Annotated in this window: 50 protein-coding genes and 1 tRNA gene (1 of these 51 running past the window's edge); 32 read left to right on the top strand and 19 right to left on the bottom strand. The window is 39.9% G+C overall.

What is annotated here, in order from left to right:
- The 3 genes in view from glmM to recJ are tightly spaced (at most 10 nt apart) and all read left to right on the top strand, a layout consistent with a single transcriptional unit that may run on beyond the window.
- Positions 1 to 308, top strand: partial view of a phosphoglucosamine mutase gene (glmM, locus tag J536_RS07440; RefSeq protein ID WP_002121981.1) — the end only. It extends 1030 nt beyond the left edge of the window; the window shows 308 of its 1338 coding nt (coding positions 1031-1338); its start codon lies beyond the left edge, outside the window; it ends in the stop codon at positions 306 to 308.
- 10 nt (positions 309 to 318) lie between these two features.
- A complete protein-coding gene (gene pdxH / locus J536_RS07435) occupies positions 319 to 975 on the top strand; it encodes a pyridoxamine 5'-phosphate oxidase (protein WP_002121930.1) in 657 nt (218 codons plus the stop codon).
- Complete coding sequence (gene recJ, locus J536_RS07430; protein WP_032062517.1) at positions 976 to 2676, top strand: single-stranded-DNA-specific exonuclease RecJ; 1701 nt, start codon at positions 976 to 978, stop codon at positions 2674 to 2676.
- Positions 2677 to 2722: 46 nt separating this feature from the next.
- Here recJ and J536_RS07425 read toward each other — a convergent pair whose 3' ends face one another.
- Positions 2723 to 3490 (bottom strand): putative porin, encoded by a 768-nt coding sequence (locus J536_RS07425; RefSeq protein ID WP_002121889.1) that lies wholly within the window; start codon positions 3488 to 3490, stop codon positions 2723 to 2725.
- A gap of 392 nt (positions 3491 to 3882) precedes the next feature.
- Between J536_RS07425 and prfB the strand changes: the two genes are divergently transcribed.
- The 5 genes from prfB to J536_RS07400 all read left to right on the top strand — a co-directional run bounded on the left by prfB (position 3883) and on the right by J536_RS07400 (position 8744).
- Positions 3883 to 4978, top strand: a protein-coding gene (gene prfB, locus J536_RS07420) for a peptide chain release factor 2 (protein WP_099475557.1) whose coding sequence is annotated in 2 segments (ribosomal slippage) — positions 3883 to 3954 and positions 3956 to 4978 — 1095 coding nt in all. Because the reading frame shifts where the segments join, the coding sequence is not laid out codon by codon here.
- A 221-nt stretch (positions 4979 to 5199) separates the two neighbouring features.
- Positions 5200 to 5502, top strand: coding sequence for an ArsR/SmtB family transcription factor (locus J536_RS07415; RefSeq protein WP_017399836.1), 303 nt, complete (start codon positions 5200 to 5202; stop codon positions 5500 to 5502).
- Positions 5503 to 5530: 28 nt separating this feature from the next.
- The gene (locus tag J536_RS07410) at positions 5531 to 6589 is read left to right on the top strand and encodes an alkene reductase (RefSeq protein ID WP_032057086.1); all 1059 of its coding nucleotides are present in this window, start codon (positions 5531 to 5533) and stop codon (positions 6587 to 6589) included.
- Between the two features lie 158 nt (positions 6590 to 6747).
- Entirely contained in the window at positions 6748 to 8040 is a 1293-nt protein-coding gene (locus J536_RS07405) for a 3-deoxy-D-manno-octulosonic acid transferase (protein ID WP_032062515.1), read from the top strand.
- A complete protein-coding gene (locus tag J536_RS07400; protein ID WP_014207920.1) occupies positions 8037 to 8744 on the top strand; it encodes a 16S rRNA (uracil(1498)-N(3))-methyltransferase in 708 nt (235 codons plus the stop codon). Before J536_RS07405 ends, J536_RS07400 begins: the two co-directional genes overlap by 4 nt.
- Here J536_RS07400 and J536_RS07395 read toward each other — a convergent pair.
- Complete coding sequence (locus tag J536_RS07395; protein WP_005078641.1) at positions 8724 to 9704, bottom strand: mechanosensitive ion channel family protein; 981 nt, start codon at positions 9702 to 9704, stop codon at positions 8724 to 8726. The two genes, J536_RS07400 and J536_RS07395, sit on opposite strands and share 21 nt — an antisense overlap.
- A 113-nt stretch (positions 9705 to 9817) precedes the next feature.
- The gene (locus J536_RS07390) at positions 9818 to 10393 is read right to left on the bottom strand and encodes a DUF805 domain-containing protein (RefSeq protein ID WP_032057084.1); all 576 of its coding nucleotides are present in this window, start codon (positions 10391 to 10393) and stop codon (positions 9818 to 9820) included.
- A gap of 294 nt (positions 10394 to 10687) precedes the next feature.
- Here J536_RS07390 and acs point away from each other — a divergent pair, with 294 nt between their 5' ends.
- Entirely contained in the window at positions 10688 to 12637 is a 1950-nt protein-coding gene (gene acs / locus J536_RS07385; protein WP_025464164.1) for an acetate--CoA ligase, read from the top strand.
- A 41-nt stretch (positions 12638 to 12678) separates the two neighbouring features.
- On the opposite strand, the gene J536_RS07380 is transcribed toward acs, so the two are convergent.
- On the bottom strand, positions 12679 to 13221 hold the full coding sequence (locus J536_RS07380) for a cysteine hydrolase family protein (RefSeq protein WP_032057082.1): 543 nt from the start codon (positions 13219 to 13221) through the stop codon (positions 12679 to 12681).
- 105 nt (positions 13222 to 13326) lie between these two features.
- On the opposite strand from J536_RS07380, the gene J536_RS07375 reads away from it, so the two are divergent.
- On the top strand, positions 13327 to 13740 hold the full coding sequence (locus J536_RS07375) for an Lrp/AsnC family transcriptional regulator (protein WP_014207916.1): 414 nt from the start codon (positions 13327 to 13329) through the stop codon (positions 13738 to 13740).
- 94 nt (positions 13741 to 13834) lie between these two features.
- Here the strand turns inward: J536_RS07375 and sfnG are convergent, their stop codons facing one another.
- Both sfnG and msuE read right to left on the bottom strand, forming a co-directional pair.
- Entirely contained in the window at positions 13835 to 14947 is a 1113-nt protein-coding gene (sfnG, locus tag J536_RS07370; RefSeq protein WP_032062513.1) for a dimethylsulfone monooxygenase SfnG, read from the bottom strand.
- A gap of 44 nt (positions 14948 to 14991) precedes the next feature.
- Positions 14992 to 15729, bottom strand: a complete 738-nt coding sequence (gene msuE / locus J536_RS07365; protein WP_032062512.1) for an FMN reductase — start codon at positions 15727 to 15729, stop codon at positions 14992 to 14994.
- Between the two features lie 376 nt (positions 15730 to 16105).
- Here msuE and J536_RS07360 point away from each other — a divergent pair, with 376 nt between their 5' ends.
- Positions 16106 to 16756 carry a response regulator gene (locus tag J536_RS07360; protein WP_002122041.1) on the top strand — a complete coding sequence of 217 codons (651 nt, stop codon included), beginning with the start codon at positions 16106 to 16108 and terminating at the stop codon, positions 16754 to 16756.
- Positions 16757 to 16799: 43 nt separating this feature from the next.
- Here the strand turns inward: J536_RS07360 and J536_RS07355 are convergent, their stop codons facing one another.
- On the bottom strand, positions 16800 to 17567 hold the full coding sequence (locus tag J536_RS07355) for a hypothetical protein (protein ID WP_032006609.1): 768 nt from the start codon (positions 17565 to 17567) through the stop codon (positions 16800 to 16802).
- 389 nt (positions 17568 to 17956) lie between these two features.
- On the bottom strand, positions 17957 to 21454 hold the full coding sequence (locus J536_RS07350; protein WP_032057079.1) for a PAS domain-containing hybrid sensor histidine kinase/response regulator: 3498 nt from the start codon (positions 21452 to 21454) through the stop codon (positions 17957 to 17959).
- Positions 21455 to 21635: 181 nt separating this feature from the next.
- Here J536_RS07350 and J536_RS07345 point away from each other — a divergent pair, with 181 nt between their 5' ends.
- The 4 genes from J536_RS07345 (at position 21636) to J536_RS07330 (ending at position 26684) form a co-directional block, all read left to right on the top strand.
- Complete coding sequence (locus tag J536_RS07345) at positions 21636 to 21968, top strand: DUF485 domain-containing protein (RefSeq protein WP_000372818.1); 333 nt, start codon at positions 21636 to 21638, stop codon at positions 21966 to 21968.
- A 1-nt stretch (position 21969) separates the two neighbouring features.
- The gene (locus tag J536_RS07340) at positions 21970 to 23685 is read left to right on the top strand and encodes a cation acetate symporter (protein WP_002121878.1); all 1716 of its coding nucleotides are present in this window, start codon (positions 21970 to 21972) and stop codon (positions 23683 to 23685) included.
- A gap of 172 nt (positions 23686 to 23857) precedes the next feature.
- Entirely contained in the window at positions 23858 to 24550 is a 693-nt protein-coding gene (locus tag J536_RS07335; protein WP_002121893.1) for an ion channel, read from the top strand.
- Between the two features lie 166 nt (positions 24551 to 24716).
- Positions 24717 to 26684, top strand: a complete 1968-nt coding sequence (locus tag J536_RS07330) for a BCCT family transporter (protein WP_005078623.1) — start codon at positions 24717 to 24719, stop codon at positions 26682 to 26684.
- Positions 26685 to 26744: 60 nt separating this feature from the next.
- On the opposite strand, the gene omp33-36 is transcribed toward J536_RS07330, so the two are convergent.
- A complete protein-coding gene (omp33-36, locus tag J536_RS07325) occupies positions 26745 to 27647 on the bottom strand; it encodes a porin Omp33-36 (protein WP_002122006.1) in 903 nt (300 codons plus the stop codon).
- A 1010-nt stretch (positions 27648 to 28657) separates the two neighbouring features.
- Between omp33-36 and J536_RS07320 the strand changes: the two genes are divergently transcribed.
- On the top strand, positions 28658 to 30367 hold the full coding sequence (locus J536_RS07320) for a GGDEF domain-containing protein (protein ID WP_032062510.1): 1710 nt from the start codon (positions 28658 to 28660) through the stop codon (positions 30365 to 30367).
- A gap of 253 nt (positions 30368 to 30620) precedes the next feature.
- Positions 30621 to 31577 (top strand): helix-turn-helix domain-containing protein, encoded by a 957-nt coding sequence (locus J536_RS07315; RefSeq protein WP_032062508.1) that lies wholly within the window; start codon positions 30621 to 30623, stop codon positions 31575 to 31577.
- Between the two features lie 48 nt (positions 31578 to 31625).
- Here the strand turns inward: J536_RS07315 and uvrA are convergent, their stop codons facing one another.
- Positions 31626 to 34457 carry an excinuclease ABC subunit UvrA gene (gene uvrA / locus J536_RS07310; protein WP_032004969.1) on the bottom strand — a complete coding sequence of 944 codons (2832 nt, stop codon included), beginning with the start codon at positions 34455 to 34457 and terminating at the stop codon, positions 31626 to 31628.
- Positions 34458 to 34753: 296 nt separating this feature from the next.
- Here uvrA and J536_RS07305 point away from each other — a divergent pair, with 296 nt between their 5' ends.
- The 4 genes from J536_RS07305 to J536_RS07290 all read left to right on the top strand — a co-directional run bounded on the left by J536_RS07305 (position 34754) and on the right by J536_RS07290 (position 37149).
- On the top strand, positions 34754 to 35356 hold the full coding sequence (locus J536_RS07305; RefSeq protein WP_032062506.1) for a TetR/AcrR family transcriptional regulator: 603 nt from the start codon (positions 34754 to 34756) through the stop codon (positions 35354 to 35356).
- Positions 35357 to 35359: 3 nt separating this feature from the next.
- On the top strand, positions 35360 to 36337 hold the full coding sequence (locus J536_RS07300; protein WP_032062504.1) for a zinc-binding dehydrogenase: 978 nt from the start codon (positions 35360 to 35362) through the stop codon (positions 36335 to 36337).
- Between the two features lie 64 nt (positions 36338 to 36401).
- Positions 36402 to 36755 (top strand): DUF1304 domain-containing protein, encoded by a 354-nt coding sequence (locus J536_RS07295; protein WP_032062502.1) that lies wholly within the window; start codon positions 36402 to 36404, stop codon positions 36753 to 36755.
- Positions 36756 to 36807: 52 nt separating this feature from the next.
- Positions 36808 to 37149, top strand: a complete 342-nt coding sequence (locus J536_RS07290) for a GlpM family protein (RefSeq protein ID WP_000263326.1) — start codon at positions 36808 to 36810, stop codon at positions 37147 to 37149.
- Between the two features lie 49 nt (positions 37150 to 37198).
- On the opposite strand, the gene tenA is transcribed toward J536_RS07290, so the two are convergent.
- Complete coding sequence (gene tenA, locus J536_RS07285; protein WP_032057178.1) at positions 37199 to 37873, bottom strand: thiaminase II; 675 nt, start codon at positions 37871 to 37873, stop codon at positions 37199 to 37201.
- A gap of 262 nt (positions 37874 to 38135) precedes the next feature.
- On the opposite strand from tenA, the gene J536_RS07280 reads away from it, so the two are divergent.
- The 3 genes from J536_RS07280 (at position 38136) to ssb (ending at position 41368) form a co-directional block, all read left to right on the top strand.
- Positions 38136 to 39218, top strand: coding sequence for a DUF475 domain-containing protein (locus J536_RS07280; protein ID WP_005066886.1), 1083 nt, complete (start codon positions 38136 to 38138; stop codon positions 39216 to 39218).
- 146 nt (positions 39219 to 39364) lie between these two features.
- A complete protein-coding gene (locus J536_RS07275) occupies positions 39365 to 40729 on the top strand; it encodes an MFS transporter (RefSeq protein WP_005078603.1) in 1365 nt (454 codons plus the stop codon).
- A 51-nt stretch (positions 40730 to 40780) separates the two neighbouring features.
- Positions 40781 to 41368 (top strand): single-stranded DNA-binding protein, encoded by a 588-nt coding sequence (ssb, locus tag J536_RS07270; protein ID WP_005804461.1) that lies wholly within the window; start codon positions 40781 to 40783, stop codon positions 41366 to 41368.
- 41 nt (positions 41369 to 41409) lie between these two features.
- On the opposite strand, the gene J536_RS07265 is transcribed toward ssb, so the two are convergent.
- A complete protein-coding gene (locus J536_RS07265; protein WP_002117414.1) occupies positions 41410 to 41733 on the bottom strand; it encodes an AzlD domain-containing protein in 324 nt (107 codons plus the stop codon).
- On the bottom strand, positions 41730 to 42425 hold the full coding sequence (locus J536_RS07260; RefSeq protein WP_032062501.1) for an AzlC family ABC transporter permease: 696 nt from the start codon (positions 42423 to 42425) through the stop codon (positions 41730 to 41732). The genes J536_RS07265 and J536_RS07260 overlap by 4 nt, the downstream gene beginning before the upstream one ends.
- A 68-nt stretch (positions 42426 to 42493) precedes the next feature.
- Here J536_RS07260 and J536_RS07255 point away from each other — a divergent pair, with 68 nt between their 5' ends.
- Both J536_RS07255 and J536_RS07250 read left to right on the top strand, forming a co-directional pair.
- Positions 42494 to 43042: a helix-turn-helix domain-containing protein gene (locus J536_RS07255; protein WP_002117406.1), complete on the top strand. Its 549-nt coding sequence runs from the start codon at positions 42494 to 42496 to the stop codon at positions 43040 to 43042.
- A 305-nt stretch (positions 43043 to 43347) separates the two neighbouring features.
- Positions 43348 to 44790, top strand: coding sequence for an amino acid permease (locus J536_RS07250; protein ID WP_032062500.1), 1443 nt, complete (start codon positions 43348 to 43350; stop codon positions 44788 to 44790).
- A 64-nt stretch (positions 44791 to 44854) separates the two neighbouring features.
- Here J536_RS07250 and J536_RS07245 read toward each other — a convergent pair whose 3' ends face one another.
- Positions 44855 to 46354, bottom strand: coding sequence for a PLP-dependent aminotransferase family protein (locus J536_RS07245; protein ID WP_032062499.1), 1500 nt, complete (start codon positions 46352 to 46354; stop codon positions 44855 to 44857).
- Positions 46355 to 46510: 156 nt separating this feature from the next.
- Between J536_RS07245 and gabT the strand changes: the two genes are divergently transcribed.
- Both gabT and J536_RS07235 read left to right on the top strand, forming a co-directional pair.
- A complete protein-coding gene (gene gabT, locus J536_RS07240) occupies positions 46511 to 47803 on the top strand; it encodes a 4-aminobutyrate--2-oxoglutarate transaminase (RefSeq protein WP_002117401.1) in 1293 nt (430 codons plus the stop codon).
- Positions 47800 to 49248 carry an NAD-dependent succinate-semialdehyde dehydrogenase gene (locus J536_RS07235; protein WP_000615686.1) on the top strand — a complete coding sequence of 483 codons (1449 nt, stop codon included), beginning with the start codon at positions 47800 to 47802 and terminating at the stop codon, positions 49246 to 49248. Before gabT ends, J536_RS07235 begins: the two co-directional genes overlap by 4 nt.
- 105 nt (positions 49249 to 49353) lie before the next feature.
- Here J536_RS07235 and J536_RS07230 read toward each other — a convergent pair whose 3' ends face one another.
- Both J536_RS07230 and ycaC read right to left on the bottom strand, forming a co-directional pair.
- Positions 49354 to 50328 carry a LysR substrate-binding domain-containing protein gene (locus J536_RS07230; RefSeq protein WP_005066903.1) on the bottom strand — a complete coding sequence of 325 codons (975 nt, stop codon included), beginning with the start codon at positions 50326 to 50328 and terminating at the stop codon, positions 49354 to 49356.
- Between the two features lie 20 nt (positions 50329 to 50348).
- Entirely contained in the window at positions 50349 to 50975 is a 627-nt protein-coding gene (gene ycaC, locus J536_RS07225) for an isochorismate family cysteine hydrolase YcaC (protein ID WP_002052204.1), read from the bottom strand.
- A 277-nt stretch (positions 50976 to 51252) separates the two neighbouring features.
- Between ycaC and J536_RS07220 the strand changes: the two genes are divergently transcribed.
- The 4 genes from J536_RS07220 (at position 51253) to J536_RS07205 (ending at position 55127) form a co-directional block, all read left to right on the top strand.
- Entirely contained in the window at positions 51253 to 52125 is an 873-nt protein-coding gene (locus J536_RS07220) for a pirin family protein (RefSeq protein WP_032062497.1), read from the top strand.
- Between the two features lie 440 nt (positions 52126 to 52565).
- A complete protein-coding gene (locus tag J536_RS07215) occupies positions 52566 to 53864 on the top strand; it encodes an FAD-dependent oxidoreductase (protein ID WP_050501297.1) in 1299 nt (432 codons plus the stop codon).
- A gap of 4 nt (positions 53865 to 53868) precedes the next feature.
- Complete coding sequence (locus J536_RS07210; protein ID WP_032062495.1) at positions 53869 to 54696, top strand: SAM-dependent methyltransferase; 828 nt, start codon at positions 53869 to 53871, stop codon at positions 54694 to 54696.
- 8 nt (positions 54697 to 54704) lie between these two features.
- Positions 54705 to 55127 carry a GFA family protein gene (locus J536_RS07205; protein ID WP_032062493.1) on the top strand — a complete coding sequence of 141 codons (423 nt, stop codon included), beginning with the start codon at positions 54705 to 54707 and terminating at the stop codon, positions 55125 to 55127.
- Positions 55128 to 55768: 641 nt separating this feature from the next.
- On the opposite strand, the gene J536_RS07200 is transcribed toward J536_RS07205, so the two are convergent.
- From J536_RS07200 to J536_RS07190, 3 genes are all read right to left on the bottom strand, one after another.
- Positions 55769 to 55844 (bottom strand) — tRNA-Thr (locus J536_RS07200).
- Between the two features lie 98 nt (positions 55845 to 55942).
- Positions 55943 to 57436, bottom strand: coding sequence for an anthranilate synthase component I (gene trpE / locus J536_RS07195; protein ID WP_005065784.1), 1494 nt, complete (start codon positions 57434 to 57436; stop codon positions 55943 to 55945).
- 108 nt (positions 57437 to 57544) lie between these two features.
- Positions 57545 to 57671 (bottom strand): HAD hydrolase-like protein (locus J536_RS07190; RefSeq protein ID WP_032062491.1); only part of this gene is annotated, 127 nt, incomplete at its 5' end.

Here is a 57671-nt window from a genome sequence, read left to right as displayed (position 1 = left end):
AAGTTTTAACCGTGATGGTCGAGCAAAATAAAGCTCTTCATGAGTTGGTTCAAGACTTTAAATTATTCCCGCAAATTCTTGTGAATGTACGTTTAGAACAAATGCTTGATCCGTATTCTATTCCTACATTGGTTGCCGAGTTTGATAAAGCAGAAGCACAGCTCAAAGGACATGGACGAATCTTAATTCGTAAGTCAGGAACAGAGCCTGTAATTCGTGTTATGGTCGAAGGTGATGATGAGCAAGAAGTGAATGCTTTAGCTCAGCATTTAGCAGATTCAGTTCGTTCACAAGCACAAGTCGCATAAGGTGCATGACATGAGTGATGTCATTAAAGATTTAAGTGAATTACGCTTAAGCTACGAGCAAGGAGAATTGCATGAGGGGCAAGTTGAATCTAATCCTCATCAGCAGTTTCTTGGTTGGTTTAACCATGCTCTAGCAGCCAATTTGCATGAACCCTATGCAATGTCATTAGCGACAGCAAGCGCGAATGGCAGACCTCATGTTCGAACAGTTTTGTTACGTGGGGCTACAGAAGCTGGGTATGATTTTTATACTAATTACGACAGTCAAAAAGGTATCGATTTGGCAGAAAATCCATATGCCGAATTATTATTTTACTGGCCAAGTCTAGAGCGTCAGGTGCGAGTTGGTGGTCGTGTAGTCAAAATTGCTGAGCAAGAGTCTACAGATTACTATCGTAAACGACCACGTGATAGCCAGATTGCAGCGCATATCAGTACTCCGCAAAGTGGTAAGATTGAAAGCCGAGAGCTGTTACAGCAACGTTTTCAAGACTTACAACAGCAAGTTACAAGTCGTGAAGTACTTGATAAGCCAGAGTTCTGGGGAGGCTATCGTCTGCAACCAGATTATTATGAATTCTGGCAGGGAAGACCAAATCGTTTACATGACCGCTTGAGTTATGAAAAAATCGACGGTCAATGGACGCTGCACCGACTGATGCCTTAAATGACAAAAATACAAATCAAACAAAGACCTTTATTAACACGCCCTGAACAGTTTCGGGGCGTGCCTCCGTTTATTGCCGAAATTTTGGCAAGGCGTGGGGTACAATCTGAACAGGAATTAGAGTTAAAGCTTAAGAATTTATTAGCTCCACAGCTCAAGGGATTAGAAACTGCTGTGGCATTAATAGATCAAGCTATTGATGAGCAGAAAAAAATTGTTATTGTCGGTGATTATGATGCCGATGGTGCAACCAGTACAGCTTTAATGGTATTGGTGCTTAGCGATATGGGGGCACAAGTCGACTATTTGGTTCCAGACCGATTTAAATACGGTTATGGGCTTACCCCCGCAATTGCAGAGCTTGCACATCAAACTTATCAACCCGATTTATTAATTACTGTCGATAATGGGATTTCCAGCCATGCTGGTGTTGATGCGGCACATGCACTGGGCATGCAAGTGGTTATTACAGATCACCATTTAACCACTAAAGAAACACCGCTTGCAGAAGCAGTTGTAAATCCAAATCAGTTAGGTTGTGAGTTCCCAAGTAAGGCGCTTGCAGGTGTTGGAGTTGCATTTTATGTACTGGCCAATTTAGCAAGTTTACGTAACAAGCAAAACAAAAGTACAAGTAAAGTCACTCAATATCTAGACTTGGTTGCTTTGGGAACGTATGCGGATGTTGCTGTGTTAGATTATAACAATCGTATTTTGGTCGATGCAGGCGTAAAACGTATTCAACAACATCAATGCCGAGTCGGAATATTGGCGTTGCTAGATATTGCTGGCCGTGAGGCTTCATCTTTGCGTGCACAAGATTTAGGTTTTGTTTTAGGTCCGCGTATTAACGCTGCTGGACGCATGGAGAGCATGCGTATAGGCATTGAATGTTTATTAGCTGACACTATGGAATCTGCCTATCCAATCGCGAGACAGTTAAATCAATTAAATATAGAGCGCCGTCAAATCGAAGGGGAGATGAAGCAACAAGCCTTGTCTGCTTTAGATAGCTTGCAGCTCTCAAAGGAAGACGTTCCTCCAGCTCTTATACTCTTCGAAGAAAACTGGCATCAAGGTGTGATTGGAATTGTAGCGGGGCGTTTAAAAGAGCAGTTTCATCGTCCCACTATTGTATTTGCACCTGATGAAGATGGTATTCATATAAAAGGGTCTGCACGTTCAATTGATGGGGTGCATATTCGAGATACAATTGAACAGGTTGCTGAACAACATCCAGAATTGGTGAGCCATTTTGGTGGGCATGCAGCAGCAGCAGGTTTAACCATACGTAAAGAAAACTTCGAAGCTTTTAAAACAGCGTTTACCAATTGTATTGCAGCAATGGAAGAGTCTTTGTTTCAAGCAACGCTATGGACGGATGGAGAACTCCCTGCTTCGGCTTTGCAACTAAATACATTAGATTGGATAGAACAGTTGGGGCCTTGGGGACAAAAATTCCCTTTTCCTCAGTTTGAGGGGCATTTTAAAGTTGTTGATTATCGCTGGCTTAAAGAAACGCATTTGAAGCTTAAATTAGCACTCGGCCAATATAGTTTTGATGCAATTGCTTTTAATGCAGCAGGCCGTTTTGAATTTGACCCAATGCGGGATTATGTACATTTGGTCTATGAAATAGATCGTAATGCATTTAATGGAAATGTGAATTTACAATTACGCATCGTACATTTAAACCAATAAAAAAATCCGCTCAATTGAGCGGATTTTTTTATGACTTTAGGCTTGATTAGAAGCGGTATGCTGCACGAACACCATAAGTGTTGTCGTTATCACCAAATCCAACACGGCCTTCAACACTTACTTGCTGATTTAAGAATTTTTTAGCATTGATACCAAATTCATCTTTGTCAGTTAAGTCGTTGTTGTAGTAATCAGCACCAACACTTAAAGTTTTGTCGATGTAGTAGTCACCACGAACTTTATATTCGTCTAGGTCACCGAACGCACCGAACGCTTCAAGGTTTACGTCATGTTGACCTACTTGAGTTACGTATTTAGCACGAACTGTTGGATCAGCGCCGTCTTTGCCGTCTTTTTCGTCGTAGCCTTTAACACCTAGAGCAAGTAATAAACCTGGAGCTGGTAAATAACCTACTTCAGCTGCGTAAGTAGTTACTTTTTGGTCGTAATTAGTGTTATCAATTTCACGCTCATTTCGACCTACATCACCGCTAAGGTAGAAATCTGAGTTAGGAACGTAATATTCAACACCTACGCCATATTGAGTATCTTTTGTACCGCTGTTATCGCCATAGTTGATAAGGGCGTTAACGTTACTTGCACGGCTTAAGAAAGCTGCTTCAGCAAGTGGAGCGTTACGAGTTTGAACAGGATTAAAGTAATAAGTCCCGTCAACACCGAATTTACTTACGCTGCTACCGTTGTCTGGATCAAGATAATTGTAAGAACCACCAACTTCAGCTTGGTAAGCGTTTGCTGCGCCACTCACTGCGAGTGCAGATAAAAGAGCTGATGCAATTGCTAGTTTTTTCATGGAATCTCTCCCCTCTAAAAAGCGATTTTATAAATGTTTTGTTACAACTTTTAGTCTAGACGAAAAAGCTTTGTCGTCAATCTTGCGCAAGTAACCGTACTGTAACCGTGTGATATTTATGTAAACTAATTTAATTTAAGATATTGATTTTAAAATATAAAAATATAATGTTTTATTTTATTAAAATTGAGGATATTTTGTGTAGATCATAAAAAATGCTGTAAAAGTACCCAATTTTGTATGAGGATGTTACTAATTAATCTTAAATTGAACTGAAGAAAATTTATAAATCAAATTGATGAAATATGATGAGAAATACAAAGCGGGTTCGTAGATAACCGCAGCTATGCTAAAATAATTGACCGTTTATCTGCTCTTATGGGAACACTCGCGTGGAAATTAATCCTTATCTAAACCAATTGAAAGACTTAACTGATCGTAGCCAAACACTACGGGGGTATCTTTGACTACGATCTGAAAAAAGAACGTTTAGAAGAAGTTTTACGTGAGTTAGAAGACCCTGCAATCTGGAATGATCAAAGCCGTGCTCAGGCGATGGCGAAAGAAAAGGGCGAACTAGAAAACGTTATTAATGTATTGGATGGCTTATCTACACAGCTTGAAGATGCAAAAGCGATGTTAGATTTGGCTGTAGAAGCCGACGATGAAAGCCTGCTTGAAGATGTTCAGTCGGAGCTTGGTGCTGCCGAAGATGAACTGGCTAAACTTGAATTCCGTCGCATGTTTAGTAACCCAATGGACCCGAACCCTTGCTATGTCGAGATTCAATCAGGTTCAGGTGGTACTGAAGCACAAGATTGGGCGTCTATGCTTTTACGCATGTATATGCGCTGGATTGAACGTCATGGTTTTAAAGCAGAACTTATGGAAGTGTCTGACGGTGACGTAGCAGGTATTAAATCAGCAACGATTCGTGTGGAAGGTGAATATGCCTACGGTTGGTTACGCACAGAGTCAGGTGTACACCGTTTAGTTCGTAAATCACCATTTGACAGTGGCAACCGTCGTCACACTTCATTCTCTGCGGTATTTATTTCACCAGAAGTTGATGACAATATTGAAATTGATATTAACCCTTCTGATGTTCGTACCGATACGTACCGTGCATCTGGTGCAGGTGGTCAGCATATTAACAAAACCGACTCGGCTGTGCGTTTGACTCATATCCCAACAGGTATTGTAGTAGCGTGTCAGAACCAGCGTTCGCAACATGCTAACCGTGACCACGCATGGAAACAGTTACGTGCACGTTTATATGAATTGGAAATGCAAAAACGTAATGAAGCAGCTCAAGCTCTAGAAGACTCGAAGTCTGATATTGGTTGGGGAAGCCAAATTCGTTCATATGTATTAGATGATTCTCGTATTAAAGATTTACGTACAGGGGTTGAAAACTCTAATACAGGTGCTGTTCTTGATGGTGACCTTGATCGTTTCATCGAAGCGAGTTTAAAACAAGGTTTATAAGAGTCTGCTGAACTTTTAGTTTAAATACACTTCATCTATGAATATGTAGAACTCTTGGATTTTTAGCGATTAAAACGGCAAAGCAGTTCAGTTTTCGAATGTTAATCGAAAAAATACGATATGAATATCGAAAAAAATAGATATGAATATCGAAAAAATGCGATATTATATTTTCGAAATGCTGAACAAAGCTTTGTTCGTTTAAAAGACGTGTTGAGCCTATGGATATTGATGCAATTAGCAAAGCCCTTTCCAACCCTCTACGTCGGCAAATTTTGCAATGGTTAAAAGAACCTGCACATTATTTACCGATTGAAGAATGTGGTGGTAGTTTTGAGAAGGGTGTTTGTGCAGGTCATATTGAACGTTTGGGTAAAGTAGCTCAGTCTACAATGTCCAATCATTTGTCTGTGTTACAACAGGCGGGGCTTATTCAGGTCCAAAAATATGGTCAATGGTCTTATTTTTCACGTAACGAAGCTTTGATTCAGCAATATATCGAACATTTAAAACAAACACTTTAAATTATTAAAAGTGTAAGTCGAGGCGATTATGGCTGAACTCAATACTCCTTTAACGGTTGGTGATTTTGAAATCAAAAATCGATTGGTAATGGCTCCATTAACGCGTGCGCGTAGTGGTGTAAGCCGAGTGCCTAATGATTTAATGGTTGAATACTATCAACAACGTGCAAATGCTGGTCTAATTTTGACCGAAGCAACAGTAATTGGTTCAAAAACTGTGGGTTACGCAGACACCCCAGGATTATGGTCACAAGAGCAGGCACAAGCTTGGAATAAAATTATTGAGGCAGTTCATGCTCAAGGTTCAAAAATTGTAGCTCAACTTTGGCATGTAGGCCGTATTTCGCATCCTGAACTTTTAGATGGTGATATTCCTGTTGCACCAAGTGCAATTCAACCTGCGGGTGAAGTGAGTTTATTACGTCCTAAACGTCCCTATGTAACACCGCGTGCACTTTCAATTGAAGAGATTCAAGAAGTTATTGCTCAATACAAACATTCAGCAGAACTGGCTAAAGCAGCAGGTTTTGATGGTGTTGAATTACACGCAGCGAACGGTTACTTAATTGACCAGTTCCTTCAAAGTAATACCAACCAACGTGATGATGAATACGGTGGTCCTGTTGAAAATCGCGCACGTTTATTATTAGAAGTCGTTGATGCATTTATTGAAGTGTGGGGCGCAGGCCGAGTAGGTGTTCATATTGCACCGCGTGGTGATTCACACGATATGGGAGATGAAAACCCATTAGCAACTTTTGGTTATGTAGTTGAACAACTTAACCAACGTAATGTTGCTTTCATTTTCTCTCGTGAATATGAAGCTGCTGATAGTATTAGTCCTAAACTTCGCGAAAAATTTAATGGTGTATGGATTGCCAATGAGAACCTAACACCAGAATCAGCAAAACGTATCTTGCGTGAAGGTCAGGCAGATGCTGTATCTTTTGGTAAGGCATATATTGCTAACCCAGATCTTTTACAGCGTTTAGAGCAAGATTTGCCACTAAACGAACTTCAAGCAACGACTTTATATGCGAAAGGTGCTGAAGGTTATACAGACTATCCAACACTAGAAGCTTCATAAGATTCTTTGAAATGATGTTTTGCTGACTTCGTCCATTTCTGAATTCAGTAAATCGCTTTTCTTGTAATGGTAGAGTTTAGGTATCGAAACTCTGCCATTTTTTCTATCTATGTTATATTTTCCCCAGTTTTAAACTTTGACTATTTGAGGCAAACCGCTTGGCGACCCCTTTTTGGTACAACACCGCACTCCATTTATTAAAACCTTTTTACCAATGGCGGATAAAAAGACGTGCAGAAAGCCAGGAATTATATAATCAGGAATGTCTTGAAAGATTTGGGCCGTTTGAGTCTCCGAAAAATGTAAGAGCAATTTGGTTCCACGCTGTTTCGGTTGGAGAAACCAATGCTGCGCAGCCTTTAATCGAGCATTATCTTAAACTCGGTCAACCTGTATTAGTTACTAATACAACAAAGACGGGGCAGGCGCGTGCCAAATCATTATTTTTAAAAGCACCTTATTTAGATCTATTTCAAGCAGTTTATTTGCCTGTTGATCAAAAGCATCTTTTAAAACAATTTTTTGAGTTATATCAGCCAAAGCTTTTAGCATTGGTTGAGACTGAGCTTTGGCCAAATTTAATTGATCAAGCCAAGCTACAGCAGGTTCCTTGTTTATTATTAAATGCGCGATTATCAGAAAAATCAGCGAAAGGTTATAGTCGCGTTTCAGGTCTAACGGCAGGAATGCTGAAACAAATTGACTGGGGGTTGGCACAAGATAATGCAACTCGACAACGTTATGTAGAACTTGGTTTAGATCAACAAAAAAGTCAGGTAGTTGGAAATATTAAGTTTGATATCCATGCACCTGAGGCTTTTATAAATCAGGCTGAGCAATTACAACAACAATGGTATTTGGGACAGCGTAAAGTCCTAACAATTGCCAGTACACATGCGCCAGAAGAACAACAAATTTTGCAGGCACTTGCACCTTATCTAAAGTCAGATCCAGATTTAGTTTGTATTGTCGTGCCTCGACATCCTGAACGTTTTGATGAAGTATTTGAAATTTGTCAGAACTTAGATCTAATCACTCATCGTAGAAGTATGAATCATAGTATTCACGCCAGTACACAGGTTTATCTGGCGGATAGTATGGGTGAGCTTTGGCTATGGTATGCCTTAAGTCAGGTGTGTTTTGTGGGGGGATCACTTAATGAACCAGGTGGTGGGCATAATATTTTAGAGCCTATGGTTTTAAATGTACCGACCGTAATTGGACCTCGTTACTTTAATTTCCAAACCATTGTTGATGAATTTATTGATGAAAATGGGGTGCTCATTGCTCAAGACGCTGAGCAAGTTGTAGCAATCTGGATGGCATGTTTAGCCGAGCCTGAAGAAGCAAAGCAGGTGGTAGAGCAGGCGCATAAAGTCTTACAACGTAACCAAGGTTCATTACAAAAGCATATTGGTGTAATTAACCGGTATTTGGCCGAAAAACCATGAATATCGTTTTACTAGAACCTGATGATGTTCAGTCAGATTTATGGTTAATCCGTTCAAAACGCCAATTGCAGCATTTACGTGAACATCTTGATATTACGGTGGGCCAAAATCTAAAAGTTGGTGTTCGTAATGGTGCACGCTATACCACTGAAATTGTTTCGATGAATGAGCAAGAAGTTTGTATACGGCCTATCACTGAAGAAGTTGTACCTGCAAAACTTCCAGTACATTTAATCGTAGCGTTACCAAGGCCCAAAGTTTTACGCCGTTTAATTATGGATAGTGTGACTCTAGGTGTTGAAAGAATTAGTTTGATTCATAGTTACCGCGTAGATAAAAGCTATTGGCAAACTCCATTTTTACAACAACTTGATAACTATGTGACTTTAGGGCTTGAGCAAGCAGGCGACACCATTGCTCCTGAAATTCAATTATATAAACGCTTTAAACCTTTTGTTGAAGATGTTCTACCAAACTTAATTTCAAAGGAAAGTCCCGCCTATGTGGCTCATCCGTATGCCGAGCAGAGCATGCCAGTTAATATTCCGCATGCGTGCAGTGTAGTCGTTGGACCCGAAGGCGGCTTTATTCCCTATGAAATTGATTTGCTCACAAAAAACGGCTGCCAAGCTGTGAGCTTAGGCAACCGTATTTTAAGAACTGAAACGTCTATTTCTTATATTTTAGGTCGTCTCTTTAGTTGATGTTTCTGGGTTTAAAAGTGGCTGATTTGAAGCCATTTTTAATTCCTGAATTGGGTAAGGAATATTAATTCCGTTCTCATTGAAAGCTTGTTTTACTTGAGCTTGAATTGTGCTTGTAGATGAGGACATATCAGTTTCAGTAGTATCAACCCACCAACGTACAGTCAGGTTAACCGAGAAATCTGCTAAAGCTGTAACGTTAACCGAGAAAGCTGGTTGACTGAGTACATTTCGGTCATTATTAAGAATATCTAAAATAATCTGTTTAGCTTTTTGTTCATCGTCGTCATATCCAATGCCGACTACAAACTCACAACGTCGCTGCTGATAAGCCGTATTTACAGTTAAAGCGCTCGTATAAACAGTGGCATTTGGAATAACAATGCGACGGCCATCTGGCGAGCGTAAGAATGTTGCACGAATTTGGATATCTTCAACAGTTCCTTCAAGTGAATTGACCACGATTGAATCGCCAATACGGAACGGTTCGCTCAATAAAATTAAAATACCTGAAAGCAAGTTTTGGAAAATATCTTTAAATGCAAAACCAATTGCAACCGAACCGATCCCTAACGCGCTCATGAGTTGCCCCGGGGTAAAACCTGGGATCATGATGACAAGTGCAATTAAGAATCCAAAAAATAAAATTGTCGTACTTCCTACACGGTTTAGAACCAACACTAGGTTTTGGCGCGTATAAGAACGATTTTCTAAGGTTTTACGAACAAAGAACTTAAATAATTTGGTGAGTAGCCAAAAAATAATAAAAACGATAATCGCAATACAAATATAAGGCACACGTTCCCAGAAGCTATCCACGATTTTATCAATAGTGGTATAGGCATCATGATACTTTTCGGTATGGGCTAAAACCGTTTGAGTGGTTTTAGTACCTGCTTCTTGCAAAAGTTCGCCTGTATTTTTTGCAACATCCGTTAAGGATTTTTGTTCATCAGCCACAACAAGTCTCTATTTTAAAAAATTATGAAAGCGATGATCGGCCTTCATTATAGTAGGAGATAAAATGTGCGCCTACTATAATGAGTTCATCTGAATAATAAAGTGTTTTTTAATTAAAAGTATTCCGTTCCTTTTTGTAAGATTTGTGACGGGGTTTGAATAGTATCGGTACCAGAGAAGTAGTAAAAAAAGCCTGCGGTAGAAATAAGGCTAATTAAAATAGCCAATAAAATAAACCAAGCCATTAACTTTTCTATGAACGTTGATGGTCGAGATGGACCATATTGATTTGGACCTGCTGTACCTGAGGCAAGTAGTAAATAAATCATAAAAAAGAACTGAACAACTGGAATGAATAGTAGTAATCCCATCCAACCACTTTTATTTAGATCATGCAAACGTCGCACGACGAGAACAACATTTAAATAAATCAGGAATAGCCAAAAAGCCCATACCACCAAAGCACTGAGGCCAGAAAGAGAGCTATAAAACTCAAAATTAAATAAATTACTTGAAAGCTGAAAACTTCCAAGAAAGGAGGCCAGAATAAAATAACCCACGATTGTGACTAAATAAATCAGTCCATATCCACCTAAATAACTCATACGGTTAAAACGGCCATGAATTGAAAAAGGGCTATCTTTTAAAGGCAGCTGTGGTGGGCGTGAGGAAGTTGTTTGGGCAAACATATTATTTTATTCCTAGGTTGCATATGAGAGACAAAATAATCTTTGTTGATGATCAAAACCATCAAATATTGAAAAAATTATAAAAGTAAAAGCTATAGACAAATGTTTTAAATCAACTTAATTTTATAAAAATGTTCATAATTTCGTATGCTTGAGTAAGTGGTTAATATATGACCAAAGTCGCATTGTCTAGGCTTTGAATGAGTCATCATACTGCAAAGGCATGCAAATAAGATCCAGTAAAATAATAGCCACAGTCTCGAGATGGGATGCACAAGATCAAGGAAGTTGCGTATGAATGAGATCTATCCAGTACCAGAGGAATTTAAAAAAACAGCTCGTACTGTTGAAGCAGACTACTTTAAACGTTATCAACACTCTATCGAGAACCCAGATGAATTCTGGGCAGAGCAAGCTAAAATTGTCGATTGGATAAAGCCATTTACCCAAGTTAAAAATACTAGTTTTGACAAAGACAATTTTAAAATTGAATGGTTTGCTGATGGTGAGTTGAACGTGTCAGCAAACTGCCTAGACAGGCATCTTAAAGAACATCCACATAAACCTGCAATTATTTGGGAAGGTGACCATCCTTCTCGTCATAAGATTGTCTCTTATAAAGAATTACACGACGAAGTCTGCCGTTTTGCCAACGTTTTAAAGAAATATGGCATTGGTAAAGGTGACCGCGTTGTACTGTATATGCCGATGGTCACTGAGGCTGCAATTGCCATGTTAGCCTGTGCCCGTATTGGTGCTGTTCACTGTGTAGTGTTTGGTGGGTTCTCGCCAGACTCTTTAGCGAGTCGTATTGAAGATAGCCAAGCGAAACTGGTGATTACCGCAGACTCAAGTCTACGTGCCGGAAAACTATTACCACTCAAAGAAAATGTTGATTTGGCTTTAGCGTTGCCGGGTACTGAGTGTGTTGAAAATGTGATCGTGGTTTACCGTAATGCAAACCCGATTGAAATGAAGCCTGGTCGTGATTTGTGGTATCACCTCATTATTATGGAGGTTGATGCAAACTGTCCTCCAGAGCCGATGAAGGCAGAAGACCCTTTATTTATTCTTTATACATCGGGCTCGACAGGTAAACCGAAAGGTGTGTTGCATACGACAGGCGGTTACTTAGTTTATGTAACCAGTACCTTTAAAGAGGTCTTCGATTTAAAACAAGATGATGTGTATTGGTGTACAGCCGATATCGGTTGGATTACAGGGCATAGTTATTTGATTTATGGACCGCTAGCAAATGGTACCACGACCTTAATGTTTGAAGGCGTGCCTCAATACCCAACATGGGCACGTCTTGGTCACGTAGTCGATAAACATAAAGTTTCTATCTTATATACAGCTCCAACCGCAATTCGCGCCATGATGCGAGAGGGTGATTCATTTGTACGCGAAAGTAACCGTAGCAGCTTGCGTTTACTCGGTTCGGTCGGTGAACCTATTAACCCTGAAGCTTGGAATTGGTACTACAATGTTGTTGGTGAAGGCCGCTGCCCGATTGTTGATACATGGTGGCAAACCGAAACAGGCGGTATTTTGATTGCTCCATTGCCGGGTGCAACAGCTTTAAAACCAGGTTCAGCAACACGTCCATTATTTGGGATTCAACCCGCCATTGTGGATGGTGAAGGTAATGAGCTAGAAGGTGCGGTTGAAGGTAACCTTGTGATTAAAGATTCATGGCCAGGCCAGATGCGTACTATTTGGGGTGATCCGGACCGCTTTATTGAAGCTTATTTCTCGACCTTTAAAAATACTTATTTTACAGGCGATGGTGCTCGCCGTGATGAAGATGGGTATTACTGGATCACAGGTCGTGTTGACGACGTCTTAAACGTTTCAGGTCATCGTCTAGGTACTGCTGAAATTGAAAGTGCTTTGGTTTCGCATGAATCTGTAGCAGAAGCAGCAGTGGTGGGTATGCCACATGAGATTAAAGGACAAGGTATTTGTACTTTCGTGACCTTACAGGCAGGTGTTGCAGAATCGGAAGAGCTGCGTAAAGAGTTAATCAACTGGGTACGTAAAGTGCTTGGACCTGTGGCCTCACCTGATGCATTACATTGGGCACCAGCGTTACCTAAAACGCGTTCGGGTAAAATCATGCGCCGTATTTTAAGAAAAATTGCAGCGAATGAGCTAGATAGTTTAGGTGATACTTCAACCTTGGCTGAGCCTGCAGTGGTAGATCAGTTAATTACAACGGTTTATCCTGATAAGCAGAACTAATTTTAAAAAAGCCCCATCTGGGGCTTTTTTATTGCTTTCTACTAAGAGCTTGCTAAAAAGTCAGCAGTATTTTCTACATTTGCAAATGTACTCAGCGCAGTTAAAAAAGCAGTTTGTACGTCTTCAGCTTTTACAATTTTTCTATCATGGCTTAAATCGCGAGTTGCGGTTGCATCTGCAATTAAGATGGGTTGATAGCCAAGTTCTTTGGCTGCACGAGTCCCTGAATCAATACACATATGCGTCATCATGCCTGTAATCACGAGTTGTTCAATTTGATGTGTTTTTAAAAGCTCATCTAAATTGGTTTCTAAAAAACTGTTTGGATAATGCTTTGTCACGATTAATGAATCACTGCCAGCACTGAGTTCAGGATGAAGTAAAACCCCATCTGTATTTTCTTGGAAGAAACTCGCTTGTGGCGGGTTAATATGCTGCACATAAATGATGAGCAAGTTTTTCTCGTTAAAATATTGTTCGAGTTGTTTTATTTTTTCTAGCGCTTGCTCTGGCCCAACCAATTCCATTTTGCCATTTTTAAAATAATCATTTTGTACATCGATAACTAATAGAGCTTGTTTCATGAGGTCACTCTTGTTGATATGAGATAAAACAAGATTATTCTCTGCTTGAAAAATCGGCTATAGTCAGATGAAAGCATTACCGCCAGTTTTCTTTCACCATGAAAAATGAATATTGAATTAGACCCGATTGATCTAAAAATTATTGCATTACTCAAACAAGATTCTCGTCTGACAAATAAAGACATTGGGCAGCGCGTCCATCGAACAGGACAGGCGGTGGGTGCTCGAATTGCTCAGTTAATGGATGCAGGTGTTATCAAAAACTACACCATTGCCGTGCAATATTCGCATAAGCAATTTATTCACTTGCATTTAAATGAACAACGCGCATTTGAAGAAATTGAAAATTTGGTTAAGCAATATGAACAAATCGATGAATGCTTTAAAGTCATGGGCAATGCTTGCTATATGATTGTCAGCCATTTTGAACCCGCTGCCTTAAATGAATTTATCGAGAAACTTTCAAAATGGTGCCGTTACTCAGTTGAAACTGTGATTCGAGAAGTCGAGAAATCCTAAAAAATAAAGGCTCCAAGCCGAGTCTTGGAGCCAATAAATTCTTTATTTTTAATTTATTGTTTTTATTATCTTGCGCTGTTTTAACTGGGGTTTTTTAGGCTGATTTAGCTTGGATTTCTACCTCCTTCTCCTGTTGAAGTTCTAACTGACGAACGAGCGGCAGAACTTTTTCTCCGAAATATTCCACCTCTTCAATAAAGTGTAAAAATCCGGAAAGAATCAAATCAACACCTACATTTTTAAGTGCCACAATACGCTCAGCAATTTGTTGTGGTGTACCAATTAAATTGGTTTTAAAGCCATCGTTGTATTGCACTAAGTCTTCAAAACTTGATTTTGCCCAGTTACCTTGTTGCTCTGGTGAAGCAGCACCTGCTTCACGTGTAGCATCTCCAAATGCATTTACCGCTTCAGTATTGGCTTTATCAATAATTTCTTGGAGTACCGCTTTTGCTTCTTCTTCGGTATCTCGGGCAATAATGAAAGCATTTACCCCAATTTTGACATGGTGATTATTTGCTTTTGCTTTAGTATGAATATCTTCGACTTGTTTTTGAATTTCTTCTACCGTATTACCGTTAGTGAAATACCAGTCAGATACACGAGACGCCATGTCACGCGCAGCACGTGAACTGCCACCTTGGAAAACTTCGATATAAGGCTTTTGCAAAGGTTTTGGTTTAAGGGTGTAGTTTTGGAACTGGTAGTATTTACCATTGAAACTATAGTTGTCGGTGGTCCAGATTCCTTTTAGCGTGCGAATAAATTCTTCGGAGCGAACATAACGTTCATCATGCTCAGGCCACTCTTCACCAATGGCATCAAACTCTCCTCTGAACCAGCCACTCACTACGTTAATCGCAATACGGCCTTGAGTTAAATAATCAATCGTTGCAAGTTGTTTAGCGGCAAGTGCCGGTTTCCAAGGGCCGGGCAGAATAGCCGCGATGACCTTTAATTTTTCAGTTTTTGCTAGTAATGCATGACTGAAACTTACCGATTCATGTTGGTTTTCTGCCCCGTACCCAGCCGTAAAACGAATTTGGGTGAGCGCATATTCAAAACCATTGTTTTCGGCAGCCTGTGCAAGTCGAACATTGTAGTCATAACTCCAGTCTGTACGCTGTTCGATGTTACTCACTACAAGGCCACCGCTTACGTTTGGTACCCAATAAGCAAATTTAATTGGTTGTTGTAATTGCGTCATGGTTCGCTCTCCCCATTCGTTCTTTTTATTTAGCTATATTGCGCTTAGGCAACATGCGTTAATGATTTGCCAGACTTGTGATGCAAACGAGATTCTGCCGCATCAAGGTTTGGTACAGCTGCTGAAGGTAATACTTCTTCTTGCTCAATTTGCTTGTTAATACCAAGCTCTTGATTTGCTTGCTGAGATTTAGGTTTAACTACTTCAGCACGTTTACCTTTCGCTGGCGCCCATTCTAAAATTGGCAATGCACGTGCCACTGCTAACGTAATACGGTCTGATAATTGCTCACTTTTCACCGTATATTCCGGAGTAAAGTCACGATCGGTCGCATATACGCCAATTGGTAAAGTTTGTGCTTGGAAGAAACTGAATAATGGACGTAGTTGATGTTCAAGTACGAGTGCATGACGATCACTACCGCCCGATGCTGCTAAAAGTACAGGCACATCGACTAAAGCAGTCTGTTCAACAAAATCGAAGAAATGTTTGAAAAGACCTGTAAAAGAAGCACGGTAAACGGGTGTACCTACAATTAAAGCATCTGCTGCTTCAACTGCTGCAAGGTCATCTTGTACGCGCTGTGGAAGTTGGTTGCGATAAAATGCGCCGCCTAATAGAGGTCCGATTTCGCTTAATTTAATAAAGTGAACTTTAATATCGATTGCTTCTGATAATTCATCAAGAATGGCTTGAACCAGACTTTCCGTTTTAGATGGGGTATTTAAGCCACCAGAAACAGCAACGATATTTAAAGGTTTTGGTGATGTGATACCAGTCATAATTTGGTTCCTAAGCCTAAAACAAGAGATTGGACTTATTAATCAACAACGACGGTAAACTGTAAAATAACGAAATTGGTCAACCTTATCAGTTTTAAATATAAAAGATAAATAGTAGATTTTTATACTTTGTTTTTCTATTAAGTTGCTGTTTTTGTTTTATATAATTATAGGTGATATATTTTTTATAATAAAAAGGAAGCTTATATAAAAAACAGATTAATTTTGATTAAAAGTTAAAAAACATCTGAAAATCTTGGCTAAGTTCTGCATTTATCAACATTTTGCATAAAAATGGATAAGATGAACGTATCTTTCATCTAAATAGTAGGGTTACAATAGGCCATACTTATGCTCAAGATTACTTTAATCGCTTATGAATATTTTAATCGTTGATGATCATCCTTTGTTTCGTCATGCTTTAATTCAAGCAGTACGTTATAGCCTGCCACAGGCACAAATTCATGAAACAGCCTCGGTTGATGAGTTTTATGAGCGTTTGGAAAATGGGGCAGAACCTGATCTGGTATTACTCGATTTAAATTTACCGGGTGCTTCAGGATTTTCGGCTCTGGTTTATGTAAGAGCACAGTATCCATCTATTCCGATTATTGTTGTTTCTGCACATGAAGAAACTTCAATTATTCAGCGTGCGATTGCTCATGGCGCCATGGGTTATATTCCTAAGTCGGCTCATCCAAGCCATATTGGCGAAGCGATTCGTCAAGTCTTAGAAGGTGATATCTGGTTACCACCTAATTTGCCATCGAATCTTAACCTTGACCCAAGAGCAGCAGATGAAACTGCTTTAGCTGAACGTATTCAATCGTTAACACCTCAGCAATTCCGTGTTTTGATGATGGTTGCGGAAGGTTTGTTAAATAAGCAAATCGCATATGAGCTTGATGTTTCAGAAGCAACGATTAAAGCTCACGTAACGGCTATCTTTAGAAAATTAGGTGTGCAAAACCGTACACAAGCCGTATTGGCGATTAGTGCACTCAATATTGAAGATAAGAAAATCTAAAAAGAAAAAAGACCTCGATTGAGGTCTTTTTTATAGGTGTCACTTAAGCGAGGCAATCTTGCTTAGGTGTTAGGCTGTCGCAGTACAACGGATTAAGTGCACATTGCAAATCATCAATTTGTTCTTGAGTCACGTAGCCTTTCATTTTTAAATATTCAGCCACACGGTCATCACGTAGGCTTAAGAATGCTGCGTCATAAACGCCTAAATCTACAAAAAGTGCAGCTGTTTCTAGGCTGTTGAATCGATCAAGGAAAATATCATTGCCATACATCAAGAAGATATGGTCGAGTTTTGCTTTTTCATCAACATGGAGTCGTTCAGCAAGTTGATCTGGATGCGTTTTAATAAAGAGTAAGTCAGATAATTCATCAAATTGAGTCATATCTAACTGATTCTCGCCGAGTTTGACATGACCAAGCCAAGCTTTGAAAACGAGTACAGCACCGCCACGGAGTAGCATGCTCCAGATTTGATGACGTGTGTCGTGGTCAAGATTTTCACTTTCAGCGCTAAGAACTTTTAAAAAGTTTTCTTCTTGTTGTGCCAATTTATCAAATAAACCTAAACCTTGGGGATGATAAGCCGCAGGTGCAAATACATCAAAATTTAGATCATGAAATACATTAAGTGCGAGGGGAACTGCACATTGATAAATTGTATTTAACGCTTTGATGTTTGCTTCATTGAGCTTGCTGTGAGGGAAAATACTTTGCCAATCTAGTTCAGGAAGTAAAGCATTGGCACTGTATTGGCGATAAAACTGTTGAGACGAAAGTTGGCCTTGTGGGCTGTTATCAGAAATATTCATGGCAATTGTCCTTTGCATTAATTCGTGAGCAGGGGTGCTTAATATGGAAATGGGTTATAAAAATGACTGTACATTTAAGAAATAGGTTTTGAATATTTATGTGTCAGGAAGAATGCAAGTAGAATACGACTAAAGTCTTATATGGTTATTTTTGGCTAATTATAATTTTAAAAAACAGCAAGTTATGAAATTGTAACTAAGTGTACAAGTGTTCACTTACAAAAAAGGTGAGCTTTGCCATAGAAAAAGAGTCATTGGAAATTTTGGTCAATGATTTACTGGGTAAAAGTCGACTTTTTGAGCAGTTCTGCCTATTGGCTTAAATTAGGCCAATAATTTTTGCCAAAAATCTCTCCCAAACTTATTAAAAGGTTTGGGGGAGAAAATATTTAATCTACCTCACTGGCAATTTTAAGTCCCGATAACCATGCTCTTAGAGAAGCAGGCTTAAGTGGTTTTTTGAGTAAAACAATATTCAGTTCTTTCAATTGTTGAGGTAACTCAGGATGAGAGTCAGCAGTAATTAAAGCAACAGGAACATCATGTTGACGATTTTGCAAAATAAAATCGACACCGAGTTGGTTGTTGTTTAAATGCTGATCGATAAGCCAGACCTGAATATTTTCTTTTTGAATAATTTCAAGTGCTTGTTCAGGTTCAGTGGCTTTAAAAACCTCATAACCCCATCGACCTAATAAGCTACTCATACCCTCAAGAATGGTTTCATCATTGTCTAAACATAAAATCCGATAGGCTTTGGTTTTTAAAGGTACTGCCTGTACGGTTGGGGTTATCACTTTTGGCGCTTCTACCACCGGAACCTCAATCATAAAGCAGGAGCCTTTATCGAGTTGCGAATAGACATAGACTGGATAATTCAACAAACCCGTCATACGCTGCACAATAGCAAGACCCAAACCTAAACCTTGCTCACCCCAAGGCGATAAATGCCCACAGCGTTCGAATTCTTGAAATAGTTTAATACGTTGCTCTTCGGCAATTCCGGGACCTGTATCCCAAACCCCAATTCGAATGTGTCCAGGTTTTTGTGCTGAACGTAATACACCAACAATCACTCGGCCTTTGGCTGTATAGCGCAAAGCATTACTCACAAAGTTTTGAATAATACGTCGTATCCACTGTGGATCTGTGTCAATCCAGAACGATACATCGTGAACTTTTAATGAAATATTTCGCTGTGCAGCAATCGACTTAAACTGTAGTTCGAGGTCGCTTAGTAAATCGTGCAGAGGATAAGGCTGTCTTTTTGGCTGTATGGTACCGCCTTCCAAACGCGCAATATCGAGTAGGGCAGAGAGCATACTTTCTGCACCATACAAAGCACGGTCAAGTTGTTGCAAAGTTTGGCGATCTTCTTCGGTTGCGATGCTTTGTTCAAGAACTGTACTAAACAGACGGGCAGCATGCATAGGTTGTAATAAGTCATGACTGGCCGCTGCAATAAATCGGCTTTTTGACATATTGGCCATATCGGCTTGTTCGCGCGCAAGCTGTTGCTCAGTTAAGGCATCGGCAAGTTGTTGGGTTCTGTCTTTTACGCGGGCCTCAAGTATTGCCTCATTCGCACGGAAAGCCGTAATGTCGGCGAAGGTAGTCACAAAGCCACCACCTGAAATAGGATTACCGCGCATTTGAATAACGCGTCCGTCTTTACGGATTCGTTCAAATTCATGCGCACTTCCGACTTTCATCCAGTGCAAACGTTTGCGAACATGTTCTTCGACTGAACCTGGGCCGCATTCGCCGCGTTCAGCGTTATAACGAATCAGATCGGCAATTGGACAACCCACATAGACTAAATCTTTTGGGTAGCCAAACAGTTTTAAATATTGGTTGTTCCATGCGACTAAACACATGTTTTTATCAACCACACTCACCCCTTGGGTCATGTGATCAATCATGGTCATCAGCAAGTTTTGATTGAAACGTTGCCATTGCGAGGCTTGGTCTAAAATATTGGCGACTTGGCCTAATGCCAAACCATTATTAATCATTGCTGTAGTGAGCAAAGTACGAGCTGAGGCTGCGCCGATAATTCCAGCTAGATATTGTTCAGTGAACCGCCACCACATGCCATTGGCGATACTATTCGGGTTAAGCGTGAGATGATTTTGCTCACAAAAGTTCTCGAACGCTTGTGTTGTGGGTTGCTCACCCGTAATTCTTTTAGCAAGCGCAAATAAATCGCCTACTTTTAAACGTGCAGCATCGTGCGGTAAATAAGTTAAATCGGTAGAGGTATGGGGAGATGGCAGAGGCTTAGTTTCGTAATAAAAAAAGCTTTCTGCCTGAATTTGTTCTGCCACACTTGGGCGGTAAATTTTAGAAATCCAAATATATAAAACAATATTTAAACCAAGCGACCAAATAACGCCGTGTGTAAGTGGAGCAAATGACTCAAAGCCAAAAAGTGATTCTGGACGTAAGGCATTAATTCCAAAAGGACCAAAAAGCAAAATACTTTGGGCTGTTTCTTGATAGGCCTCTGGCAAGCTACGTAAAATCGTTGGAAATAGTAATGTGTAACTCCACATCAAAAATCCAACAATAAGACCTGCATAGACACCTTGGCGGCTTCCACCTCGCCAATACAAGCCTCCAATAAGCGCAGGTGCAAACTGGGCAACGGCACTAAATGCCAATAAACCAAATACTGAAAGCTGGTTAATATCATTAAAGAAATGGAAGAATAAAAAGCCAAGTAGCATCACCGCGACAATACTAATACGACGGCTGAATTTAAGAACTTTAGGTAAATGTTTATCGTGACGTGATAGCAGCTTAAAACGCCAGAGTGCGGGCATAATCAAGTCATTACTGAGCATGATAGACAGAGCAACAGATGACACCAGTAACATGCCTGTTGATGCAGAGAACCCACCTAAAAAGGCCAGTAGGGCTAACCATTCTTGGTTATAACTCAATGGTAATGAGAGTACTGCCACATCAGGCACGGTTAGGAATTTTGGCGCTGCATGCAAGGCCCAGCTTGCAATTGGGATAATAGCTAAAATTGTTAAAATGAGATAAGCCGCAAACCATTTACGTGCACCGCGAATGTGCTTTTCATCGCGTAATTCGACAACAGCCACATGAAATTGACGGGGTAAACAGATAATTGCGAGACCTGCCAATAATGTCTGAATCCAGAACGTTTCAGGTACCCCAAATAACTGAACTTCTTGGAAGGTTTGGTTTACGTCGGCCGAAACTTGTACTAAGTTCGCGGGTGCTTCAAAAATAAAAAATAAAGCGACACAGATTAGGGCGAATAATTTTACAAAAGATTCAAATGCAACGGCTAACATGAGGCCGCCATGCTGTTCGGTGTTTGCAATTTGCCTTGTACCGAAGATCATGGCTAAGATCGCAAGGACACTGGTTAAAAGCAAAACGCTATTGGTGGTCGTATGAATATGAGCATTTTGCTCTAATATGACTGATGTGCTTAAGGCAATTGCGCGTAACTGTAGGGCCAGGTAGGGAATAATCGCAATGACTGCCAAGATCGTAACCAGCGATGCCAATACACCGCTTTTGCCATAACGTGCAGCAACAAAATCGGCAATTGAAGAAATTGCATGATGCTGACGTACTCGGCCTAAACGTCGCCAGATATCGTAACCAAACCAGACAAATAACAGTGGACCTAAATAAATAGGTAAGAAAATGACGCCTTCTCGGACGGCAGCTCCGGTTGCACCATAAAATGTCCAAGATGAACAGTAAACACCTAAGGTCAAACTAAACAAGAACATCCGGCCACGTGTACTCAGGCGACTAGCATGCTTCTCGCCAAAAAAAGCACAAATAAATAAGAGTGCTATATAAAAAGTGAGTACCCCAATAATCAGCCAGCTGTTCATATGACCTACATGATTAAAACCTTGCGCCTATCATACCGCAAGCAGAAACAAAGCTATAAATTGATTAAATTTTAACGACCAAAGTCTAAGTTACGAATTACACGTTATTTTGCTAATTTTAATAATGAGAAACTACTATTAAAAAAGTGACCAAGGTTGGGCACAGGCAAGGAGTTTGGTTATGGATCAAAGCCAAGTAGAACAGATTCTACGCAATCCAAAGTTTCAAAAGATGGTCAAGAAAAAAAGTGCATTAAGCTGGACGCTCACAATCATTATGTTAGTGCTTTATGTGGGCTTTATGCTACTTGTTGGCTACAACAAAGAATTTTTAATGAGTTCATTTAGTGGTGGTGTAACGACATGGGGTATTCCACTAGGCTTAGGAATTATTGTTTTATCTTTCCTACTGTGTGGCGTGTATTCCTATATCGCAAACAACACCCTTGACCAGTTGAGTGAAGAAGCGTTGAAGGAAGTTGAAGCCATCACGCATGAGAAAGGATTACACTAATATGAAATGGAATTCATTAAAAGCGAAAGCCTTATTGGCAGCAGCATCGCTATATTCAACTGTTGCTATGGCTGGTCCAGATTTGGGTGAAGCCGAACAGCAAGCCACCAACTGGCATGCCATTATTATGTTCTTGATCTTTGTTGGTTTTACTTTGTTTATTACTAAGTGGGCGGCAAAGCAAACTCAATCAGCACAAGATTTCTATACCGCAGGGGGCGGAATCAGCGGTTTCCAAAACGGATTGGCAATTGCCGGTGACTATATGTCAGCAGCATCTTTCCTTGGTATTTCCGCGATGGTGTTTAGTTCGGGTTTTGATGGCTTACTTTATTCTCTTGGATTTATGGTAGGTTGGCCAATCGTTTTATTCTTGGTTGCAGAGCGTTTACGTAACCTTGGTAAATACAACCTTTCAGATGTAGTGTCATTCCGTCTTGAAGAAAAACCGGTCCGTACCTTAGCTGCCTTGAGCTCGCTTGTTGTTGTAGCATTCTACTTGATCGCTCAAATGGTAGGTGCGGGCCAGCTCATCAAATTACTATTTGGTTTGAACTACAACATCGCTGTTGTCATCGTTGGTCTATTAATGATGGCATACGTAATTTTTGGTGGCATGTTGGCAACGACATGGGTACAGATCATTAAAGCGGTCATGTTGCTCAGTGGTGCGACTTTCATGGCATTCATGGTGATGAAAGCGGTTGGTTTCAGCTTCAGCAACATGTTCACTCAATCAATTGAAGTATTCAGTAAAGTTCACAGCGTAAGCTTTGAAGAAGCTGCAAAAATTATGGGTCCGGGTAAACTTGCCGCAAACCCGATTGATGCATTGTCTCTTGGCTTGGCACTCATGTTTGGTACAGCGGGTCTTCCACACATTCTTATGCGTTTCTTCACTGTAAAAGATGCAAAAGAAGCGCGTAAATCGGTTGTGGTTGCGACAGGTTTCATTGGTTACTTCTATCTTTTAACTTTCATTATTGGTTTCGGTGCGATCCTTTTCGTATCAAACAACCCTCAATTCCTTGATGTTGCAAAAATGGCAGTATCAGGCAAGCTTGAACTTGTTGGTGGTAACAACATGGCAGCCGTGCATTTAAGTGATGCTTTAGGCGGTGACTTATTCATGGGCTTTATTTCAGCAGTAGCGTTCGCAACGATTCTTGCTGTTGTTGCTGGTTTAACACTTTCTGGTGCATCTGCAATCTCACATGACTTATACGCTAACGTATTCAAGAAAGGTCAAACGACTCCAGCCTCAGAACTTCGTATGTCAAAAATTGCGACACTTGGTTTAGCAATCTTTGCCATGATTTTGGGTATCTTGTTTGAAAAACAAAACGTAGCATTCATGGTGGGCTTAGCATTCTCTGTGGCATGTTGTGCAAACTTCCCGATTCTTGTTCTTTCAATGTTCTGGAAAGGTTTAACCACTCGTGGTGCAGTTATCGGTGGTGTGGTTGGCCTTGTAACAGCTGTAGTACTTATTGTTCTGTCTAAAGCGGTTTGGGTAGATACTTTAAAAATCTCTGATACACCAGTTAACCCATTCAATGGTCCTGCATTATTTGCGATGCCATTGTCATTCCTTTGCTGTTGGTTCTTCTCGGTGACTGACAACTCTGCACGTGCTAAAAAAGAGCGTGCTGCATTCGATGCCCAATACGTTCGTTCAATGACAGGTATCGGTGCTTCTGGTGCCTCAGATCACTAAAATCAAACTGGATTAAATATCTATCTCATTAAAAGCCCTGCGGGGCTTTTTTTGTTGATCGTATAACTTAAAGTGAAAGAAGCTCTTTAATAAAGAACAACTTGTTTGTCCTATTTTTTGTACAGTATGATTTCTTATAATTCAAAACATAATGAAAAAGGAAAATAATTAAATGCGATCTATCATGGACTTCTGGGCGAGCTTTCGACTGCTACCTTCTGCATGGTTGCTGCTTGTGCAATTTATCTTACTCATTTTGGCCATGCTGACTTTTCACGATGTATTTTACCGGACCCTAACGTGGGCTTTAGGAGTGCTTGCCTTACTTATTATTGCCAAAGTGATTCGCCAAACCCCAATGTTTACTTTTCTGGGATTAACTTTTGTCAGTGGAGCGATTATATCCTCAGTCTTTATTTTATTGGGCTATAGCAATTTAACGATCCAGATATTTGCTCATAGCTGTGAAGCGCTGGCTTACTTTTCGGCTGCTTACGGTTTATTTCGTTATATGTTTGCTGATCGATATTTAACAAGAGATGAATTATTTGCTGCTGCCGCGGTTTTTACTTTGCTAGCTTGGGGCTTTGCATTCCTCTACAACATTTGTCAGCTATTGATTCCTGCTAGCTTCCAAAATCCAAACAATGCTCATCATTTCCAGACGTGGTTAGATCTACTGTTCCTGAGCTTTAGCTTACAGTCAGCAACAGGCTTATCTGATTTAATGCCGCTTAGTCCACCAGCACGCGTTTTAGCCATGCTACAAATGTTTTGTGGCGTGATGTATCTCGCTTTGATTGTCACACGTTTAATTGCTCTACAGTACATTGCCCATCCAACAAAGAAGGATTCTGACAAATAAAGGAGAAGGTGTTTTAATTTTTTACACCTTTGTAACTGCAATATTATTTAAGTTTATTTAAAGTATTATCGGCTTTCTCTATTGAAAGATTTAACTTTGTTCATTCTGTGAATGTCTTTATTGGCTTTATGCCTATCACTTTTCATTAAAATAACATGGAGGAGTTATGCCTTCCAAACAACCAGGTTGGTTCGCAAACGTTAATCCTAACGTATTTTTTGGTACGGTCATTATTATTGCTTTGTTCTTGGCAGTTGTTGTGATCGCCCCGAGTTCTTTTGAACTTCTAACGCAGCAATTAAAACAATGGATCACCGATTCATTTAGCTGGTTTTATGTTTTATCTGTAGCCTTCTTTCTTATTTTATTGATTTATATCGCCTGTTCATCAATAGGTCGAATTAAATTAGGACCTGACCATAGTCAGCCTGAATATAATAATGGGTCTTGGTTTGCCATGCTGTTTACAGCAGGGATGGGTATCGGTCTCATGTTCTTCGGAGTTGCCGAACCTGTCATGCATTATGTTAATCCACCGAGTGGGGATGCTCAGACTATTGAGGCAGCACAGCAAGCATTAAGGGTGACCTTCTTCCACTGGGGCTTACATGCTTGGGCAATTTATGCATTAGTGGGACTATCTTTAGCTTATTTTGCTTATCGACATAATTTACCCTTAAAGACCCGTTCAGCCCTTTATCCTCTCATTGGTAAAAAGATTTATGGGCCTTGGGGCGACAGCATCGATATATTTGCGACTATTGGTACGGTATTTGGTGTAGCAACTTCTCTCGGATTCGGTGTTACCCAGATTAACTCTGGCTTGCATTATCTTTTAGGTATAGAGCAAAGCACTTATATACAGATTATTTTAATTGTCGTGGTGAGTATTTTGGCTTCTTTATCGGTCTTTTTAGGCCTTGATAAAGGGGTAAAACGCCTATCCGAATTGAATCTAGTTTTAGCCGTTATTTTATTAACCTTTGTTTTCATTTGTGGACCAAGCATTTATTTGCTTCAAACGACAATTCAAAATACAGGTCAGTATTTTTCTAATTTATTTACAATGACCTTCAACCTTTATGCTTACCAACCGAATGGCTGGATAGGTGGTTGGACAATTTTGTATTGGGCTTGGTGGATTTCTTGGTCACCATTTGTGGGTATGTTTATCGCAAGGGTTTCACGTGGACGCAGTATTCGAGAATTTATTGTAGGGGTTCTCCTCATCCCGACAGGCTTTACCATTATCTGGATGGGTTTTTTAGGAAACGCTGCGTTATTTAGCATTATTCATGAGCATCAAAACACTCTTATTCAGGCTGTTCAGCAAGACTCATCTGTAGCTCTATTTGAGTTTTTAGGTCACTTGCCGTGGTCAGGTGTTATGAATGTTTTAGCCACTGTGCTGGTTATTCTTTTCTTTGTGACCTCTGCTGACTCTGGAGCATTGGTAACAGACTACTTAACGTCAAAAACTGACAACTCACCGACTTGGCAACGTTTGTTCTGGACAGTACTGATGGCTGTACTCGCCATTATTTTATTGTTAGTCGGTGGTTTGGCTGCGCTTCAATCTTCAATCATTATGAGCGCATTGCCGTTTACTTTGGTTATGCTGTTCATGAGTTGGGGATTAATAAAAGCATTGCATCTTGATGTCACGAAAATGCAAGCCATTCAGGAAGCGCGCATTACGCCACGTGCTATTCATAATCCAAGAAGCTGGCAACAGCGGCTAGGTTTAATCATGCACTATCCTCATAGTGAAGAAGAGGTAAGAGAATATATCGAAAAACAAGTGGCTCGTGCGTTTGAAAATATCAAACATGAATTTAGACGCCGTCATTTAGAAGTTTCAATTACTCAACTTGAGGATGGGATGCAGCTTCGAGTCGATCATCACAATGAAATTAATTTTATTTATAAAGTTGTTTCACGTGAAACAGTGCCACCAAGTTTTTTAATTGGACGTACTGAAGCCGAAGATGGACAATATTTCCAAGCCGAAGTGTTTTTAAGAGAAGGTGGACAGAACTATGATGTAATGGATTGGACCCAAGAAGATTTAATTCAGGACATTATCGATCAGTATGAACGTCATCTATATTTCTTAAATATTGTACGAAGCTAAATTTAGCTGTAAAAAAAAGGACTCAAATGAGTCCTTTTTTAATTCGATTTCTAAATTAAATTAGAAACGGAATTTAGCATTTAAGCCGATAGTTTGTGTATCGTAGCTAGACTTTTTAACGTCAGCTTTCATGTACGATGCACCAACTGCTACAGCTGGAGTAATGAAGTAGTTTACGTTACCACCCCAAGCTTGACGGAATTCACCAAGGTCATTGCCTTTGATATCAGCTGAACCATCGTTACCAACGAAAGATGCGCCAACGCTTAACTTAGGAGTTAAGTAAAGGTCAGTTTTCAAACCGTATTGGTTTTCTTGACCGAAAGCACCAGCAGCTTCAAAACCAATTGCCATGTTAGTTCCATCGATTGGACCTACATATTTAGCACGAGCTGTAACAGCATCTTGGTCGTCTTGAATCGCAGCAGTTTGGTTCGCAGCAGTGTAGATACCGTTGCTGATGATACCGAAGTTATCTAAAGCGAATTGGTTTGCAACGCTTGTATAACCAACAGTCATTAAGAAGTTAGGTAACAACATAGCACCAACTTCTAATGCATAACGGTCACCGTTGTCATCACGAGAGATAGCGTTTTTACCATCAACATCAGTGTGGTTATAAGTTGCGCTAGCGTATACAGGAAGGTAAGGAGTAGGAACGTAAGCCTCACCTTTAACGCCGTATGTACCAACGTGGTAGTTCAAACCGTTGTTTTGGTCATACTGTTGGTAGCTATACCCTAAAGATACGCTAGAAGCTTGGTTCAAGAAAGCTGCTTCAGCTAAAGGACCCTTAGCGGTATCAACATTTTTTAAATAGAATGTACCAGCAACGTCACCAGTGAAGTTTTTATCGTTTGCAGTTGTGTCAACATATTCAGATTGACCTTGAACTTCAAATTGATAAGCATGAGCACCGGTCATGGCTAATAATACAGCAGTGGCTAAACCAAGTTTTTTCATAATCATTTCCAGCATTAACAAGAGATAAAGCTGGGGTCATTGTATTGTAACAATTTATGAAGTCAATAATCTAGAAAAGGTAATGTTAAAGATATTTGACACTTATGTTAAAATTGGTGAAAAACTAATCAAATGAAAAGTGGTTTGTCAACCTGATAAAAAAATGAACATTTACAATAAGCTAATAATTATATTTCATTAAGAATTAAGAAGTAAATGTTAAAAAGATATTACAATTGTGATTGGAAAAATAGATTGCATTAATCGGTTTTAACATTAACAAAAATATAGCTGTGTTTACAATGTGAGTAAAAAACCGCCATTTTATTGTCAAATTCGTTTTATTTTGAGGAATAGTTAACAATATTTGGATTAGTTTAACTAAAAAATTTAACTATTCTTAATTATTATATAAGTGAATAAAATAAAAGAAATCTCTATTTTAAGTTGAAAAAACGATTAAAATTTTAATCCTGATTAATTTAATCAACTTTACAAAGGTAGAGGTAAATCACATAATTCGATTGCAAAGTTCACTGCCTAACGTTTTTTAGGATTTAAAGTGCTTGCCCAGATACGATGTGTAGAACACATCAGATTTTACGAGCTCAGCTTTCCCCAAGGTTGAGCTTTTTTTTATCTGTAAGAAAATCTAAAAATTAAAATAAGAGTTATGTGAATTTTATTGAAAAAATGAGAGGCCAAAAAGAGCCCAGCTTAAAGCTGGGCAGTGGATGCTGGGAGAGGCATCCAAGAGGACAAGTAAATACTGTTTTTACTATCATGATTAAAAATCTTTAATCTGTAAAATAGAGTTTTTTTATAAAAAGCATTCAATTTTTCGATTCATTTTGTTATTTAAGCTGACAAAATTTAGGGATCGTATAATTATTAAAAAAGAAATGAAGGGGTTAATGATGAAATTTTAGTTATTAAAATGCTAGGATGGATTTAAGCCTAATTTATATCGTATTAAAAATGGCAGGACATTTACGGAGTACCAGCTAGAAATGTCAGGATTACGTTCAGAGCATATTAGTAATCGACTGTTCTTTTTTATGCTGGTTATTATTTTATCCTTATTATTCATGGCAGTACCTCTTATTGTGGGAAGCTATCAGGATTATATAAAAACTAGACAAGCCCTAGCTGAAATAAAAAGTTTAAGAGCAGTAGCCGATATTGCCTATAAAGTTTCTAAGGAACGTGCTCCTGCTAATAAAATGATGTCGAGTGGTCCTCATGATTTGGTAAAAAATCAGCAAGAATTAAAAAAATTTCGTTTAATCGTTGATGCGCAAATTGATACAAGCATTTTAATTTTAAAACAAGCTGGTTATGTTTCCTTAGCAAATGAGCTCCAAACTAATTTCAAAGAAAATCTTAGACAAGCCCGACGTGTCGTTGATTATTATGGTGAAACTCCATATGCAGCCAGAACTTCTGTTCAACTGGATAATGCCATTTTAGGAATGTTTGGCGCATGGGATAACTGTAGAGAAATACTACAAAAACTAATGTTGCAGTTAAAAAGTAAAGACAGCCGTATTTCTAATTACTTTACGCTTATTATCGTTCTAACTGATATGCGTGATCAGGCTGGGCGTATGGCCTCTAACATTATTGCTCCCGTCAGTTTTAATGAAGAGATTCCAAGTAATAATCGTGCTCGTTCATTACAAACTCAACATCAAGCTAGATATCTATGGATTTTGGTCGATACCTTACAGCCTGAACAGGCAAAAACTCCAGAATACCGTCGGTTATATTCTAGAGTGAAAACAGAGTTTATAGATCAGGGTATTCCGATTGTAGAAAGGCTATTAGAAGAAAGCCAAAAGAGCGAACCATATTTTTTAAGTGGTACACAGTTAACCGAAGCAATTGTAGGTAAATTTACCACTGTGGTTGATTTGCAGAGTTATATTCTTAATGAGAGTGTGGTCATTGCCACTCAAGAAAATGCAATTGCTCGAAATGGTTTCTTTTTAACTTTATTTATTTCTCTAATTTCTTTAGCAACAGCATTACTTACTCTGATATATGCGCAAAGACGAGTATTTTCGCCTTTAATTAAAGCGAGAACTTTAATTTTAGATTTATCGCATAGTTCTGATCATTGTAAAGATGAGATGAATGTCACCACCAAAGGTGAATTTTTTTCCCTATTTGAAGCAATTGACCGATTACAACGTATGTTGCAACAACGGGACGCTTTTGAATTTCAGTTAAAGAATATTGCCAATACTGATCCACTCACCGGAGTCTCCAATCGTTTAGCTTTATCTGAATATTTAAAAATTGTTGAAAGTTACCCTCAAAAATTTACGCAAACCTGTTTAATGATTATTGATATTGATCGTTTTAAACAGGTGAACGACCAATATGGGCATATTGTAGGTGATCGCGTCATTGTCAGTATTGCCGAGCAATTAAAGCAAAATATTCGAAGTTCGGATTTAATTGTTCGTTATGGGGGTGATGAATTTTTAATATTGCTAGAGCAAGTACAATTTGTAGATGCTCGTCTTTTAGCAGAGAAAATTCGGATTGCGATTTCTTTAGAAGAAATTTGTTTATCTGGTTCAGAAGAAAAATTGCATGTGTCAGTCAGTATTGGTTTTGCCATAGGCGCGTCGAATTGGATAGATCTTTTAGAGAAAGCTGACCGTTCGCTATTAAGAGCAAAAGCCCGAGGACGAAATGCAGTGGAGGGGTAAGGCTTTATTAGTATTTCATAAAAGAATTTATATAACTTAATTTGTGTGCAGATTTTCTCACCTTACCATTAGAATTCAAAAACTTTGTTTTTTAATAATATTTTCAATTAATTACTTGGTTTCCTGTTTATTTAATCTTATGAAATATTCTATCCATTTTTATTGTTAAATTTTTGACTTTGTTTTCAGTGAGTTGACATAGTTTTAAATAAAGTATAACTTTTTGTATAATTTATACGTATAAATTTTGACAATGAAATTATCAGCTTTAAAAAAAGTTCGACTAGCAAACATGATGACTCAAACTGCAGTTGCAGAAGCTATGGGAGTCAGCCAACCTAATTATCAACGTTGGGAATCTGGAGCTGCCTCTATTCCTAAGGATAAGCAAGCAAAATTAGCGAAAATTCTAAATTCAACTGTAGATGAAATACTGGGTAATCCTCGACCTTTTGATAATTCAGGAATTCATAATGAGATTAGTGATGAAAATACATATTTTGGAGAAATAGCATTTCATTTCAGATCTGGAAAAGGACTTTTATTCCCAATTACTGAGGCTGAAAGATCTAGACTACACTATCGATTAAATAGTAAAGGCGACTTTATAGTTGTTGAATCTCTAGATAATAGAATCGCCTTTATTCGTCGAGCGTCAATACAAGATGTTTATCTCTCAAGTGAAGCATTTGATACTTTTGGTCCTGAAAAATATAAAGATTGGTTAGGATTAGACAGAATTGAAGATGAAGAATGGCTGGTTATAGAGAATATTGAGTGTTTAGAGTATGTAACAGATCTAATAAGTGAAGAAAAAGTAAAAAACTATGTAAAGAAAACACTTTTAACCGAAGAAGAGTTAGATGCATTAATTGAACAAGGTTATATAAAGAAGGAAGATAGGGAAAAGGTTAAAAGAGATGTAGCTAAACAACTAAAAAAATTGTATGCCAGAGCAACAGAAATTCAATGGCAATTTACTAATGGAAAAATAAGAAGAGAGCCGATGTTTGAGGATCGCAAGTTGTATGAGGCTTTTTCCTGTCTTGAAATTGATCCAGAAGATGCAGACGAAATTATCTATTTACCTACAGAGGGATATCATAGGTCAATTTTTATAAATACTTCAGAATTAGATTATATTTTTATTCCTGCACATAAATTTAATTATGGTCGTTTAGAGAGTTTAGAAGAAGAATTGGATGAATAACAATCAGGCTAGAGGTCATTTAACCTTCTAGCCTAATTTAATTAAACTTTATTTAAGCATCGGTTTTAAGAAACGCCCTGTATGTGAAATTTCAACCTCAGCCACTTGTTCAGGTGTGCCTTCGGCAATGATCATACCACCGCCCGAACCACCTTCAGGACCTAAGTCAACAACCCAGTCGGCTGTTTTAATCACATCAAGGTTATGTTCAATCACCACAATGGTATTACCCTTGTTACGTAGCTCATGCAAAATGTCGAGTAACTTGGCAATATCATGGAAATGTAGACCTGTTGTTGGTTCATCCAAGATATATAAAGTTTTACCCGTATCTCTTTTTGCTAACTCGCGTGCAAGTTTTACACGTTGTGCCTCACCACCAGAGAGAGTGGTAGCAGCTTGACCTAAACGGATGTAGCCTAAGCCCACCTGAGTTAAGGTTTCTAAACGGCGATGGATGACTGGAATGGCACTAAAGAACTCAGCAGCATCTTCAACAGTCATTTCTAAAACATCAGAAATGTTTTTGCCTTTATAGCCAACTTCAAGCGTTTCACGGTTATAGCGCTTACCATGACAAGCATCGCAAGGTACATACATGTCTGGTAAGAAGTGCATTGCAACTTTAATCATGCCGTCGCCTTCACAGGCTTCGCAGCGTCCGCCTTTTACGTTAAACGAGAAACGACCAGCACTATAACCACGGGCTTTTGCCTCTGGGGTTTGAGCAAATAACTCACGGATTGGCGTAAATAACCCTGTATAAGTCGCTGGGTTAGAACGCGGTGTACGGCCAATCGGGCTTTGGTCAATATCAACAACTTTATCTAGATGTTGAAGCCCATCAATCGAGTCAAACTTTTCAGCTGTTAAGGTCGTTGCACCATTGAGCTGTGTAGCTGCTAATGGAAGCAAAGTACGGTTAATCAGGGTTGACTTACCTGAACCTGAAACGCCAGTCACACAAGTCATAATGCCGAGCGGAATTGTTAAATCGACATTTTTTAAGTTATGACCTGCTGCACCTGAAAGTTTGATAACTTCATCTGGACGTGGTGATTCAGTACGTTTTTTTGGCACTTCAATTTTGAGTTTGCCAGAAAGATACTGTCCTGTAAGAGAATCAGCATGTTTAGCCAATTCATCATACGTGCCTTCAGCAATAATCACACCGCCGTGTACACCAGCACCAGGACCGATATCAATAATATGGTCAGCAGCACGGATTGCATCTTCATCGTGTTCAACGACTAATACCGTGTTGCCTAAATCACGTAAGCGAATCAGAGTTTGTAATAAACGATCGTTATCGCGTTGATGTAGACCAATTGATGGTTCATCGAGCACATACATGACGCCCATTAAACCTGCACCAATCTGCGAAGCTAAACGGATACGCTGTGCTTCACCACCAGATAGGGTTTCGGCAGAGCGAGCTAGACTTAAATAGTTAAGTCCCACACTGACCAAGAAATGTAAACGCTCTCGAATCTCTTTAAAGATTTTATCTGCGATTTCGCCTTTAGCTCCTTCAAGATTTAAACCTTGATAGTAACTTTCAGCATCACCAATCGACATACGAGTAATGTCAGCAATGGTTTTGTCTTTCACACGAACATGACGTGAAATTTCATTAAGACGTGAACCATCACATGCATCACACGCTGCATTAGAAAGGTATTGAGCTAAATCATCTCGTACATAGTTACTTTCAGTTTCACGGTAACGACGTTCAAGGTGCGGCAAAATTCCTTCAAATGGTTGCACGCGAGTGTGTTTACGGCCACGTTCGTCGATATAGCTTAAATCAACTTTTTCTTTGCCCGTACCTTGTAAGAATTTCTTTTGAGTGTCTTTATCTAGCTGGTTCCAAGGTGTATCAAGTTGAAAACCGAAATGGTCGGCAACTTTTTGCAGCATCGAATAATAATATGGACGCTGACGATCCCAACCACGGATTGCACCTTCACTAATCGCAAGGTCAGGATTTGGAATGAGCTTTTCAGAACTAAAATGACTGCGTGTACCTAAACCATCACAAACAGGGCAGGCACCAAACGGGTTGTTGAATGAAAACAAACGCGGCTCAAGCTCTGCGACTGCGCGATCACATTCTGGACATGAGTGCTTTGCAGAAAAAACGCGATCAGGATGTTCACCATTCATCCATGATAAAACAGCAATATCTCCACCTAAACGCAGTGCGGTTTCAAATGATTCTGCAATACGGTTACCTAAGTCTTCACGCACTTTAAAGCGGTCAACTACAACTTCGATGGTGTGTTTTTTCTTTTTGTCGAGTTCTGGTGGCGTATCAATATCAATGATTTCACCATCCACACGGGCACGAACAAAACCTTGACCTTGTAGTTGTTCGAACAGGTTACTGTATTCACCTTTACGTTCACGAACAACAGGGGCAAGCAACATGAGTGCTGTGCCTTCTTCAAGCGTTTTTACCGCATCGACCATTTCAGAAACAGTTTGCGCGACCATCGGCAAATCATGTTCTGGGCAATATGGTGTACCGACACGTGCATAAAGCAAACGCAAATAGTCATAAATTTCGGTAATCGTACCAACCGTTGAACGTGGGTTATGACTGGTAGATTTTTGCTCAATGGCAATCGCTGGTGATAAACCTTCAATCGAGTCGACTTCAGGCTTTTCCATTTGCGATAAAAACTGACGGGCATACGCTGAAAGTGATTCGACGTAACGGCGTTGTCCTTCGGCGTACAAGGTATCGAAGGCAAGAGAAGATTTTCCTGAACCTGATAACCCCGTAATTACCACAAATTTGTCGCGTGGAATATCGAGAGACACATTTTTTAAATTATGGGTACGTGCGCCTCGAATACGGATATGACTTTGGCTCATAAAACATCTCAATTATGTATTGATGAAAATTTAGGTGTTGATTGCTCAGTCGCAGAGAGGTGTGACTGGTTATAAACAACAGACCCTATATATGATAACGATTTAAAATTGTTCAAGTGGTACAAAATGATTTAAAGCGACAAATTGTGACGGTTAAACGACAATCGACAAAATTTGTTTAAATAAGCAGATTGTATTTTTAACATTCCTTACTTCAGATTTCTACTCTAAGCAAATTTTAACCAGCAACACAACTTTACTAGACGACTGGTCTAATAGTTGTTTATGATGTGTGCATGAAACGATTAAATAAAAGTCAAACCACGCGACAACACATTTTAGATACGAGCTTTGAGCTGGTACTACGTAAAGGTTTTGTCGGTGTTGGTTTGCAAGAGATCTTAAAAGCTTGTGACGTACCCAAAGGTTCGTTCTATCACTACTTTGCTTCGAAAGAGGCGTTCGGCTGTGCGCTGTTAGAGCAATATATGGCTGATTATAAAGTGCGTATGGAACAACTTTGGCAGCACAGTGAACAAAGTGCCCATGCTCGTTTAATGGCCTTATGGCAGGCATGGATTGATGATCCCGTAAACGGTAGTTGGGCTGAAAACTGTCTGATTGTGAAGTTGGCGGCAGAGGTTTCTGACTTGTCAGAAGACATGCGTCAAATTCTCAATGATGGCGTGCACAAACTAACGCAACGTTTGGCTTTGCTACTCAAAGAAGGACAACAAGAAGGATCAATTCCAAAACATATTGAGCCTTTAAAAACTGCGCAAGTCATGTATCAGTTATGGTTAGGTGCTGCTTTACTCACAAAATTGTCGCAAGACAAAGCACATCTACATCTAGCTTTAGAAACGACCCAACAACTCATAAAACCGATAGAGGAATAAAGCATGCGAAGTATTATCCATGGTAATTTTGGCGAACCTGTAGACGTTTTAGAGCAGGCGGATATGCCAAAGCCAGAACCAAAAGCAGGCGAAGTGCGTATTAAAACCATCATGTCTCCAATTCATAATCATGATGTATGGACAGTACGTGGAAGCTATGGCTACAAGCCAACCTTACCTGCGATTGGTGGTAGTGAAGCGGTTGGTGTTGTAGATGCATTGGGTGAAGGCGTTTCTCATGTACAGGTAGGGCAGCGTATTGCAGTGGCAGCTGTGCATGGCAGTTGGGCTGAATACTTTATTGCACCAGCACAAGGGCTTATTCCACTCAATAATGAAATTGATGATGAAACAGCAGCACAGCTGATTGGTATGCCAATTAGTGCTCTCATGCTACTCGACTTTGTAAATGTTCAACCGGGTCAATGGCTCATTCAAAACACGGCAAATGGTGCAGTCGGTAAAACAGTTGCGATGATTGCACAGGCACGTGGCTTACCTGTAATTAATTTAGTTCGTCGTACTGATGCGATTGCAGAGATGCAAGCATTAGGTATTCAGTATGTTGTTGCGACTGATCAGCCTAACTGGAAAGAGCAAGTTAAACAGATTCACGGCGACCAACCTCTTATTGCTGGTGTGGACTCGATTGGAGGAACCGCAAGTGGCGAAATGCTGAATTTACTCAGTGAAAATAGTTTGCTCGTTTCGTTCGGTAGTATGACTGGCGAAACCATGCAGATTTCATCGGGTGATTTGATTTTTAAACAAGCGACAGTAAAAGGTTTCTGGGCGAGTGTAGTTAACAAAGAAATGCCTGCCGAACGCAAAAAAGAACTCATTGTTGAGTTATTAACGTTAGCAACTCAGAAAAAATTAATTCTGCCTGTAGAAGGTGTATTTAGTTTTGATGAGATTAAAACTGCCGCTCAAAGAGCAACGCAAGGTGCTCGTCAAGGCAAAGTGTTGTTAAAACCGTAAAACACTAAAAGATCAGTCGAGAGACTGATCTTTTTCATATCTTTAAAATAAAAAGGAAAATTGTATGATCGGACAAATTTTAATTGCACTTATCGCAATATTACATGTCTATATTTTAGTGTTAGAAATGTTTTTGTGGGACAAGCCTTATGGCATGAAAGCCTTTGGAAATAATGCCGAAAAAGCAAAACTCACCAAAGTCATGGCACAGAACCAAGGTCTTTATAATGGCTTTTTAGCGGCGGGTTTATTTTGGTCCTTTTTAGTTGATGCACCATTTGCAACATCAATTGCTAATTTCTTTTTAGGTTGTGTACTGATTGCAGGTATTTATGGCGGTCTGACTGCCAGCAAAAAGATTATTTATATTCAAGCAGTTCCTGCTTTAATTGCTTTGGTCGCTGTTAATTTTCTTTAAAAAGCGCAAAATACAGCGTTTTGAAATGGAAATGACCAGATAGGATCAGCGCATGTGGGCGTTATTTTTAAAGTGTATGTTGGGGGCCGGGGTTGTCCTCATTATTTCGATTTTATCGAAAAGTAAGGCATTTTATATTGCGGGTTTAGTCCCGCTTTTTCCTACCTTTGCTTTAATTGCTCATGTGATTGTTTTTCAACAAAAAGGGGCAGAGGCATTACAAAAAACTGCTTTGTTTGGTCTATGGTCACTGATTCCTTATGCCATTTATTTAGCTGCTGTTTATGTGCTGGCAACGCGTATGTCGATGTGGTCTTGTCTAGGAGTCGCAACACTATGCTGGGTTGTGGCTGCGGCAGGTTTGATTTACGGCTGGCAATTGTTTCAAAGTTAAATTAAAGACTGACCATTTAATGAATTAAATGGTCAGAGCTCATCTTGATTTAGATCTGATCTAAACCTAACCATTGTCTTTGATGGTAAGCACTGTCCCAAAATAACCATTCAAGTTTTGCACCCATGGTATAGGCTGCATGCATTTTCTCTAAAGTATCTGCATCACAACGTGCGGCAACCTTGTCTACTGTCGCAATCACATTACGAACCGCTGTATGGAACTCTTCACCCGCGTAGGTATCGATCCATGCCTGATAAGGATTGTTCGGGACTGACTTACTTACAATGTCTTTACCGACTTCAGCATAAATCCAGAAGCAAGGTAAAAGTGCAGCAAGTACAACAGGGTAGCTTTCAGACCAAGCAGTTGCTGTCAAAAATGAAGTGTAATGATGGCCTGCCAAGGTCAACGGCGTATTTTTAAATTCTTCTTTGGTGACACCAAAGTTTTTCATGAAGTCATCATGCAAGCTACGTTCAACCACAATTGCAATTTTAGCTGCATCTGAAAATTGCATAATATCGTCAGCCTCAAAGGCCTTTGCTGCTGCAACAGCAAGCACACGACCATAGGCCACTAAATATTGAGCATCTTGAATAACATAATGACAAAAAGCTTCTTTATCTAAAGTACCGTTAGCAAGTTCCTGATTAAAAGGCAGGTCGAGAATTTTTTGATATAAATTTAAATTGCGTTGCCAAAGTTCTTGAGAAAAAAGCATAAAAACATTCCATTTAAATTAAGACAGCTGAACCAGATTTTAAATCAATTTTAAAATACAAAAATAATAATGATAGATATATCGAAAGAAAATATTTAATACGATTAATGAGTTAATTAAATATTATAAATTTCTTTATTAAACAGAGAGATAAAGTAAATGGAATAACGGCACAAAACAACATCGTTTTGTGGTTAATTATCGATATAATAGCGGCGGTTTTTAAGAAAGATTAAATTTATTCTTGGTATAGGTCTGATCCATGAAGCATTTCCGATTTTCGATATTTTTTACGGTGGTGTGTTTAGCACTATCCGCGTATTGGGGTTTTACCCATGGACCTGAAGCGGGCGTGTCTACCATGCTTAAAGCTTTAACAATTACAGCCATTTTAGCTGTAATGGAGGTCTCTTTATCTTTTGACAATGCTGTCGTAAATGCATCGGTTCTACGTAATTGGGATCCGTTCTGGAAAATGCTCTTTTTAACGGTAGGTATTTTAATCGCCGTTTTTGGTATGCGTTTAATTTTCCCGGTGGCGATTGTTGCGGTGACTGCGGATATGGGAATGATTGAAGTAGCTAAATTGGCACTCAATGATCCGAAAACCTATTCTGAACGTTTAATGGCACATCACGCTGAAATTTCGGCTTTTGGTGGAACATTCTTATTATTGGTGTTCTTAAACTTCTTCTTTGATGAAGAAAAAGAAACCCATTGGTTCAGATGGCTTGAAGCTAAACTTTCTAGTTTAGCAAGCGTACCAGCAATGTCTGTCTTTATTGCTCTAATTGCGATGTTAATTATGGCAGCAAATGTTGATGAGTCGCAGCGCCTTGTGGTGACTATGGCTGGTATTTGGGGCATTGTGGTTTATATTGGCGTTGAAGTATTAAGTCATATGTTAGGTGGTGAGCCTGAAATTGACGAAGATGGCAATGCTATTATGAAAGATGGATCGGGCGCGGCTTCTGGCGTAGTTAAAGCGGGTATAGGTGGTTTCTTATATCTTGAAGTGTTAGATGCATCATTCAGTTTTGATGGTGTAATCGGTGCATTTGCGATTACCAGCGATGTTGTCGTGATTATGCTGGGCCTTGCGATCGGCGCTATTTTTGTCCGTTCAATGACAGTTTACCTTGTTGAAAAAGGCACACTAGATGCCTATGTGTTCTTGGAACATGGCGCGCATTATGCGATCGGTGCTTTAGCATTCATTATGATTGCAAGTGGTACAGGCGTACATGTACCTGAAGTTGTTACTGGTTTAATTGGTGTAGCGTTTATTGTTTGGGCGGTTATTGCTTCAATTCAATATTCAAAGCGCGAGCAACAATCGCCTTAAGCTAATTTTCAGTAAAGTTCGATAGAATAAAGAGGCTAAATGCCTCTTTATTTTTTTAAGCCCAAATCGTTATTTTAAATAAGGTGTTCCGTATTTTTAGAAACGAATCGGCTTATAATTTACCTAGTTTGATAACGTGTATTGATATGATGAATGCTTTGGAACGTCGCTCAACTTTTGCCTTAAGTAGTATTTTTGCGCTACGCATGTTGGGCTTGTTCATGATTATTCCTGTCTTTTCTGTAGTTGGGCAGTCATATCAATATGCGACTCCAGCACTCATTGGTTTGGCTGTAGGTGTCTACGGCTTAAGTCAGGCGATTTTGCAAATTCCATTTAGCTTACTGGCTGACCGTTTTAGCCGTAAACCACTTGTGGTCTTTGGTCTATTACTGTTTGCGATTGGTGGTGCAATTGCGGGTTTATCTGACACGATTTATGGCGTAATTATTGGTCGTGCTATCGCTGGTGCTGGTGCAGTTTCAGCAGTCGTGATGGCGCTTTTAGCCGATGTGACACGTGAAGAGCAGCGTACTAAAGCCATGGCTGCAATGGGCATGAGTATTGGTCTGTCTTTCGTGGTCGCTTTTAGCCTTGGGCCTTGGCTCACAAGCCTTGTGGGCATTTCTGGTTTGTTCTTTGTGACAACCATTATGGGCTTGATTGCGATTGCGATGTTATTGCTTGTACCTAAAGTCACTCGTCATCATCGTAATTATCAGCAAGGCTACATGGCACAGCTTAAGCAAGTCATTCAAATGGGTGATTTAAACCGTTTGCACGTTTCGGTTTTTGCATTGCACTTATTACTTACTGCCATGTTTATTTATGTGCCTTCACAACTTATCGAGTTTGCACATATTCCTTTAGCAAGTCATGGTTTGGTGTATTTACCGCTATTAGTCATTAGCCTGTTCTTTGCATTTCCAAGCATCATCATCGCTGAAAAATATCGCAAAATGCGCGGGATTTTCTTAACAGCAATTACAGGCATTATCGCAGGTTTGCTGCTGCTCATATTTGGTTATCAATCCAAATATGTCTTGCTTGCTGGCCTAGGTATTTTCTTTATTGCATTTAATGTGATGGAGGCTTTATTGCCTTCTTGGCTGTCAAAATCTGCTCCAATCCAGTCAAAAGCAACGGCTATGGGCGTAAATGCCAGTAGTCAGTTTTTAGGCGCTTTTTTTGGTGGCACACTAGGTGGTCAATTATTGATGTTACATAATACTGCGATTGGATGGAGTGTCTTAGCAGGGATTGCTATAATATGGTTGCTAATTAGTTTTGGTTTAGCTCAGCCGCGGTATTTGTCATCGATTGTGTTGCCATTGCCGCAAGTGCAACAGGTGAATGAGTGGACCACACAGCTATTGGCAATTCGTGGTATCGAAGAAGTTGTGGTGATGCCTGACCAGCAAGTTGCTTATATTAAAGTCGATAAACAGTCTCTAGATGATGCTGCGCGACGTGATTTAACGCAGTTGTTCGGTAAAGAGGTAGCCATTTAAGCATAACTCTTATAAAGTAAAACATAGAAATGTATAGGATGAAGACAGCTAATGCGTGGTGTAAATAAGGTTATTTTGGTTGGTACTTTGGGTCGTGATCCTGAAACAAAAACTTTTCCAAATGGGGGCTCGTTGACCCAATTTTCAATCGCGACAAGTGAAGCTTGGACTGATAAAAATACCGGTGAACGTAAAGAACAAACAGAATGGCACCGTATTGTTTTGCATAACCGTTTAGGGGAAATTGCTCAGCAGTTCTTGCGTAAAGGTTCTAAGGTTTATATTGAAGGTTCATTACGTACACGTCAGTGGACAGACCAAAATGGCCAAGAGCGTTACACTACAGAAATCCGTGGCGACCAGATGCAAATGTTAGATGCTCGTCAACAAGGTGAACAAGGTTTCGCTGGTGGTAATGATTTTAATCAACCACGTTTTAACGCACCTCAACAAGGTGGTAATGGTTATCAAAACAATAACAACCAAGGTGGCGGCTACGGCCAAAACAGCGGTGGTTATGGTAGCCAAGGTGGTTTCGGTAATGGTGGAAGCAACCCTCAAGCGGGTGGTTTTGCGCCTAAAGCTCCGCAACAACCGGCTTCTGCACCAGCTGATTTAGACGACGATTTACCGTTCTAATCAAAGTTTCAAAAAAAGGCGAGTTTATCTCGCCTTTTTTATTACTCAATTCCAAGCAAACGTATAAGTGCCGTGCCGGCAGCTGCCAAGCAAATCACTAATAACAGCGGTACTTTTTTCCAAACCAAGAACAGTGCTAAGCCAACACCAAATATACGCGCGAACCCCGCAAAATGTTGACCTTCAAAAAATGTTGTCGTCACTGCAATCGCACAGAGCAAAACAGTCGCACCGTTTGAGAGTAAAACTTGGTACTTTTCAGAAAAAGAGAACTTGGCACCCAAGTGAAACCCAGCAAAGCGAATCCCATACGTTCCAAGTGCTAGTAAGCCTATACCTAAAATAATTAGTAATTGTTGACTCATTTCTTTCTACCAAATATTAAGCCAAAAAGTGAAATCAGAATTGGAAGTCCTGAGGCCAAAAAGGGCGTGGTGATCAGTGCTAAAGTTGATCCGGCAAATACAGCTTTTCGAGTGGATTTATTCTTTAAAGCATTAAAAGTAAGTGCAATTAAAATTGCTGGGAAAATGGCATCTAAGCCAAATGTTTTAGGGTCTGGAATAGCACTTCCAATGAAATACCCCGCCGTTACACCCAGTGGCCAACTGAGCATAATGCATATACCACATAACCAATAAGCAGCTTTTTTTGTTTCGAAATCGGGCTGTGCCATACCAAACAAAACGCTTTCATCGTTCATGATATGAGCCCCGAAATATCGAGAATATTTGCCACGGATTAGTTCATTGACCGCAATACCAAAAGGTAGATGTCTTAAATTGACGAGTAGTCCTGCAATCGCAGCTGCAATTGGGCTACCACCTACAGCCAAGAAACCAATAAAAATAAATTCAGCAGTTCCTGCGAGCACAAACACGGATAGACAAAGCGGGATCCAGAGCGCTAAGCCATAACTTGCAGCGAGTGAACCTAAAGACATACCAACGACACTTGTCGCTAGACATACAAAGAAAATCGAGCGGGTAGTGTCTTTACTAAGTTTTTTAATTAGAGAGTATGTGGACATAGCATGATATAACGAACGATTTTCCATTATAATGAATAAGTCTGATCGTTTTGTCAAAACGAACGATCGTTTTTTTTATAGAACGGATGTGGTGAATGTCTCAGCCAATTGAAATTATTGCCAAAGGTTTAACGCGTGAACGTCAAAGAGCAGGGCTTTCATTGGCAGAGGTTGCTCGTCGTGCAGGTGTTGCCAAATCTACACTTTCTCAATTAGAGGCAGGACAAGGTAACCCTAGCATTGAAACCTTATGGGCGCTTTGTGTTGCACTGAATATTCCATTTGCACGTTTGATGGAAGAACCGAGTAATCAGGTACAAGTGATTCGCTGTGGCGATGGGCCAACAGTGAGTTCTGAGATTGCCAACTACAAAGCAATTTTGTTAGCGACTTGTCCGCCACATGCGCGCCGAGATGTTTATTTACTAATTGTTGAACCAGGCGAAGATCGTCTTTCAGAACCACATCCAGTTGGCTCTGTGGAGCATATTATTGTGGTTGAAGGTAAAGCTTTAGTGGGCTTAATTGATGAAGCTGTTGAGCTTGGAGTTGGAGACTATATTTGTTATCCAGCTGATCAAAAACATATATTTAGAGCATTAGAAACTGGTACAAAAGCATTATTAATTTCTGAACAAAACTAAAGAAATTCAATCTGATTAAAATAAAAACTAAAAGCCATTTACCAGCATCCCCTACAAAAAGGGCCAATTTTGCGTATAAATTTTGCAATTGGCTCTCTCTTTTATTACAAAAATGGCTCTCGTTTCTTGAGTGCCGAAACGACAAATTAAAGCTATTGGAAGTATGCATACGGAAGCGCCGGATAAGCTCAGTGAATTTACTGTTTTAGGAATTGGGCAGAACGGCTAAATTTTTAGGGGATATTTTTTGGCTTCGGAGGATTTCCGAGACTAGCCGATATCCTCCATATATTAAGGAAAATGATATGGCAGCTCATCAAAATGGTTCTGAAGCCAATCACTCCCAAAGTTTAAAACATGGACTCAAATCACGCCACCTGACTATGATCTCTATTGCAGGTGTTATTGGTGGTTCTCTATTCGTGGGCTCAGGCAGTATTATTTACAATACCGGACCTGTAGTTTTCTTAACTTACGCTTTAGGTGGTCTACTCGTTTGGTTCATCATGCGTATGTTAGGCGAGATGGCCGTTTTAAACCCTGATAGTGGCTCTTTTTCAACTTATGCTGACCGTGCGATTGGCCGTTGGGCAGGTTTCTCAATTGGCTGGTTGTACTGGTGTACTCTGGCCATGCTCATGGGGTGGGAAGCCTATGTGGCAGGAAAAATTCTAAACAATTGGTTCCCGTTTATACCGATCTGGGTCTATATGGTCGTGGTGATTGGTGCATTGGTTGTTGTTAATTTACAAAACGTGAAAAACTATGGTGAATTTGAGTTTTGGTTCGCCCTCATCAAAGTCATTGCGATTGTTATTTTCCTTGTGATTGGTAGTTTAGCCATCATGCACTTGTGGCCTTGGGGTAATCCGGCTGCTTCTGGTATGAGTAATTTAACCTCTCAAGGCTTTATGCCAAATGGCGGCTCATCCGTTATTACAGCCTTGCTTGGGGTCATGTTTGCCTACATTGGTGCTGAAATTGTTACGGTAGCGGCAGCAGAGTCGGCAAATCCATCGAAAGAAATTCGTAAAGCATCGAACTCGGTGGTTTGGCGAATTATTTTATTCTATGTAGGCTCTATGTTTGTTGCAGTATGTTTGATTCCTCACAACAATGAACTTTTGAAAGATTCAACTTGGGGAACCTATAGCGTGACTCTGTCTGCACTTGGTATTCCAGGGGCGCGCCATATCGTAAACTTTGTGGTTCTAACCTCAGTATGTAGTTGCTTTAACTCAGCTCTTTATACGTGTTCACGTATGTTGTTCTCTTTGGCTAAACGTGGTGATGCACCGAAAAGTTTTGGTTCTGTAAACAGTAAAAGCAGTCCATGGGTAGGCGTGATTGTGTCATGCTTCTTCTCTGTGATTGCGGTAGTTTTAACTGCAACCGAGAGTATGAATGTTTATGACTTTTTCATGTTAACAACAGGCGCGGCAACACTGTATGTTTACCTGACTATTGCTTATTCTCAGCTTCGTATGCGTAAAAAGTTAGAAGCTGAAGGCGTGAAAATTGACTTTAAAATGTGGATGTTCCCTTATCTAACTTACGTGGTGATTTTTGCAATTATTGGTGCAATTCTTACCATGTTGATTGAAGGCACCTATTTTAAAGAAGTGATTTACACCACAGCTCTGTTCGGCATTATTGTGTTCTTCGGATTGTTGTCTGAAAAACTGGGTTGGGGTAAAGAGCGTAGAGCGACTCATTTAACTCATAGCCATGAAGAAAAGTTAGTTTAAATTTTTTAAATAAAAAAGAGCCTTACAAACAGGCTCTTTTTTTATTTGTCTTATAAGAAAACAGTTAATTCAATGTGGGTACACCTGCTTCACGTAAGCATTGAAGCAAGACACCAAAAGCCATCACCATATCTTTTTCATTTACACAGGCAAAGCCCATGAGCAGTCCACGTTCGGCATGTGCATGCGACTGCATGTAATACTGCGAAAGAGGACGAACTTTGACACCACGTTCAAGTGCTGTGGCTGCAATGGCGACATCATCGCAAGAGTTTGGTAGTTTTAAAACTAGATGTAATCCTGCCGCTTCATCATATTCATGAATAAATTCGGGACCAAGATAACGTTGAATTAAGCTCACCAAGTAGTCGCGGCGCTTGCCATAAAGTAGACGCATACGGCGAATATGCGCTTCATAATGGCCTTCACGAATAAATTCAGCTAGGGCTTTTTGCTCAAGCAAGTGCCCACCACGATACAGCTCGGCTGCCACAATGCGTAATGGGGAAAATAACGGCTTAGGCACCACTAGATAGCCAATTCTTAAGGATGGATAAATGGTTTTACTAAACGTGCCCATGTACAGCACAGGGGCATCATTTTCTAGGCCTTGTAAAGACGGGTAAGGCTGGCCCGAGAAACGGAACTCACTGTCATAATCATCTTCGACAATCCAGCTATTGTGCTGACGGGCAATCTCAATCAGTTTACGTCGGCGGTTTAGGCTTAAGTGAGAGCCAAGCGGATATTGGTGTGAAGGCGTGACAAAAATGAGTTTAGGAGGCTTGGCCGGATTTTCCTCAGGAATAATGCCTTCGGCATCGACAGGCATCGGCTGAATATCGAGACCATTAATACGCAATGTATTACGCATTCCCCAATAAGCAGGATCTTCAATCCAGATTTTGTCTCCCATATCACTGAGCGCACGCGAGACTAAATCAATAGCTTGGTGAATGCCTTCGGTAATAATAATCTGGTCTGCATCGCACTGGACTGAACGTGCAACACGCAAGTAATCTGCCAATGCACTTCGAAGCTCAATACATCCACCTGCATTGCTATAAATCAGGCGATTAATATCGGGTTCGCGGCTTAAGCGTGCTTGAATACGACTAAAAATATGATGTGGGAACTCAGTCACATCGGGTGCTCCCGGCACAAAAGCGCCCCATTGGTGTGGCGACGCTGCTGCATAGCCCAATAAGTTGGAACCACGCTGCGATAGCTCATAAGAGCTTTGAACTTTCGGACTTGAAACCGCTTTTTTCTTATTTTGTGTATTTAAAAAACTCTCTGGTAACTTTTCGGCAACCCATGTGCCGTGTCCCGTACGGGCTTCTAAGTAGCCTTCAGCTTGTAGCTGTTCATAGGCACTAAGCACCGTATTTCTTGAAACATGAATTTCACTGGCTAAGTCGCGTGACGCAGGTAGACGAGTCTTGGGCTGGATGACTCCATCAATAATCGCACCACGCAGGCAACGGAAAAGGCGTTGATGTAGTTTCCCTTCAGTGTCCTGTTGGAGTCGTTGCAGCAAATGATCTCCAAGTAAACTACGCAATTGGCTCTCTCCTACAGTTAAAAAGTGGCTCTCGTCAGTTGGCATCAGACGAGCGAAATTACATGCATAGGCAGTCGTTGTAAAGCACCCTGAAAATTAAGCACAGGATGCAAGAAACCAAAGCTGCAACTGATGATGAAAATATGAGGGAATCAAATGGATAATCAACATTCTGCACTTAACGCACGTAAACAGCAAGCAACTCCACGTGGTGTAGGCGTGATGTGTCAGTGGTATGCGGAAAAAGCTGAAAATGCCACGCTTTGGGACAAGGAAGGCAACCAATTTATCGACTTTGCTGGTGGTATCGCGGTTTTAAATACAGGCCATCGCCACCCTAAAGTGATTGCAGCAGTAACTGAGCAACTTACTAAATTTACTCACACTGCCTATCAAGTAACACCATATGAAAGCTATGTCGCTTTAGCTGAGCGTATTAATGAACGCGCGCCAATTGCGGGTCCTGCGAAGTCAGCTTTTTTCACAACTGGTGCAGAAGCAGTTGAAAATGCAGTGAAGATTGCTCGTTCTTATACAGGTCGTCACGGCATTATCACTTTTGGTAACGGTTTCCACGGTCGTTCATTTATGACGATGGCAATGACAGGTAAAACGGCTCCTTACAAACGTGATTTCGGCGTAATGCCAGCGGGTGTGTTCCACGCGCGTTACCCAGTGCCTGCTAAAGGTATTTCAGTAGACGCGGCAATTGAAAGCGTTGAAGATATTTTCAGTGAAGATATTGCACCACATGATGTTGCGGCAATCGTACTTGAGCCAGTACAAGGTGAAGGTGGTTTTAATGTTGTGCCAGCTGAGTTCTTAAAACGTTTACGTTCAATTTGCGACAAGCACGGTATTTTATTGGTTGCTGACGAAGTGCAATCAGGTTTTGCCCGTACTGGTAAATTGTTCGCAATGAACTATTACGAGACTAAAGCAGATCTCATCACGATGGCGAAAAGCTTGGGCGGTGGCTTCCCTATTTCAGGTGTTGTTGGTCGTGCAGAAGTAATGGATGCGCCTAACCCAGGTGGATTAGGTGGTACTTACGCAGGTAGCCCGATTGCAGTTGCTGCTGCGCACGCGGTTATTGATGCGATTGAAGAAGAAAACCTATGCGACCGTGCAAATGAATTAGGTGCAGAGTTAGTCGCTACCCTTAAAGATATTCAACAAGCAACAGGCGACGTCGTAACTGATATTCGTGCATTAGGTTCAATGGTTGCAGTAGAGCTTGAAACAGCTGAACAAGCAAAAGTTGTACAAAACTATGCAATGGAAAACGGGTTGTTACTTCTTACTTGTGGTAAATACGGTAATGTAATTCGTTTCTTATATCCATTAACCATTCCTGCTGAACAATTCCGTCAAGGCCTTGATATCTTGAAACAAGGTTTTGCAACTCTAAAAGCAGGTAGTGCAAAAGCAATGGAGCAATCTGCATGATTCAAAATAATTTGCAGTATTTATTAAAACATCCTGATATTTCATTAGAAGCACCTGCATCAAATGACTATATCGAAGTTAATGATGCTGCTACAGGTGAAACTTTGGCATGGGTAAAAACCTATGACCGTGCAGGAGTTGAAGCCGCAATTAACCGTTCAGCAAAAGCGCAGGCTGCTTGGAAAAAGCAAACTGCCTTGGCTCGTGCTGATGTGCTATTGGCATGGTACAACCTCATGCTTGAGCACAAAGAAAATCTGGCTCAAATCTTAACAGCTGAGCAAGGTAAGCCATTAGCAGAAGCACGTGGTGAAATTGGTTATGCAGCATCTTTTATACGATGGTTTGCCGAGCAAGCTCGCCGTATTGATGGTGAAGTGTTGACGCCAACCTTGCCAAACCAACGTCTGCTCGTGATTAAACAAGCGATTGGAGTTACTGCTGCCATTACGCCGTGGAACTTCCCTGCTGCCATGATTACGCGTAAAGCAGGTCCAGCCATTGCTGCGGGTTGTTCAATGTTGGTTAAACCAGCAGAACAAACGCCGTTAACCGCCTATGCACTTGAAGTATTGGCTTTACAGGCAGGTTTACCAGCTGATGTTTTAATTAACATTAGTGGTGATGCGGTTGAAGTGGGTAAAACACTATGTGAAAGCGATATTGTTCGTAAGTTAAGCTTCACAGGTTCAACTCAAGTTGGCCGTATCTTGATGCAACAATGTGCGCCAACCATTAAAAAGCTTTCACTTGAACTCGGTGGTAATGCACCAGTTGTGGTATTTGATGATGCTAACCTTGAGCAAGCAGTTCAGGGCATTATGGCAAGTAAATATCGCAATAGCGGTCAAACCTGTGTATGTGCTAACCGTATTTATGTTCAAGACGGTATTTACGATGCATTGGCAGAGCGTTTGGTTGAAGCTGTGTCTAAGCTTAAAGTTGGCGATGGCCGTCAAGAAGGTTCAACTCAAGGGCCTTTAATCGATGAAGACGCGATTGCAAAAGTTCAGTCTCATATTGCAGATGCAACTGAGAAAGGCGCAACAGTTCGTATTGGTGGTCAACGCTCGGCACTGGGCGGTACATTCTTTGAGCCAACAGTTTTAACTGGCGTAACACAAGACATGAAAGTATCTAAAGAAGAAACTTTTGGTCCGCTTGCACCACTATTCCGCTTTAAAACCGAAGATGAAGCAGTGGCAATGGCGAACGATACCGAGTTCGGTTTAGCTGCTTATTTGTTTACGCAAAGCACAGCTCGTCAATGGCGAGTGGGTGAGGCTCTTGAGTACGGTATGGTCGGCATTAACACGGGCGCGATTTCAAACGAAGTTGCTCCGTTTGGTGGCGTAAAACAGTCAGGTCTAGGTCGTGAAGGTTCAAAATTCGGCATCGAAGAATATGTCGAAATGAAATACCTCTGCGTAGACTTATCTGAGTAAGGAATAAAGCGAGTTCGTTTTGTTCTGAACGAAAACATACAGTTATGCTGTATGTGATGTTTCACAAAAAAACCGGTCATGCCCATTCATGACCGGTTTTTTATTTTAAGTCGATAGATAGCCATCACGACTTTCAGGCAAACGCCTGAGTTCATCAATCAGCGTTTCAATTAGTTTTTCAACCACAAGACGTTGGCCTTTTCTCGAAACATAAACCAATTGCAGCGTACCAATATTCGACTTCCAGTCAGGAAGAATATGGATAAGCGTACCTTTACGAATTTCAGATTCGACGGTTAAAAAAGGAAGGTCGGCAATGCCTAAACCATCCATTACAGCATAGTAAACACCTGCCAAATCATTACTTTTTATTCGTGGTTGATAAGGCACATCAACCGATTCACCATTACGAATATTGCATAAATGCCAAATAGGATTTTGTTTTTGAGTACCTAAGCTAATACTCGGAAAGTCCTGTAATTCAGAATAATGTTCAATGATGCGACCTTGAAGTAATTCAGGCGAAGCCACCAGACAATGATCGGTTTTAATCACATCACGAACAATTAAATTTGAATCTTCATTGGGTTCAAAATTGGTACGAATCGCGAGGTCGATGTCATCATGCAAGATATCTACTCGACGGCTGGTTAGCTCGAGTGCTATTTCAACTTTGGGGTAGGTTTTTAAAAACTGATTTAAAATTTTTCTAATTTGAAAATGCATCATCAGAGGTGGGCAACTTACTTTTACTAGACCTTGAGGCTCACTTTTTTGCTTTAATAACACGTTTTCTGCACATTCAACTTGAGTAATAACTTTGCAGCATTCCTCATAAAACTCTTGGCCTAAATCGGTCACTTTAAAATGGCGTGTTGTTCTTTGAATCAGGCTGACATTAAATTTATTTTCAAGGTCAATAATGCGTCGGCTGAGCTTAGATTTACTAATATTTTCAGCATCACTGGCCGCACTAAAGCCGCCGTGTTTTACGACCAAATAGAAATAATAAAAATCATCAAAAGAGCTTATCAATGTCCGATCAATCCATTTAAATTTAAGATTAGAGCGCTTAAGCACTCTAATCTTGGCAATAGAACTTATTTTTGTGAGGTATTAAAGCTATAGCTTGTCATCAGGTTGCGGTAATCAGGGATATGATTTGAGAACAATGCACCTAGACCTTCCACATCATTACGCCAGTCGCGGTGTAACTCACACGCCATACCAAACCACGTCATAAGCTGAGCACCTGCTTTTGACATACGGTCCCAAGCAGCATCACGTGTTAATTCATTGAAAGTACCAGAAGCATCGGTAATCACAAACACTTCAAAGCCTTCAGCGAGTGCAGATAAAGCTGGGAATGCCACACAAACCTCAGTCACTACCCCTGCAATAATCAGTTGTTTTTTACCTGTCGCTTTGACAGCTTTTACGAAGTCTTCATTGTCCCATGCATTGATTTGACCAGGACGTGGAATAAATGGTGCATCTGGGAAAAGTTCTTTTAATTCTGGAACTAAAGGACCATTTGGACCATTTTCAAAACTAGTCGTAAGAATAGTGGGTAAATTAAAATATTTAGCAGCATCTGCAAGTGCTAATACATTGTTTTTAAATTTATCTGGATCGATATCTCGAACTAAAGAAAGTAAACCTGCTTGATGGTCAACCAAAAGAACCGCAGCATTATCCTTGTCTAAACGCACGTAATCTTGAGCCATTTTTTATGTCCTCGTGTTATCAAAATAAATAATCAAAAATTATTGAGTAGGTCGTTATTGCCTAAAATTATGCTAGTTGAGTTTTATGTCGTGATTAAGTCTAAAAAATAGGATTAAGAATTTTAAAAATAGGACGATCTTAAAAAGAGTACATTAAATTCTTAGATTGTCTCATAGATGAAATAATGTGTTGCTAATCCTGATCTATAAACTGCAATTATTGAGGCGTAAAATCAATACCAGTTCAAGAAAATCCTACATATATAGGAGAGATCAGATGAAGAAATTTCTTGGTGCATATCAAAATAACCACATGCATTGGGTGGGTGATGGTTTCCCTGTATATAACCTATTCTCTTATGACCGTTTAGGCCAAACCTTAAGCCCATTTTTGCTACTCGATTATGCAGCGCCTTATACATTCTCGCCAACGACTGAACAGCAAGGCGTAGGTTCGCATCCTCATCGTGGCTTTGAAACAGTGACCATCGCCTACCAAGGTGAGGTGACCCATAAAGACTCAAGTGGCGGCGGCGGAACCATTAAAACTGGTGATGTACAGTGGATGACTGCGGGTGCAGGCGTGTTGCATGAAGAGTTCCATTCTCCTGAATTTGCTGAGCATGGTGGTCTTTTTGAAATGGTGCAATTGTGGGTAAATTTACCTGCTCATTCAAAAATGACGCCTGGAAAATACCAAGCGATTGAAGCTAAAGATATTCCAGACATTACACTAGACGAAGAAGGTAGTCATTTGCGGGTTATTGCAGGTGAATATGCAGATGCAAAAGGTGCTGCAACTACATTTAGTCCATTAAATGTATGGGATGGTAAATTGGTTAAAGGCCAAAAACATACCCTCTATGTACCTGAAGGTCACACCACGCTTGTTGTGATATTAGATGGTGCGGTTGTGGTTAATGATGCAAATCGTCTTGAAGGTAAAACCGTTGCGATTTTGTCTCGTGAGGGTGTTGAGTTTAGTTTAAATGCAGAAGAAGACACTAAATTTTTAGTGTTGACTGGTCAACCACTCAATGAACCAATCGAAGGTTATGGTCCATTCGTCATGAATACCAAAGCTGAGATTATGGAAGCGATTAATGATTTTAATCGTGGAAAATTCGGTTCAATCATGCAAGAAGCATAAATTGCCGAATTGCGTTTGATTAAGCTCTAAAAGCAAAGTAATAAAAAGCCCGCTATCAAGTGTGAATAGCGGGCTTTTTCGCTGTAAAGGTTCTATTTTTATGATGGTTTGCATTGTTGTTTCGGCATTGTTTTGTGTGATTGGCTTCTCATTATTATGAGTTAATAATATATTAAAAAAAGATACTTGTAAAACAAATGATATAAATATAGTTAAATTATCTTATTTTATTTAAAAGATTTTTTTTAAATTTTTAAAAAATATAAGGTCTTATATGGTTCTCGGGTTTTGTAAAAAAATATAAAAAATGAGACGAGTGAGCAGTTAAATATTTTCTATATAAATTGATGCAAAAAATAAAAATCTGGTAGTTTTTAATACGGTGTTTTTTGGGGGTATGAGTGATAATCAAAAAAATTCTCGAAAAATGGGACATCATTTTGAATATCGCAATTATTGGCAGTGGAATGGCAGGGCTTGCGGCAGCAAGAATTCTGAAAGATGCAGGGCATACGATCACGATATTTGAAGCACTTCCTGGCCGGGGAATGGATAGCCATAGCATTGAGTTCGATGGTGGAATTATTGATGCACCGCTACGTGTGATGAATCCGCACCTGTGGAAAAATACGCTCAGCCTTGCTGCTCATTTAGGTATTAAGACCTTCCCGGTTCGTACTTATATGTCATGTAGCTGGTTATTCGAAGATCGTACGGAAACATGGTTAACGACATCTCGTAGCCGTATTGGTAATTTCCCGATTATTAATAACCGTAAAGGCATCCAGCAATATGGCTGGCGTCTTGTGAAAGGGATGTTGCAACTAAAAACTGCGATTCACCAGTTTTTCAAATCTAAAAATCAAGATATTACCCTCGCTGAATTTATTAATCAGAACGATATTGAAGAAGTATTCTGGCACGGTGTGGTTATGCCAGTGCTCTATACAATTTGTACGTGTAATCCAAAAACAATTGGCGATTGGCCTGCAAAAAACTTACTTGAGTTTTTACGTCACTTAACTGATGGCGACATGTTATTGCGCATGAAAGGTGGCACACCTGCATTTGTAGATAGCTTAATTAAAGGCATCGATATCCATAGCGGATCAGCAATTAAAAAAGTTGAATTACAAGGCGAAAAAGTACTAGTTGAAAACAGCCAAGGTGAACAGAACTTATTTGATCGAGTAATTGTTGCAACGCCAACATCTAAAATCGATGAGTTTTTAAATCCTGAACAGTTTGCAGAAGATATGAACCTGCTTAAGCAATTCCGCTTTGAGCAAGGTGATCTTGTCATTCATACCGATGCGACCGTTATGCCACCACGCCGTAAGGACTGGTCAGTGCTGAGCTATATGATGGACCGTAAGTTTACGCGTCAGCAATTTACAGTTTGGATGAATGCGGTTGAGCCAACACTCGTGGGTAAAAATCCTGTATTTCAAACTTGGCGTCCAGTGGTTGATATTGACCCTAAAAAAGTTATTTCAAAAGTGACTTTAACGCGTGCGGTTGTAGACTCACAAACGGTTGCTTTAAACAAAGAATTGCAACAACGTCATTTAGACCCAAGCCGTAAAGTATTCTACTGTGGTTCATGGTCGTGTGATGGCTTGCCAATTTTAGAGTCAGCAGTTACTTCTGCCATGCATATTGCTGAAATTTTAGGTGCACCTTTACCATTTGTAGGCTTAAAACCTAAGGTGGAAGTTGCCCCAGAACTCGGCTACTAAAATTGTGAAAACAAAAGTTCGAGTAGCTCTCTCTCGATTCATTCCCCATAAATATGCAATTGATGCATCAAGCTTAGGGGATGATGAAGAACTTGCTTGGACAAATTTGGGTTTTTGGAAAAATACCCAAAACTACCGTGAAGCTTGTCGCCAATTGGCTGACCATTTGGCACAAGCTATCAATTTAAATTCAAAAGATCATCTCTTAGATTTAGGCTGCGGACAGGGTGCAAGTTTGTTGCACTGGTTACAGCATTATCAGCCTAAAAGCCTCAGTGCAGTTGAATTGCAAACCCAATGTGTTCATAAAATTCAAAAGCTTATTCCCGAAATAAGCCAGATTTTCTGTGGTTCATTTTTAAATTTAAAACAATTTGAATTTAAACAATACTTCGATGTGGTGATGTGTATTGATGCGGCTTATCACAGTCATTTAAATTCATTTCTAGATTCCATCGCTCCAGTTTTGAATTCAAAAGGACGATTAGGTTTTCACTACCTAATGCGTGCCGATTCATGTCAAAACATGACCATTTTACAAGAACAAAAGCATCGTTATTTACTCAAAGCAGCAAATGTCGCTTGGGATGCTGTGCCAAATGAAAAAATGCTCAGAGCTACCTTGAAACAACAAGGTTTTGTCGATATTCAAATTGAAGATTTATCTGAGCAAGTATTACTCGGTTTTTCGAAATATATTCAAAATCAACAAGGACAAAAGCAAAGCCGAGGATTGGCAAATTTTAAAATTCAAATGACTGCAAAGTTATGCCAACAACTCTACCAAAATGGATATGTACGTTATATTCAAATCACAGCAATAAAAAAATAGGATGAGCCATGTCAGCCAAATATCAAGGATCGTGTTTATGTGGAGCTGTGAGCTACCAAAGTGAAGCAGAGCCACGTTATAGCTTTAATTGCCATTGCCGAGATTGCCAAAAGGCCACAGGTTCAGCATATGCACCAATCGCTTTTTTTCACCAGTCTGAATTAAAAGTGAATGGTGAGCTGACATATTTTGAGACTTTGGGATCTTCTGGCCGACCTATTAAAAGAGCGTTTTGCCCGACTTGTGGTTCTCAGCTTTTTGGCTTACCTGAAATTGCGCCTGAAATGATTTCAATACGTGCAGGTACGCTTGATGACCCGAGTCTCTATCAACCTAGAGCAGAGGTGTTTGTGAGCCAAGCCTATGCATGGGATACACTGAACCCAAACCTTAAACACTTTGAAAAAATGATAGAAAAGAGCAAGAAATAAGGCTTAATTAAAGAAGCCAAATATTGCCAAAGCACAGATTAAAGTAAGACTGCCAAGAGCTAAAAATAATATGGTTTTTCTATATTTTAGCTGCGGCATTTTACTTACAATGAAAATAAGGCATGCGAGTATGAGCGCTAAGGGCTGAAAAATATTTGATGGCAAAGTAAACATCTCGTTCCTTGTTGTTTTTAAATTTATTTTAGAAATAAAGTAATAAACTCATTATATCGTTTTCTTATTTAATTGACGAACAGAACTTGTTTATAAATTCATATTTTTATTTCCATGATAGATAAATCAAGTTTTAAATTTAAAAGAATCATGTACGCTTTTTCTTACATAAATTCGGGAAATTGGCGTCTTTTTATAATCTCAAGAATTGCCTATGATGAATTCATCAGGAACAGGAAGTTCCGAAACGTAAAACAACAATAATAAGTTTAAGCATCAGGACGTGAGGTATTACAGGAAGTGTACCTAGTAACGAAATACGAAAAAAGCCCAACAGGATGTTGGGCTTTTTTCATTTCTTATTAACGAATTTCTTTGCCACCTAAGACAATAGAGTCACAAGGTAGATTGTAAAATCTACAGACAACAAAAAACCCCATAAATCAAATATTCATGAGGTTTAATGATGGTGCCGGCACACGGATTCGAACTGTGGACCTACTGATTACAAGTCAGTTGCTCTACCAACTGAGCTATGCCGGCTCTTCTTAGTGTTTCGTACGTTTCGTATCGGAACGGTGTGCAGTTTAGCAAAACTTCCAAACGATGCAAGCGGTTTTTTAAAAAAAACCGCTAAAAACTCATAAAATCAATCCGTTTGATGATAATTCAACCGCTTTGATCACTGCGCGAGCTTTTATTTGCGTTTCATTCCATTCAGATTCAGGATTTGAGTCTGCAACTAGGCCTGCTCCAGCCTGCACATAGACCTTTTTATCTCGAATAACACAAGTACGGATTGCAATCGACATATCCATTTCGCCGTGCCATCCTAAATATCCCACTGCCCCACCAAACACACCTCTTTTCACAGGCTCAACTTCATCAATAATTTCCATTGCACGAATTTTTGGTGCACCCGATAAAGTACCTGCTGGGAAAGTTGCTTTAAATACATCTAGCGCATCGATATCGTCACGAACTTCGCCTTGCACATTTGAGACAATGTGCATGACATGTGAATAGCGTTCAATCACCATTTGATCCGTTACTTGGACCTTCCCAATTTTCGAAACTCGCCCAACATCATTTCGACCAAGATCAATCAACATTAAATGCTCTGCGATTTCTTTTTCATCAGAAAGCAAATCTTTTTCTAGCGCAATATCTTCTTCTTTAGTTTTTCCACGAGGTCTGGTACCTGCAAGCGGACGTACTGTCGCAATACCATTTTCGAGGCGAGAAAGAATTTCTGGCGATGACCCTACAATATGGAATGGCTTTTTATCAGTAATCGTTTGCCCTTGTACCAAGAATAAATAAGGCGATGGATTCAAATGACGTAAAGCACGATAAACCTGTAAAGCCTCTCCATCAAAATCAGAAACCATACGCTGCCCCGGAACAACCTGCATCACATCACCAGCACGTATATATTCTTTAACTTTTTCGACTGTCTCTAAGAATTTCGCTTTACCAGTAATTGATTCAAAATGTGGAGGTGTATGCGGCTTAGCTTGCAAACTAACTGGAGTAGCTAACAACTGCTCTAATTGATCTAATTTTTGCTGAGCGTCTTCATAAGCATTGCTCTGCTCTATATCCGCATGAACAATTAAAAATAAAGTATCTTTAAGGTTATCAAAGATAATGACTGTCTTTGATAGCATTAACCATAAATCCGGCAATGTAATTGGGTCAGCTGTAGGAACATTCTTTAAACGTGGCTCGATATAACGGACTGCGTCGTAGCCTAAATAACCTACTAATCCGCCCGTAAAACTCGGTAAGTTTGGCAAGAGCTCAGCAGATGGCACTTTAAATTGCTTCTGAAATTCACGAATATACTGAAATGGGTCTTGGCAATCTTGTTGTGTAATTGAGCCATCAGCATGTTGTATAGACAGAACACCTGCATTACATGAGAAAACCGTCGACTCACCTAAACCAATCATAGAATAGCGCGCCCAATTTTCGCCACCTTCGACTGACTCAAATAAATAAGCTTGCGTGTGGTCTTTAAAACGAGCGAAAACAGATAAAGGGGTTTCTGTATCTGCTAAGCGTTGGCGATAAACTGGAATCGTGTTGTAACCAGCAGCCTTGAGTTGCTCAAATTGCGCTAATGTTGTCATGAATTTTCTCTAATATGGTTTCGATTTAAAAGTGTGTTTTTCTAGATTCGGTTTAGACACGCCATCGAAAAACCATACGCTTATTCATTCTGATCTCCATTTCATTCATTAGATAATTAACTCAGCAAGACTATCAACAACTTGTTGAGGTTGGCAATCATAGATATTTTCTCCATGATTATAGCCATAGCTAACCACAATACAATCAATTCCAGCACGACGCGCAGCCTCAATA

Source organism: Acinetobacter sp. 809848 (assembly GCF_000581275.1).
Classification (GTDB): Bacteria; Pseudomonadota; Gammaproteobacteria; order Pseudomonadales; family Moraxellaceae; genus Acinetobacter; species Acinetobacter pittii.
Note: the sequence above shows the minus strand (reverse complement) of the source record. Positions and strands in the feature narration are given on the sequence as shown.

Coding starts and splice junctions, on each gene's coding strand:
- pdxH (WP_002121930.1), top strand. CDS start 319: ATGAGTGATGTCATTAAAGATTTAAGTGAATTACGCTTAAGCTACGAG.
- recJ (WP_032062517.1), top strand. CDS start 976: ATGACAAAAATACAAATCAAACAAAGACCTTTATTAACACGCCCTGAA.
- J536_RS07425 (WP_002121889.1), bottom strand. CDS start 3,490: ATGAAAAAACTAGCAATTGCATCAGCTCTTTTATCTGCACTCGCAGTG.
- J536_RS07415 (WP_017399836.1), top strand. CDS start 5,200: ATGGATATTGATGCAATTAGCAAAGCCCTTTCCAACCCTCTACGTCGG.
- J536_RS07410 (WP_032057086.1), top strand. CDS start 5,531: ATGGCTGAACTCAATACTCCTTTAACGGTTGGTGATTTTGAAATCAAA.
- J536_RS07400 (WP_014207920.1), top strand. CDS start 8,037: ATGAATATCGTTTTACTAGAACCTGATGATGTTCAGTCAGATTTATGG.
- J536_RS07390 (WP_032057084.1), bottom strand. CDS start 10,393: ATGTTTGCCCAAACAACTTCCTCACGCCCACCACAGCTGCCTTTAAAA.
- acs (WP_025464164.1), top strand. CDS start 10,688: ATGAATGAGATCTATCCAGTACCAGAGGAATTTAAAAAAACAGCTCGT.
- J536_RS07380 (WP_032057082.1), bottom strand. CDS start 13,221: ATGAAACAAGCTCTATTAGTTATCGATGTACAAAATGATTATTTTAAA.
- J536_RS07375 (WP_014207916.1), top strand. CDS start 13,327: ATGAATATTGAATTAGACCCGATTGATCTAAAAATTATTGCATTACTC.
- sfnG (WP_032062513.1), bottom strand. CDS start 14,947: ATGACGCAATTACAACAACCAATTAAATTTGCTTATTGGGTACCAAAC.
- msuE (WP_032062512.1), bottom strand. CDS start 15,729: ATGACTGGTATCACATCACCAAAACCTTTAAATATCGTTGCTGTTTCT.
- J536_RS07360 (WP_002122041.1), top strand. CDS start 16,106: ATGAATATTTTAATCGTTGATGATCATCCTTTGTTTCGTCATGCTTTA.
- J536_RS07355 (WP_032006609.1), bottom strand. CDS start 17,567: ATGAATATTTCTGATAACAGCCCACAAGGCCAACTTTCGTCTCAACAG.
- J536_RS07350 (WP_032057079.1), bottom strand. CDS start 21,454: ATGAACAGCTGGCTGATTATTGGGGTACTCACTTTTTATATAGCACTC.
- J536_RS07345 (WP_000372818.1), top strand. CDS start 21,636: ATGGATCAAAGCCAAGTAGAACAGATTCTACGCAATCCAAAGTTTCAA.
- J536_RS07340 (WP_002121878.1), top strand. CDS start 21,970: ATGAAATGGAATTCATTAAAAGCGAAAGCCTTATTGGCAGCAGCATCG.
- J536_RS07335 (WP_002121893.1), top strand. CDS start 23,858: ATGCGATCTATCATGGACTTCTGGGCGAGCTTTCGACTGCTACCTTCT.
- J536_RS07330 (WP_005078623.1), top strand. CDS start 24,717: ATGCCTTCCAAACAACCAGGTTGGTTCGCAAACGTTAATCCTAACGTA.
- omp33-36 (WP_002122006.1), bottom strand. CDS start 27,647: ATGAAAAAACTTGGTTTAGCCACTGCTGTATTATTAGCCATGACCGGT.
- J536_RS07320 (WP_032062510.1), top strand. CDS start 28,658: ATGTCAGGATTACGTTCAGAGCATATTAGTAATCGACTGTTCTTTTTT.
- J536_RS07315 (WP_032062508.1), top strand. CDS start 30,621: ATGAAATTATCAGCTTTAAAAAAAGTTCGACTAGCAAACATGATGACT.
- uvrA (WP_032004969.1), bottom strand. CDS start 34,457: ATGAGCCAAAGTCATATCCGTATTCGAGGCGCACGTACCCATAATTTA.
- J536_RS07305 (WP_032062506.1), top strand. CDS start 34,754: ATGAAACGATTAAATAAAAGTCAAACCACGCGACAACACATTTTAGAT.
- J536_RS07300 (WP_032062504.1), top strand. CDS start 35,360: ATGCGAAGTATTATCCATGGTAATTTTGGCGAACCTGTAGACGTTTTA.
- J536_RS07295 (WP_032062502.1), top strand. CDS start 36,402: ATGATCGGACAAATTTTAATTGCACTTATCGCAATATTACATGTCTAT.
- J536_RS07290 (WP_000263326.1), top strand. CDS start 36,808: ATGTGGGCGTTATTTTTAAAGTGTATGTTGGGGGCCGGGGTTGTCCTC.
- tenA (WP_032057178.1), bottom strand. CDS start 37,873: ATGCTTTTTTCTCAAGAACTTTGGCAACGCAATTTAAATTTATATCAA.
- J536_RS07280 (WP_005066886.1), top strand. CDS start 38,136: ATGAAGCATTTCCGATTTTCGATATTTTTTACGGTGGTGTGTTTAGCA.
- J536_RS07275 (WP_005078603.1), top strand. CDS start 39,365: ATGATGAATGCTTTGGAACGTCGCTCAACTTTTGCCTTAAGTAGTATT.
- ssb (WP_005804461.1), top strand. CDS start 40,781: ATGCGTGGTGTAAATAAGGTTATTTTGGTTGGTACTTTGGGTCGTGAT.
- J536_RS07265 (WP_002117414.1), bottom strand. CDS start 41,733: ATGAGTCAACAATTACTAATTATTTTAGGTATAGGCTTACTAGCACTT.
- J536_RS07260 (WP_032062501.1), bottom strand. CDS start 42,425: ATGGAAAATCGTTCGTTATATCATGCTATGTCCACATACTCTCTAATT.
- J536_RS07255 (WP_002117406.1), top strand. CDS start 42,494: ATGTCTCAGCCAATTGAAATTATTGCCAAAGGTTTAACGCGTGAACGT.
- J536_RS07250 (WP_032062500.1), top strand. CDS start 43,348: ATGGCAGCTCATCAAAATGGTTCTGAAGCCAATCACTCCCAAAGTTTA.
- gabT (WP_002117401.1), top strand. CDS start 46,511: ATGGATAATCAACATTCTGCACTTAACGCACGTAAACAGCAAGCAACT.
- J536_RS07235 (WP_000615686.1), top strand. CDS start 47,800: ATGATTCAAAATAATTTGCAGTATTTATTAAAACATCCTGATATTTCA.
- ycaC (WP_002052204.1), bottom strand. CDS start 50,975: ATGGCTCAAGATTACGTGCGTTTAGACAAGGATAATGCTGCGGTTCTT.
- J536_RS07220 (WP_032062497.1), top strand. CDS start 51,253: ATGAAGAAATTTCTTGGTGCATATCAAAATAACCACATGCATTGGGTG.
- J536_RS07205 (WP_032062493.1), top strand. CDS start 54,705: ATGTCAGCCAAATATCAAGGATCGTGTTTATGTGGAGCTGTGAGCTAC.
- trpE (WP_005065784.1), bottom strand. CDS start 57,436: ATGACAACATTAGCGCAATTTGAGCAACTCAAGGCTGCTGGTTACAAC.